Below are 54641 nucleotides of genomic sequence, written 5' to 3'. Positions count from 1 at the left end.
GTAGGTTTCGCCAAGGCCACCGGTGTGGATTGCGTGGCACTGGACAATTCTGTTTCGCCAGATTGGGCGGCTGAGCATGTGCAGGTCGATGGCTGCGTACAGGGAAACCTTGCCTCGTCCCATATGGTGACAGGTGGGCCGGCGCTGGTGGACGAGACGCGCCGGATTGTCGAGGCGTTTTCGAAGGGCCCGCATATTTTCAATCTGGGGCACGGGATAACGCCGGATGCGGATCCTGAGAATGTTCAGTTGATGATTGATACGGTGCGCGGGCGATAAGCGGGTGAGGGGGCCAGCCCCCTCTTGGCCTGCAGCCAATTCACCCCCGGGATATTTTTAGCCAGATGAAGCGGGCGGGAGGTCGTTCAGAACGTCCTGCGTATGCTCTCCGCGTTTGGGACTTGGTTTGGGGTGCCAATGATGGGTCGAGAACCGCGGAGCGGCGGCGGCCTGTCTCGTGCCGTCGGGGTCGATCCATGTTTGGCGCGCGGTGTTCATCGGATGGACCAGCGCTTCTTCAGGTGACAAGACGGGGGCTACGCACGCGTCGCTGCCTTGAAACAGGTCTGCCCAATGGTCGCGGGGTTTTGTGGCGAAGAGGTCTGTGAGGCGTTCTGTTAGGCGGGGCCAGGCGCGGCGGTCGTATTGTTTCGCAAACTCAGCGTCTTCAGAGAGGCCGAGTTGTTCGAGAAAGCAGGCGTAGAATTTGGGCTCCAGGCATTGTACCGAAATGTGCCCGCCGTCAGCGCATGTGTAGACGCGGCTCCAGTGGGGGCCGTCCAGCAAGCTTTGGCCACGTGTGTCCGAGATGTTTCCAGTTTGCCGCAAGCTCATCAGCAGGTTCATCATATGGGCCGAGCCGTCATAGATTGCGGCATCGACCACTGTACCGATGCCGGCGTTTTTTGCGTTGATCAAACCGGCCAACAAACCGGCCACCAGATACATGGCTCCGCCTCCGATATCGCCAACCAGCGTGGCGGGCGTCTGGGGTGGTTGATCTGGCTGGGATGCGTACCAAAGCGCCCCTGACAGGGCGATATAGTTCAGATCGTGGCCTGCGGTCTTGGACAGGGGCCCGTCTTGCCCCCAGCCTGTCATCCGGCCATAGACCAGTGCTGGGTTGAGGTGATGGCAAGGTTCAGGGCCGAGCCCAAGCTTCTCCATCACGCCGGGGCGGAAACCTTCGATCAGCGCGTCAGCGGTGGCGATCAGGTGTTTTGCGGTGTTCAAGTCCTCCTGATCCTTGAGGTCCAGCGCGATGGACCGTTTGCCACGATCCAAGAGGGAGCATTCGGGCATGCCGGGGGTGATTGCACCACCTTTGCGGTGAATGGTGATCACATCAGCCCCCATATCTGCCAGCGTCATGGCGGCGAACGGGGCGGGGCCGAGCCCTTCGAATTCGATGATACGCAAACCTGCCAGCATGGTGTCCTCCTGCGCGACAGGGTTTCGTCATGGGATATCAAATGCAAGCGGAGAATGCGCCGGGCCGTTGCAAATGGGTTGCTTGCGTCGTCGTTTCAGGGCTAGGTCGGTCGTAGTATTGTAAGAGAGGATTGCCAGATGCAGCTTAACGACACGCGTGAGATTCAAGCTCCGACTGCCGCTGTTTACAGTGCCTTGCTGGACCCCGAAGTGCTGAAAGCCTGCATCGGTGGCGCGCAAGAGATCACCGGCAATCCGACAGACGGTTATCAGGCCACCGTTGTGCAAAAGGTCGGCCCGGTGAAGGCGACCTTCAAGGGTACAGTCACCATGTCCGATATGGTCGAGCCTGAGCGCTTGACTATCGCAGGCGAGGGCAAAGGCGGTGCGGCGGGCTTTGCCAAAGGCAGCGCCCAAGTGACGCTGGCGGCCAACGACGCGGGCGGAACTGCTTTGACATATGAGGTCGAGGCGAAAGTGGGGGGCAAGCTGGCGCAGCTGGGCAGCCGTCTGATCGATGGGTTTGCCAAAAAGATGGCCGATCAGTTCTTTGCCAATCTGCAAGCCCATTTCGATGATCCTGAACCAGAAGGCGACGCGTCGGAAGAGGAAGCTAAGCCGGGTTGGCTGGGGCGTTTGACGGGCCGCGACTAATCTCTGCGCTGGCGCGCAGGGCTCTGTGCGTGATGGGGCTGTTCCCTGTTGATCTGGCGCGATAGGTTGTAGGGCCAGAACGAGGGACCGCATGACAACCATTCTATCCATCCGGGATTTGCGCAAATCCTATGCCGATGGCTTTGAAGCGCTGAAAGGCGTGACGCTGGACATCGAAGAAGGCGAGATCCTGGCACTGCTGGGACCGAACGGCGCGGGTAAGACCACACTGATTTCGACCGTGTGCGGGATTACCACGCCGACTTCTGGGTCGGTGACGGTGGGCGGCCATGACATTCAGACGGATTTCCGGGCGGCGCGCAAGATGATCGGTCTGGTACCGCAGGAAATCGCATTGGAGCCGTTCGAAAAGGTCTGGAACACCGTTCGGTTCTCGCGCGGCCTATTCGGCCACGGGCGCGATAACGCGCGGATCGAAGAAATTCTGCGCAAGCTGTCGCTGTGGGACAAGCGGCGCAATGCGATCAAGGAGTTGTCGGGCGGCATGAAACGCCGGGTGCTGATCGCCAAGGCGCTGGCGCATGAGCCGCGCGTGCTGTTTCTGGATGAGCCCACCGCCGGCGTGGATGTCGAGCTGCGCAAGGATATGTGGGAGATCGTGGCCGAGCTGAAGCAGGCTGGCGTTACCATCATTCTGACCACCCACTACATCGAAGAAGCCGAGGCGATTGCCGACCGCGTCGGCGTCATCGACAAGGGTGAGCTTCTGCTGGTGCAGGACAAGGACACCCTTATGGCGCAGATGGGCAAGAAGCAGATCGAAGTGATGCTGACCGACCCGATCCCAGCCATTCCCGACAGCCTCTCGGAACATCAGCTGACGCTGAACGGCGAGGGGGACGTGCTGATCTACACCTATGACACTAACGCAGAACGCACGGGTATCACCACGCTGCTGAACGATGTGGCGCAGGCCGGGCTGGTGCTGCGCGATGTGCAGACACGGCAGTCGAGCCTTGAAGAGATCTTCGTCAATCTTGTCTCGGGAGAGCCCGCATGAACTGGTCCGCCATTGCCGCCATCTATCGGTTCGAAATGGCCCGGTTCTTCCGCACTCTGGCGCAGAGCTTTCTGTCGCCGGTCCTGTCCACCTCGCTCTATTTCGTGGTCTTTGGGACCGCTATCGGTAGTCGTATCCAGGAGGTCGAGGGCGTATCCTATGGTGCCTTCATTGTGCCGGGGCTGATTATGCTGTCGGTGGTGATGTTGGCGATCTCGAACGCGTCGTTCGGTATCTACTTCCCGAAATTTCTGGGCACGATCTATGAACTGCTGTCTGCGCCGATCAATTTCATCGAGATCGTTATCGGCTATGTCGGCGCAGCGGCGACCAAGGCGCTGTTTGTCGGCGTGGTGATTCTGATCACGGCCACATTCTTCGTTGAGATACGAATCGAGCATCCATTGGCGATGGTGGCCTTTCTGGTTCTGACCTGCCTCAGCTTTTCCCTTCTGGGGTTCATCGTCGGCATCTGGGCCAGCAATTTCGAACAGATGTCGCTGATCCCGCAGCTGGTCGTTACGCCTTTGATCTTCCTCGGAGGGACGTTTTATTCCATCTCAATGCTGCCACCTGTCTGGCAGACGATCACGTTGTTCAATCCTGTCGTTTACCTGATTTCTGGCTTCCGCTGGTCCTTCTACGGTATCGCGGATGTCCCGATATTCTGGAGCCTGTTGGCTATTCTCGGCTTTACCGGATTGTGTCTGGCGGTGATCGGCTGGATCTTCAAAACCGGTTGGCGTATCCGCAGCTAGTGCGTTGCATTTTTGCCGATTGGGTGTGTGAAATTGGTTCACGTCGCGTTTATGGCCCTTCGGGTCTCTTGTTAACGGGCCGAGCGCGCTCTACATCGGCTTCCATGAAGCTGAGCGTGCCGTTCCTGAAAAAACAGCCTGTCGTGGCCGTGGTCCGTCTGTCTGGCGCTATCGGAGTGGCCGGGCGCGGATCGATGAATGCCACCTCGCTTGCGCCGGTTCTGGACAAAGCTTTTCGCAAAGGCAAGCCCGCGGCAGTCGCGCTTGAGGTCAACTCGCCCGGTGGATCACCGGTTCAAAGCTCGCTGATCGGGGCGCGCATCCGGCGTCTTGCGGATGAGCTAAACATCCCCGTCTATGCTTTTGTCGAAGATGTCGCCGCCTCTGGAGGCTATTGGCTGGCCGCCGCTGCAGATGAGATTTATGCCGATGATAGCTCGGTTCTGGGGTCGATCGGTGTGATTTCATCGGGGTTCGGCGCGCATGTCTTTCTGGCGCGTCAGGGGTTTGAGCGGCGCGTCCATACGGCGGGCCAATCAAAGTCGATGCTCGATCCGTTTGCTCCGGAGAAGAAAGAGGACGTCGCGCGGCTGAAGCGGCTATTGGATGACATCCACGAGAACTTCATCACGCATGTAAAGTCCCGCCGAGGGGGCAAGCTGGATGAAAATCAGGATTTGTTTACTGGCGAAGTGTGGTTGGCCCGGCGGGCGCAGGAATTGGGTCTGATCGACGGCATTGGTCATCTCAAGCCCAAGATGCAGGACCGTTTTGGTGAAAAGGTTAAATTCCGCCGTTACGGTTTGAAGAAACCAATCTGGTCGCGCTTTGGGGCCCGGATGGCGCAGGACGCCATCGCCGGGCTAGAGGAGCGGGCGGCCTACGCGCGTTTCGGTCTGTAAAGTGATCATCAAGGCCGTTACCCTGTTCCTGGTCGGTATGGCCGTCTTGGCGATGTTCGGGAAGCTGCGCTTTCCCGGTCAAAAGCGTTTGAACTCGGCTAGATGTACGCGATGCGGAAGATTCAGAATCGGCAAAGGCCCGTGTGCCTGTGAAAAAGGAGGCCGTTCATGACAGCATGGCTGTTATCCGGCCTCGGCCTGCTGATCCTGCTGCTGGCAGGCGATGCACTGGTGCGCGGCGCCGTGAACCTCAGCCTGCGTCTGGGGGTGCCCGCGCTGATCGTCAGCCTGACCATTGTGGCTTTCGGGACATCCGCCCCCGAGCTGTTGATTGCCATCAGCGCGATCAAGGAAAACGCGCCCGGAATTGCGCTTGGCAACGTGGTCGGGTCGAATACGGCGAATATTCTGCTGGTTCTCGGTGTGCCTGCCCTGTTGGCCACCCTGCACACAAGCGAATGTGACAGCCGCAAGAACTATGTCTTCATGCTGCTGGCATCGGTTCTGTTCATTGGGCTGGCTTTCTGTGGTGTGTTTAACCTGTTCAGCGGGGCAATCTTGCTTGCCGCGCTGACACTGGTTCTCTGGAATGCCTTCCGTGAGGCGCGTGCCCACCGCAAAGCCTGTGGAGAAGCCTGCGCCGATGACGATGATTTGGATGGCCTGGAAGAGGCCGACCCCGACATGCCCTATTGGAAGATTTCCATTTATCTGGTGCTGGGGCTGATCGGTTTGCCCATGGGGGCGCATCTGCTGGTCGACAACGCGACGGTGATCGCCCGCACCTACGGTGTAAGCGAAACCGTGATCGGACTGACGCTGATCGCGGTCGGGACATCCCTGCCCGAGCTTGCGACCACAGTGATGGCGGCATTGCGCAGACAGGCTGATGTGGCGCTTGGCAATGTGATCGGGTCGAACATGTTCAACCTGCTCGCCATTGTCGGCATCGCCACCTTGTTTGGCCGCATTCCTGTCGACCCGGAGTTTCTGGAATTTGATCTGTGGGTCATGCTGGGCGCATCCCTGCTGCTTATCCCTTTTGTGTTCTTCAAGAAGGACATCACGCGTGGTTGGGGAATGTTGTTGACAGTTCTGTATGCGGTCTATGTCATCTCTCTGTTGGCGTAACTGGACAGGAAGAGACGTTTCATGCCCCAAGCTTTGGTGACCGGTGCTGGAATTCGCCTGGGCCGTGCGATGGCCCTCTACCTGGCAAAGCGCGGGTATGATGTGGCTGTGCATTACGCGACCTCGGAGCAACCAGCACAAGAGGTCGTTGCTGAAATCAAGGCGCTGGGCCGATCCGCCATTGCGCTGCAGGCTGACTTACTGGACGAAGGAAATGTCACGTCTCTGGTGCCGTGTGCGGCCGAGGCGCTTGGCGGTCCGATAACATGCCTGGTGAACAACGCCTCGATTTTCGAATACGACAACATCCATACCGCCACCCGCCAAAGCTGGGACCGGCACATGGACAGCAATCTGCGTGCGCCCTTCGTGCTGACGCAGGCGATAGCAGAACAAGGGCTGGTGCCCGAAATCGACGGTGCTGGTGAACCGGTTGCGACCGGCTTGATCGTTAATATGGTCGATATGCGTGTGCGCAAGCTGACGCCCGAGTTCATGTCCTATACCATTGCCAAGATGGGTTTGTGGGCGTTGACCCGTACTTCTGCGCAGGCTCTGGCACCCGCAATCCGCGTCAATGCAATCGGGCCCGGGCCGACGATACAGGGGCACCGCCAAAGCGAAGGCCATTTCAAGGCGCAACGCATGAACACGGTTTTGGAGCGTGGGGCGAATCCGTCCGATATTACCGCAGCCCTCGGTTATTTCCTGGATGCCCACACGGTCACCGGGCAGCTGTTGTGCGTGGATGGCGGGCAGCATCTCGGCTGGCAAACCCCGGACGTTTTGGGCGTAGAATAAGTAATTTCGGTGCAAGTTTTGCACCGCTCTCAATCCCGTTACGAACACGTTACAAAAATGTCTTGTTTTTCATACACTTGTCCCATGAATGAAAAAATATACAATAAATACAAATGCTTACATAAGTGCCTATTTTTTGTGCAAATCAAAGAATCCTTAATGAAACAAGGGAAATTCGGGACAGCCCAAAACTTATCTGCACAGTTATCCACAGAAACCGTGGATTTGTTTTCTCTTGATCATTGGCTCACAAGATTGCAGCCATGGCCACAGAATCATATCTCTGGCTCATGACCTCTCACTCCGACTCGACCTCTGATGTTCAGAAGACCGGCTATGCCTGTATTCAGCGCTATGTGAAAACGCTGGACAGCTCGCCGGGCGTTTACCGGATGTTGGATGGGGACAGTCGGGTTCTGTATGTGGGCAAGGCGCGGAACTTAAAAGCGCGGGTTTCGAACTATACCCGACCGGGACATTCCGGGCGGATCGAGAAGATGATCGCCGCGACGGCCTCGATGATGTTCCTGACCACACGGACCGAAACCGAGGCGCTGCTGCTGGAGCAGAACCTGATCAAGCAGCTCAAGCCCAAATACAACGTACTGCTGCGAGACGATAAGAGTTTTCCGAACATTCTGGTCGCCAAGGATCATGCCTTTCCGCAGATCAAAAAGCATCGCGGGGCGAAGAAAGAGAAGGGTGCCTATTTCGGCCCTTTCGCCAGCGCAGGGGCCGTGAACCGGACGCTAAACCAGCTGCAAAAGGCGTTTCTGCTGCGCAACTGTTCGGATTCCATGTTCGACAGCCGCACCCGGCCCTGTCTGCTCTATCAGATCAAGCGATGTTCGGGGCCGTGTGTCGGGTTGATTTCTGATGTCGACTACCGTGAAAGCGTCAAAGACGCAGAACGGTTCCTGTCGGGCCGGTCAACCAAGGTGCAGGAAGAGTTGGCCGAGCAGATGATGACCGCTTCTGAGGCGATGGAATTCGAACGCGCCGCCGGTCTGCGCGACCGAATTCGGGCACTGACGCAGGTACAGACCTCGCAAGGCATCAATCCGCGTGGCGTGACCGAGGCGGACGTGATCGGCCTTTATATGGATAGCGGGCAGGCCTGCGTTCAGGTGTTCTTCATCCGCGCCAACCAGAACTGGGGGAACAAGGATTTCTATCCTCGGGTTGGGGTCGATGTGTCTCCGGCTGAGGTGATGGAGGCCTTCCTCGGTCAGTTCTACGACAATAAGGAACCGCCCCGGCAGTTGATCCTGTCAGACGGGATCGAAAACGCCGATCTGATGCAGGAGGCGCTGACTGAGAAAGCGGGGCGCAAGGTAGAAATCCTGGTGCCCCAGCGCGGAGAAAAACAGGAACTGGTCGCAAGCGCCTTGCGCAACGCAAGGGAATCGCTGGCCCGCCGCATGTCGGAAAGCGCCACGCAAGCCAAGTTGTTGCGCGGGGTGGCCGACGCGTTTGAACTCGACGGCCCGCCGAACCGGATTGAGGTCTACGACAACTCTCACATTCAAGGCACCAACGCGGTGGGTGGCATGATCGTGGCGGGCCCTGAGGGGTTCATGAAAAACGCCTATCGCAAATTCAACATCCGTGGCGATGACCTAACCCCGGGTGACGATTTTGGGATGATGAAAGAGGTGCTGACCCGACGTTTCACCCGCTTGCAGAAAGAGGATCCGGACCGCGACAAGGGCATGTGGCCCGACCTTCTGCTGATCGACGGTGGGGCCGGGCAGGTGAGTGCAGTGCACGAGATCATGGTCGAACATGGCGTCGAAGACATCCCCATGGTCGGCGTCGCCAAAGGTGTGGACCGTGACCACGGTAAAGAAGAATTCCATCGGATCGGTCAGCGCGCTTTTGCACTGCAACGCAACGATCCGGTGCTCTACTTCATCCAACGCCTGCGAGATGAAGCGCACCGGTTTGCCATCGGTACTCACCGGGCCAAACGCGCCAAGGCCGTTGGCGCGACGCCGCTGGATGAAATCCCCGGCGTGGGGGCTGCGCGAAAGCGGGCTCTGTTGGCTCATTTCGGCAGTGCGAAGGCTGTCAGTCGGGCTAATCTGGCGGATTTGAAAGCGGTCGAGGGGATCTCAGCCGGATTGGCGCAGAAGGTTTATGACTTCTTCCACGACAAGAGCTAGTCCCGCCGCCCACGCCAGAGGATATAGAGCCCCGAGGCGACGATCAGCGCGCTGCCGATCCACATGGTCTGGTCCAGACGCTCACCAAACATCGCCACACCCAGACCAATCCCGAACAGCAGTCGGGAATATCGGAACGGCGTGACCGATGAAACCTCACCCGTGCGCATCGCCTTCATCAACGAGGCATAGGCCATGACACCCATCAGGGTCGCACCAACCAGATGCAGGCTGACATCTGGCGTCAGAGGTTGCATGGGCGTGCCCTCCCAAAACCGATAGGCCAGCCCCGCGGCCACGATGCAGAGGAAGCCGTAGAATCCCAGAACCTCGGTTCCCAATGAGGCCGGCGCCGCGCGGCTGGCCAAATCCCGCCCGGCAAAGCCGAGCATCCCCAATACGGCAAGGATCGATAGGGCCGAAAAGCTGTCCCCAGTTGGTTGGATGATGATCACCACGCCGATCAGGCCGATCAGAATGGCGCTCCAGCGTCGCCAACCGACACTTTCGCCAAAGAACAGCGCGGCCCCCGCCACGACGACCAGGGGGGTGGCCTGAAGGATGACCGTGGCCGAAGACAGCGGGGTTAGCGCAATGGCCAGCACATAAAACAGCCGTCCCAAGATCTCGAAAACTACGCGGACCTTCATCGGGCGGGACAGGACGTCAGGCTGAAACAGCTTCGTGCCGCGCAGCATGGCGACCACGGCATAAATGACGGCACCCCCTGTGCCAAAAAGAACCAATACCTGCCAGATCGGGATTGCGCCCGACGCACTCTTCAGGAACGCATCCTCGAGCGCGAACAAGGCCATGGCTGCGATCATCCACGCGCTGCCGATCAGGTTTGACAGGGGATCGGTTTGAATATGAGTCGTCATGTTTCGCTCTGCTGGAACTGCGGGCCAATCTGACCGCAAAGCCAGCGCAGGCCAAGCCGTATCTGACCGAGATCTCGCTGTTGCGACCCTTTGGTCAAATGCATCGCAACCGCCTGTGATCGGGCCAGGTTTTCGAATGCCATCTTTTATGTCCCGAAGCAGCGATGTAAAGATTTAGCCATGAAGTGGAACCTGCCCAATATCCTGACCCTGCTGCGCCTGTTGGCCGCCCCCGGTCTGGCCGTGATGTTTCTGTATTTTACGCGACCCTATGCTGATTGGTTTGCGTTGATTCTGTTCCTGTCCGCCGCGATTACCGACTGGTTTGACGGCTACCTCGCACGGGCCTGGAAGCAAGAGACCAAAATGGGTGCGATGCTGGATCCGATTGCCGACAAGGCGATGGTGGTAGTCGCACTGATGATACTGGTGGGGTATTCGACCGAAAGCTGGACGCCGTGGCTGGTACTGCCCGCGACGGTCATCCTGTTCCGCGAGGTCTTTGTCTCGGGCCTGCGGGAATATCTTGGTGACGTGGCCGGAACCCTGAAAGTGACAAAACTGGCGAAGTGGAAAACTACGGCGCAAATGGTGGCGATTGCGATCCTGTTCTCGCAGGGGATCTTTGAACACTACTTTGTGATGGCTACGTTCGGCATGGACTCTGCCCTCATTGATCAGGTGCTTTCAGGGCAGGTGGAAGACCTCAATCATATCCGCTGGCATCTGGAAGGCATGTTCTGGTCGGGCCGCATCGGGCTTTGGCTGCTTTGGATCGCTGCGACGCTGACATTGATCACCGGCTATGACTACCTACGTAAAGCCATGCCCCACCTGAAGGAGACTTAAGCGATGGACGTGCTGTATTTCGCATGGGTACGTGAGCGCATCGGCCTGCCGAAAGAGAAAGTCGAAACTGAGGCGGCAACGGTCAATGACCTCGTTGCCGAACTCAGCGCGCGCGAGGATCGCTATGCCGCCGCCTTTGCCGACCTTTCGGCCCTGCGCGTGGCTTTGGATCAGGAACTGTCGGATTTCGACGCCCCCCTAACCGGCGTGCGCGAAGTTGCGTTCTTTCCACCCATGACGGGTGGCTGACATGCGCATCGCGGTTCAGGAAGAAGCGTTCGATCTGGGGGCCGAGGCCAACGCTTTCGCCGCCGGAGATGATGCAAATGGGGCCATCGTCACCTTCACGGGGGTCGTGCGTGATCTGGCCTCGGGCGATCTGGATGTGATGGAGATCGAGCATTATCCGGGCATGACCGAACGCGCCCTGACCAAGATCGCAGAAGAGGCACAGGCCCGATGGTCATTGGGGGATGTGCTGGTGATTCACCGCCACGGTCGGCTGGCTCCGGGGGACCGGATCATGATGGTCGCCACCGCCGCGCCGCATCGCAAGGACGCGTTTGAAGCGGCGGAGTATCTGATGGATTACCTCAAATCCCGCGCGCCGTTCTGGAAAAAGGAAATCACCAACTCCGGTGCAGAGTGGGTAGCCGCCAGAGATGAGGATGAAGACGCGCTGACCCGATGGTAAAGGCGCAGCGCTCTTAATCCGCGTTGTTGATCCGCCCGCGCATTTCTTCGGCTTCCTGCCGCGCTGCGCGAAGACCTTCCATCGCGGCGGTCAGCTCGGCTTCGGTCTGGGTTAGCTGATTGGTCAGCTCTGCTTCACGCTGCTGCAGATAGGTTATCGCCTGATCGCGGGTTTCCTCGGCCTCGTGTAATTCCTGGCTCATGCGGTCCAGATCGGCCACGTCGCTTTGGCGCACGCGAGACAGGCGATGGGCCAGCCAATTGGCAAACCATCCCATGCAGAAGGCTGCGAACAGGATGATGGCGGTGGCGATGATGAATTCCGTTCTGTTCAACTTACTGATCCTCTTCGCCCGCATCCGTTGCGTCGGTTTCTGGTGTCTGGGTTTCGGCCTCCATCGCCTCAAGCCCGGTTTCGGTATTGGCCACGGGCTCGGGCCGGATCAGACGAAACTCGATGCGGCGGTTTTCTTCGCGACCTTCTTCGGTGTCGTTGTCGGCGATCGGTTGTGTCTCACCATAACCCACGGCCGAAAAGCTTGAGGTCGGCACCCGCCGTCCGCGCAGCTCGTTCAGGATCGACTGCGCGCGCGCCTGGCTGAGTTGCTGGTTCATCTCTTCCCGGCCCTGACTATCGGTATGGCCCTGAATTTCCAACCGGATCGGGCCGCATTCTCGCAAGATATCCGCGATCTGGTTCAGGGCATCGCGGGAATCGGCGGCCACTGTCGCTGAACCCGGCTCGAACGCGATCTTGCTCGCGGCCTGCACCTCGGCCAGTTGCTCTTCGCAGATCTCGGGGTCGGGCGGGGCATCTGCAGGGGCGGGCGGCTCCTGATAGGTGATCGATAGGGAGTAGTCCTGTGCTTCACCCAGCTTGTCCGACAGCAGGCCTGCGATCCGGGCCTTGGCATCGGGATCATGGCTGAGCCCCGATAGCGTAACATTGTCTGGCGTCACGGTCAGCGCACCATTGTGCAACTGCGACAGCGCTTCCAGTCCGGCCAGAACGCGCACGGGCCAGTCCGCGGGCAGGTCAGGCGCGATCCGGGTCGCCGTATGCACCTGCAGGGAACCAAAGGCCGCGCGCGCGAAACTGTCCGTCATATCACGCAGGGTCTCGTCACCCACACGCCCGCGCAGTTGAACCAAACCCTCGGGGCTGCGGGTTGCAACGAATTCAATCGGCCCTGTCGGGTCATCTGGCTCGGGTTCGGGCAGAACCGCATGCAAGACGAACACTTCGGGAAGCGCGTTTTCCAACTCTCCTACAATGCGGTCAAACTCCAGCGGGCTGGTGTCCTGCGCGGCGACAAGAGTGATGTCGGCATCCGACAACGTGACCGAACCCCGTCCAAGTTCGGACAAAGCCCGGATGCTCAACTGCGCTGCGTTCGCCCAGCGTGGGGATGGTACGCCCAGACCGATGGTGCAGGAATAAGGTCCGCTAAGCCCGGCCTGTTGTGCGGCCTCGACGATCATGTCGCGCGCGTCTTCGTCCTGCGCAGAACAGGCGTCGAACTGCCCGCCGTCCTCGTTGATCAGGTAGCGCAGGGTGAACGGCGTGATCACAGGGCGCGGCGCCGAGATCGCCAGACCAATACGCAAGCCTGGAGGTGCGGCGCGGCTCAGGTCTTGTTCCAGCCGGTCTTTCTCTTGCTGGCTGTCCGCAATGGCGGTGATGCGTACGAGTCCCGGACTGGCCGATATCTTTGCGCGTGGTAGATCAGACAGTGCTTGAATCGCATAGTCCAGCGCCTGATCCCAGCCCTTGGGCGCGGGATAGTCGGCGCTTTCCATCAGGTCCGAAACCGTCGCGTCCTGATCCAACCGTTGCAGGCGGTTCATCAGATCGTCGCGATCCTCGCTGGCCGGCACCAGACCGATGACCGAAATACCACTATCGTTGCGCAGGATTTCGGCAGAGAACCGGGGGGGTGTCAGATCGGCGGTCGGTGCGACTTCCATATCGTCGATGACGCGCGAGGTATCGACCTCGGTTCCGGCGGCGGTCAGGGCGTTGAACCGTGTCGCCTCATCCGGAGCCATTCCGGTCAGCACGACACGCAGGCCATCGGATTCAACCTCGGCCCAGTCATGTCCCTGCAGGTTCAGCGCCCGGCGCACAGCAAGTTCCGATGCGTCTTCGATCTTGCTGACCGAAAAGCTGGCGGCCACCAGGGACAGACCGGCGGACACCGCAAAGATCAACGCAACAGCAAGGGCATAAGGCAGGCGCATGGGCGGGATCGAGACTCCTCGGGCGGTTAGTTTCGGACTCATACAGAGCCCGGCCCGGAGGTGCAATCAGAGCAAAAGGGCGACGCAGAGGAAGATCAGCGGAATCAAGCCGGTGTCGCGGTTGGCCCGGAATAATTGCAACAGTTTGGCGTTGTCCTCGGTATCGAGGCCGCGCAATTGCCACGCCATATGCCACCCCATGGCCCATGGCCCACCCAACGCTACGACGAGCGCCAGAACTGATGCGTTGGGCAGCGACGCATCGATAATGGCCAGCCCCATCAGGCCGACCGTACAAACCAGAAAATACTTGAGCCATCGGGCCGTATCGGTCCCGAACAGGCGGGCGGTGGATTTGATACCGATGAGTTCATCGTCTTCGGCATCCTGATGGGCATAGATCGTGTCATAGAATAGTGTCCAGGCGATGCCTGATAGATAGAGTATGATCGCAGGCCAACCAACCGTTCCTGTATGTGCCGCCCAGGCGAGCAGTACACCCCAGTTGAAGGCCAGCCCGAGAAAGACCTGCGGCCACCAAGTGAAACGTTTTGCAAAAGGATAGATCGTGACCGGCAACAGCGACAGGACACCCATGGCAATCGCCGCGCGGTTGAAAGTCAGCAGAATCAGCAAAGCCAGCAGGCATTGCAGCACCATCCAGAACATCGCCTGCCGCACGCTGACCTGACCCGATGGGATCGGGCGCGAGCGGGTGCGTTCCACTTTCCCGTCGAACTCTCGGTCGGTGATATCGTTCCATGTGCAGCCCGCGCCACGCATCAGGAAGGCGCCGATGGCGCAGCCGATGGCAATCCACAAGTCCTCCCATCGGGGTGAACCATCGCTGAGGATCGCCAGTGCCAGCCCCCACCAGCAGGGAATGAGCAATAGCCATGTGCCAATCGGTCGGTCCGCGCGGCTGAGCCGCAGATAGGGACGGATAAAAGCGGGGGCATGGGTGTCGACCCAGTTCCCGGTGACCGCATCCGCGACCTGACCGTCTGGTGTTGGGGCATTGCCTTGCATATGTAGGGTCTCATGACTGCGAAGATCAGACTGTATGTAGAGCACCCTTTGGGTCCGGGGCAATCGGTTCCTTTGACGCGCGAACAGGCGCATTACCTGTTCGGCGTGATGCGCCTGTCGGTGGGCGGGCAGGTTGCGTTGTTCAATGGACAGGATGGCGAATGGCTGGCAGAGGTTGCTGATGCGGGCAAACGGGGTGGAACGCTGACCTGTGCCGAGCACACCAAACCCTTGCAATTGCCACCCGACCTGTGGCTGCTCTTTGCACCGATCAAGAAGGCGCGCACCGATTTTATCGTTGAAAAGGCAGCGGAAATGGGCGCAGCGCGGATCATGCCCGTGCAGACCGAGTTTACCAATTCCGAACGTATCCGTCAGGACCGCCTGCAGGCTCATGCGGTCGAGGCCGCCGAGCAATGCGGTGGCACCTTTGTGCCCGAAGTCACCGATTTGCAGCGGCTCGACCGGGTGCTGGACACATGGTCTGAGGACCGCCAGCTGATGTTCTGTGACGAGGCCGAGGTGGGCTCTGCCCTGCGTCTCGCTGCGAATGAGAAGTCTCAGCCATGGGCCATTCTGATCGGCCCCGAGGGCGGGTTCTCTGAGCGTGAGCGCAAGCGGCTGACGGGATTGCCTTATGCTCATATCGTCAGCTTGGGGCCGCGTATCCTGCGCGCTGACACGGCGGCGGTTGCGGCGATGACCATGTGGCAACAGGCTTTGGGGGACTGGTCGTGACCTGGCGCGCGGCGCAGGTCAGCGACGTTTCGCAGATCGACACTTTTCTATCGCAGCACATTCAGACTTCTATGTTCCCGCTGGCCAACATGCGTGACTTTGGTCTGAACGGCCCGCACCTTCGTTCTTTGAAAATGTGGCTGCTGGGCGATCCCATACGTGCCGTGTTTGCCATTACGAATGAGGGCATGGTTCTGCCACAATGCCCAGACTGCTCTGACGAAGAGTTGGCGGCGGCCATCCATCTGATCCGGGGGAACGCCTTGTTTGGTATCGCCGCCGAAGCCAGGCAGGCGCGCCGGATCATGAAACTTGGCGGATGGGAAGACCGGCCCGCGACGCTCTACAGTGACGAGCCGGGATTCTCGCTGGAGCTGGATCGACTTGTCCTGCCGGAGGCAACAAGCGCCCAACTCGTGCCGATGGGAGAGCTCGACAGATCGGTTACCGAAAACTGGCGGCGGGACTATCTGATCGAGGCTATGGATTTCGATCCGACGCGTGCAGCGAAACAGGCCTGTGAAGATTTCAAAGCCTATACCAAGCGCGACTCCCACCGGGTTCTGTTGATTGACAATCAGCCTGTTTCCATGACCGGGTTCAACGCTCGCCTGCCTGAAATCGTGCAAATCGGCGGTGTCTACACCCCGCCCGGGTTGCGTGGTCGTGGCTATGCCCGTCTCGCCGTGGCCCTGCATCTGATTGAGGCGCGAGAAGGCGGAGTTTCACGCGCCGTTCTGTTCGCAGCTTCCGATTCTGCTGCGCGTGCCTATATGGCAATTGGGTTCAAACCTGCGGGTCACTACTCGCTGATCCTGTTCACCAACCCGAAGGACATTGCATGAGTTTCATTCGACCCGAAGCCAAATTGACCTTATGGCGCTGGCGCGAAGTGTTGGTGGCTTTGGTCGTCCTTTTGGTGGGCCTCAGCTGGATCAGCGGCCCCGGGGGTTTGCTTGGCTGGCTCGGCTGGCTGTTGTTGGTGATTGCGATGGCCTTGGCTGTAATTGGCGTACAGCGCGCCCGCTTCCGTACCGGCGCGGGCGGCCCCGGCGTGGTCACGATTGATGAAGGCCAGATCACCTATCTCGGCCCGCTTGATGGCGGTATCGTCGCGACGCGTGAAATCGAGCGGTTGGCGCTGGACCCGACCTCGAACCCGGCGCACTGGGTGTTGGACCAGCCGGGTCAACCAACACTTCACATTCCGGTGAATGCTGAGGGGGCTGAGGCGCTGTTCGATGTGTTTTCGAACCTGCCGGGTTTGAAAACCGAACAAATGCTGGCTGAACTGAACGGCGGCGCGATCCATCCGGTGGTGATATGGGAGCGCCGTCCGATGCGACCTGCGCATCTGCGCCTGCATTGACACTGGCGCAGTTTGCGCTCAGGACTGGCGGCTAAGACAGACACAGCAGGATCGGAGACCGGTTCATGTCCATCCCCCAGTCCGGCGGCGGACCGATCGAACGCCATGAGCAACTGGCCGAATATCTGGAATCGGGCTGCAAGCCCAAAGACGATTGGCGCATCGGGACCGAGCACGAGAAGTTCGGCTATTGCAAGGACACGCTGAAACCGCTGCCGTTCGAAGGCACCCGGTCTATCGTGGCCGTGCTCGAAGGGCTGCGCGACCGCCACGGCTGGGCTGAGGTTCGTGAGGCGGGGCATCTGATCGGGCTTGAAAAGGACGGTGCCAATGTCAGCCTGGAGCCGGGCGGCGCGCTGGAGCTGTCGGGCGCTCCGCTGGAGACCATTCACGAGACCTGCGATGAGGTGAACACCCATCTGCGCGAAGTGAAAGATATCGCCGATGAGATCGGCGTGGGTTTCATCGGTCTGGGCGCGGCCCCGATCTGGACCCATGACGAGATGCCGCTGATGCCCAAGGGCCGCTATCGGCTGATGAACGACTATATGGAAGAGGTCGGCACCATGGGTCGCGCCATGATGCGGCGCACCTGTACGGTTCAGGTCAATATCGACTTCGGGTCCGAGGCCGACATGGTGCAGAAATTGCGCGTTGCTCTGGCGCTGCAGCCTGTTGCCACGGCGCTGTTCGCAAACTCACCCTTTTTCGAGGGTAAACCGATCGGTCAGAAAAGTTGGCGCAGCTATATCTGGAGGCACCTCGACGATGCGCGCACCGGTATGCTGCCTTTCGTCTTCGAAGAGGGCTTCGGGTTCGAGCGTTACGTGCAATACGCCCTCGATGTACCGATGTATTTCGTCTATCGCGACGGTCAGTACATCAATGCATTGGGCATGTCTTTCCGCGACTTCCTGCAGGGCAAATTGCCCGCACTGCCGGGTGAGACGCCAACCTTGTCCGACTGGGCCGATCACCTGACCACGGCCTTCCCCGAAGCGCGCATCAAGAAATTCATGGAGATGCGCGGTGCCGATGGTGGCCCGTGGCGGCGCCTGTGTGCTCTGCCCGCATTCTGGGTCGGTCTGACCTATGACCAAGGCGCTCTGGACGCCGCCTGGGATCTGGTCAAAGGCTGGGATGCCGAGACGCGCGAAGCATTGCGGGTCGCGGCGGCGAAAGATGGCCTGCAGGCGCAGGTAGGAAAGATCAATATGCATGATCTGGCACGCGAGGTCGTCTCGATCGCAGATGCCGGTCTCGCCGCGCGCGCACGCGCCGGGGCAGGCGGTTTGGTTCAGGATGAGACCCATTTCCTGAATGCGCTCAAGGACAGCATCGATTCGGGTCAGGTCCCCGCAGATGAATTGATGGATCGTTACAATGGCGATTGGGACGGGGATCTGACCCGCATCTATCCGGAATTCAGCTATTGAATCATATCGCCCCGGTGCGTGACTTTGGTGCGCATTGGATCCGGGCCTGTGGCCGTTAGGTGAACATTTGCCTTCTTTCGCAACCCGTCTTGCAGGATATGGGGTCCATGCGATTTAGTCGGGCCTAGAAATCATCGAGTGATAGCGCAATGGCCCGAATTAGTGAGCTCCATTACTCAAATGCCTATGCCGCCCAGACAGGTGTGGCAGAGTTTCTTGAGGTCTCTCTGGGGTCGACGGAAGTTCCGGCTGATTTCACAGTATCGTTCTATCAGACCAACGGACAGGTTGGCATTGAGATCCCTTTGACAGACGTGCCAGGGATCAGGGTCACCGTGGACCCGGATAACAACGAACAGATCTTTGTCATTTCAGCTGATGACTTTCCCATCCTGCTCACGGATCCGAACGGCGGCGGCGCTACTAATTTTGAGGCCTACGCGCTGACCAACACCGCGACAGGTGAGGTCATAGATTTTTATGACATCGGAGGGGGCACGCAAAACATCGTCGCGCAGAACGGGCTGGCGGCCGGGCAAACCTCGGTAAATCTGCCGGTTCTCGTTGGGCCCAGCCGGACCACGACGACGCTGCAGTTCAACCAGCCAGACCCGGACACTCTGGTTTATGGCAGCCTTTCGCCCGGCGACAGTGGTGCAACCTGTTTTGCCGCTGGAACACTGGTGGATACGCCGGATGGTCCGCGACGGGTCGAGGCGTTGCGCCCCGGTGATCTGGTTCTGACCGTCGATCAGGGCGCGTGTCCGGTACAATGGATCGGAGACCGCACGGTCCGAGGACAGGGGCGGTTTGCTCCGGTGCTCATCTCGGCAGGCGTTTTGGGGGCGGAAAGCGATATATGCGTTTCGCCACAGCACCGTGTTCTGATCTCGGGCTGGCAGGCTGAGCTGTTGTTTGGCGAGGATGAGATTCTCGTACCGGCCAAGTCCCTGATCAACGGCACAACCATCACGCAAACCCCCTGTGATATCGTGCGGTATGTGCATCTGTTTTTTGACCGCCATCAATTGGTGACGACCTCAGGCCTGATCTCGGAAAGCTTCTTTCCCGGCGCTCAGGCCGTTGCAGGGCTTGGCGATGCCGCCGCCGAGGAACTGTTTGCCCTGTTCCCCGAGCTGCGACAGCACCCGAGCGTTTATGGCGACACGATCCGACCGGTGCGCAGTGGCCCGCAGGCGGCGGTTCTGACCGCAACCTGATCCGCCCCCTCTTGATTTCGCGGACTGCTGTGATAGCAGAGCCTCAACAGCATTCAGGGGACCGTCATGGACGATCTTAAGGCAAAATATCTGGGTCAAATCGCCGAAGCGGGCGACGAAAACGCGCTGGAGGCGATCCGTGTCGCCGCCGTTGGCAAAAAGGGTGAAGTCGCGCTCAAGATGCGCGAGCTGGGTAAGATGACTCCTGAAGAGCGTCAGGTGGCCGGCCCCGCGCTGAACGCCCTGAAGGATGAGATCAACTCAGCCCTTTCTGCCAAGAAGGCAGCCCTTGCCGATGCGGCACTGGATGAGCGTCTGCGCACTGAATGGCTGGACGTCACCCTGCCGACCCGCGCCCGCCGTCAGGGCTCGATTCACCCGGTCAGCCAGGCAACCGAGGAACTGACCGCGATCTTTGCCGAACTGGGTTTCTCCGTCGCCGAAGGGCCGCGGATCGAGACCGACTGGCACAATTTCGACGCCCTGAACATTCCCGGCCACCACCCCGCGCGGGCCGAGATGGATACGTTCTATATGCACCGGGCCGAGGGTGATGAGCGCCCGCCGCATGTGCTGCGTACTCATACTTCGCCCGTCCAGATCCGGTCGATGGAGAAACAGGGCGCGCCGATCCGCGTGATCTGTCCGGGCGGCGTCTACCGCGCCGACTATGACCAGACCCACACGCCGATGTTCCATCAGGTCGAAGGTTTGGCCATCGACAAGGATATCTCGATGGCGAACCTGAAATGGGTTCTGGAAGAGTTCGTGAAGGCGTTCTTCGAGGTCGACGACGTCGAACTGCGCTTCCGCGCCTCGCACTTCCCCTTCACCGAGCCATCGGCCGAGGTCGATATCCGCTGTTCCTGGGATAACGGTCAGCTGAAGATCGGCGAGGGCGATGACTGGATGGAGATTCTGGGCTCCGGCATGGTCCACCCCAAGGTGATCGCCGCCGGTGGCATCGACCCCGAGGTTTATCAGGGCTTTGCCTTTGGCATCGGCATCGACCGTCTGGCGATGCTGAAATACGGCATTCCCGATCTGCGGGCGTTCTTTGATTCTGACCTGCGCTGGCTGCGGCACTACGGGTTCGCGGCGTTGGATACGCCGAACCTGCATGGTGGTTTGTCGCGGTGACAGGGAAGTTATGGCATTACTTAGACATAAGTAGTGGCCGATACTTCTGTGCTTCACATGGTGGGTTTTGTGACCATTCAGATGGTCACCTAGGTCACTGCCCGTTATGCGGGAGCGAAGCCCATGCTGTATACTCCATTAACCGTGTGCAACGAATGTTGCGACTGATTAATGGTCTGCAGGATCGGTCAAAGAGAAGCTTCACACTCGCCGTTTCAGCGTTCGGTGGCTTAGGTGTATTGAAAGCCCTGGGAGGGCTTAGTCCTAAGTCTGGCTTTTCCGTTATCAGCTTTTTGATTGGAACTCCGCAAAATTATTTGGTCGATTTCCTCCAACTCATTGCTTTCGTTCTGTTGTTAGTTGCAATTGCCATGTTTTCTCTCTCGATGAGGCAAGTTCCCGTGGTGGAAAACAAAGTTGTGCCAAAGAAGTCACACGAAGATTGGGTTTTGTATTTGGCAGAGAAACTAGCTCGCATGGAGAGCTTCCATTCCAAAGCAAGTATCTTTTTTGTTTTGAGTGTAGTGGCGTTTGCAATTGCGATCGCAGTTGGGTGGATTGACATTAGAGTATAGACTGAGGGGAGAAGCGCGGAGCAAAGGCCGATAGGCCCCCGCGCCATCGCCAGACCGCCCGCACGGGCTGGCGATTTGTCTCCGTCAGCGCACCGCTCGAACAGCGCGCGGATTTGGCCAGTTTAAAGTGCCCACCACCGACTAAGGCTCGCCATCCCACGGTCTGGTGCCTGCACGGCTTGTTACAGGTTCCCACAGGGTTGTGACGTGACAGTTGGCGTCAGGTGGCTAGGCTCCGGCCTATGATCTATCGACTGCTCTGCCTTCTTCTGCTGACCGCCACCCAAGCCGCCGCCGTGGATACCTGCCACGGTGATGTTGCCTGCGAGGTCGGTGACCGCTCGTACCATGTGCTCGAGCCCGAGGGCTGGGACGGGGAAACGCCTCTGCCGGTGCTGTTGCATTTCCACGGCTGGGCGCGGCAGGGGACTGTGGTGGTCAATCATGAACGCATCGCCGGGGCGACCAAGCTGCGGGGCGTGTTGCTGGTGGCCCCGAACGGTTTGGGCAAAAGCTGGGATTTCTGGACGTCGGACACGGGCGATGTGCCTTTTGCCGATGCGGTGCTGCAGGACGTCGCCAAACGCTATCCGATTGATCCGGACCGTATCTATGTCTCGGGCTATTCCTTCGGCGGCGCAATGGCGTGGCGCTATGTGTGCCAGTCGGGCAATGATATTGCCGCCTTGCTGGCCGTTGCGGGCAGCATCCGTCAGACGGAAGACTGCCCCGAAGCCCCGCGCGAGGCACGCCATGTGCACGGGCTGAGCGATACGGTGATGGATTTTCCCTATGGCGCGAATGGCGACACGACTTATCCGGTCGCGCTGTGGCGTGCGGCTTATGACTGCCACGATGCGACCCCGCGCGGGGATTGGAGCGTTGTTCCGATCCTGACCCTCAGCCGCGTGGAATGGACCGATTGCGCACGCGGGCAGGTCACATTGGACACCCATCCGGGCGGGCATTTCATCCCGCATGGCTGGATCGGGCGACAACTGGATGAACTGTTGGGGCGCAAACCGACCTATCCCTGAGGTGTTTGACATCGCCGCGCGTTCACACTCCCCTATGCGGTGCAACCTGATTAAGGACCCTATCTGATGAGACTGTTGCCGCTCGCCCTGATTCTGGCCGCCGCGCCTGCCTTCGCCCGTGACACTTATCCTCCGGTTGATGTCCTGTTGCAGACCGATACCACAGTCGCGGGTGAGCCACTGGAATACCCCGCAGGCACGCCGCAGATCACCATGGCCATCGTCACTCTGCAGCCGGGGCAGAAAACCGGTTTGCATCATCACGAGGCTCCTCTGGCGGCCTATATTCTGGAAGGTGAGATTACCGTCGATTACGGCGCGGCGGGTATCCGGGTCTTCAGAACCGGCGACGCATTGGTCGAGGCGCTGCATTCTTCACATGCGGGCGAGAACACCGGTGATGGAATTGCAAGGGTTCTGGCGGTGTTTGTCGGATCGGACAGCGTTTCAAACACGGTCGCAGAGGAGTAGGGAGGGGGACGCCACGCGCCCTCTTTCCCCTGTGTGCAATATCCGCTACATGCGGTCTGACCCGAGATTTACTGGCGGAAACCGACCGATGAAATTCACTCTTTCCTGGCTGAAGGACCACCTTGATACCGATGCTTCGGTGGACGAGATCGCCGAGGCGCTGACCGATCTGGGCCTTGAGGTCGAAGAGATCGTGAACCCGGCGGACCGGCTGGCGGACTTTACGCTGGGCCATGTGAAACATGCCGAGAAGCACCCGGATGCCGACAAGCTGCGCGTCTGCACGGTTGAGACCGATGAGGGCGATCTGCAGATCATCTGCGGTGCGCCCAACGCACGCGAGGGCATCACGGTCGTCGTATGTAAGCCGGGCATGTATATCCCTGGTTTGGATATCACCATCAGCGTCGGCAAAATCCGCGGTGTCGAGAGCTTTGGCATGATGGCCTCGGAACGCGAGCTGGAGCTGTCGGACGAGCATGACGGCATCATTGAGCTGCCCTCGGGCGAGGTTGGCGACAAATTCGTCGACTGGTTGGCCGAGAACGACCCGACGAAGGTTGATCCGATGATCGAGATCGCAATCACGCCGAACCGCCCCGATGCGCTGGGCGTCGAGGGGATTGCGCGTGATCTGGCCGCGCGGGGCATTGGTACGCTGAAACAGCGCGACTATGCCCCGGTGCCGGGTGATTTCGAAAGCCCGATCAAGGTGAGCATTGACGAGGACACGCTGGATGGCGCTCCGCATTTCACGGGGCGTTTGATCAAGGGCGTGAAGAACGGCCCCAGCCCGCAATGGCTGCAGGATCAGTTGAAGGCCATCGGTCTGCGCCCAATCTCGGCTTTGGTGGACATCACCAATTACATGACCTTCGATCACAACCGCCCGCTGCACGTATTCGATGCTGACAAGGTGCAAGGCAACCTGCGTGTGCATCGCGCCAAAGGCGGCGAGAAGCTGGTGGCGTTGGACGAGAAGGAATACACCCTGCAACCCGGCATGATGGTCATTTCTGACGACAAGGGTCCGGAATCGATCGCCGGGATCATGGGTGGTGAGCAAACCGGCTGCACCGAAGAGACGGTGAACGTCTTCCTTGAAAGCGCGTTCTGGGATCACGTGCAGATCGCTCTGACCGGCCGGGCGCTGAAGATTAACTCGGACGCGCGCTATCGGTTCGAGCGTGGTGTCGACCCGGAATACACCCGTGAAGGGCTGGAACATGCGACGCAGATGATCCTGGATATTTGCGGCGGTGAAGCCTCGAACGTGGTCGAGGCTGGCAAGGCCCCGAACCATGCGCGGGCCTATAAGCTGGATGCGGCGCGGGTGCAGTCCTTGGTCGGGATGGACATCCCTGAGAGCGAGCAGCGGCAGACCCTGACACGCCTCGGCTTCCGTCTGGACGGCGAGATGGCGCATGTACCCAGCTGGCGTCCCGATATCATGGGTGAAGCCGATCTGGTGGAAGAGGTCGCGCGGATCGCGTCCCTGACCAAGCTGCAGGGCAAGCCTTTGTCGCGTGTGACGGATGGTATTCCTAAGCCCGTGATGACACCGGCACAGCGCCGTCAGTCCATGGCCCGCCGGACCTGTGCCGCGCTGGGGTACAATGAATGCGTGACCTATACTTTCATCGATCAGGCCTCGGCGGTGCTGTTTGATGGCGGTGACGACAAGACTATGCTGGAAAACCCCATCTCGTCCGAGATGAGCCATATGCGTCCCGATCTGCTGCCCGGTCTGCTGCAGGCGGCTGCGCGCAATCAGGCGCGGGGTTATGCGGATCTGGCCTTGTTCGAGGTTGGGCCGGTGTTCCACGATGGCGAGCCGGGGGATCAGAAAACGCAGATCTCGGGCCTGCTGGTGGGTCGGTCGGGACCGAAAGACGTTCATGGTGCTTCTCGCCCGGTCGATGTGTTCGACGCCAAGGCGGATGCCGAGGCGGTGTTGGCCGCAATCGGCGCGCCTGCCAAGGTGCAGATCATGCGGGACGGTGATGCGTGGTGGCACCCGGGCCGCCATGGCAAGATCTGTCTGGGGCCGAAGAAGGTGCTGGGCGTGTTCGGCGAACTGCACCCACGCGTGTTGCAGGCAATGGACATCAAAGGTCCCGCGATGGCTTTCACCATCTGGCCGGATGAGGTGCCGATGCCGCGCAAATCGGGCGCGACCCGCTCGGCGCTGGAACTGCGAGACCTTCAGGCGGTCGAACGCGATTTCGCCTTCGTCGTGGATGCCGATATCGAGGCACTGACACTGGTGAATGCGGCCGCGGGTGCCGATAAGGTGCTGATCGAAGATGTGCGCGTCTTTGACGAGTTCATCGGCGGCAGTCTGGGCGAGGGCAAGAAATCTTTGGCCATCACCGTGCGGCTGCAGCCTTCGGACACGACTTTGAAGGAAAAAGACATCGAGGCGGTCAGTGCCAAGATCGTCGAGAAGGTGGCGAAAGCCACGGGCGGCGTGCTACGCGGCTAAGACTGCATCCGCCTTTGGCGGGAGTATTTCTGAGAAGACGAAGGGGCGGCTGCGCCCCTTTTTCACGGGAGGAGCAAGAGATGCTAAAGGTTTATCTGTCCGGTGAGATTCACACGGATTGGCGCGAACAAATCATCACTGGTGCCGAAGGGTTGGACGTCGTGTTCAGCAGCCCAGTGACAGACCATGCAGCCTCGGACGATTGCGGCGTTGCGATCTTGGGTGAGGAACCAAACAAGTATTGGCACGACCACAAGGGTGCGATGGTGAACGCGATCCGGACCCGCAAGGGGATTTCAGAGGCAGACATCGTCGTTGTGCGCTTTGGTGACAAGTACAAGCAGTGGAACGCGGCTTTTGATGCGGGATATGCGGCGGCTCTGGGCAAATCGATCATCGTTCTGCACGGCCCCGATCATCAGCACGCCCTGAAAGAAGTGGATGCTGCTGCGCTCGCCGTCGCCGAGGAGCCTTCGCAGGTCGTGGAAATTCTTCGCTATGTCGAGTCGGGCCGCTTGCCCGGCTAAGCCTGTAGGCGGGCGCGGCGCCGAGGCACCGTTGCCCGGTTTTCAGGTCAGTCCCGTGGGGGGATAGTCAGACCCTTTTGGACCGTAGGCCGTTCAAGGAAGCGGTCGAGATAGGCGATGACATTGGTGTAGCCTTCCCAGCCGATCATCTCTTTGACGCCGTAATAATCGAGGCCACGCAACCAGGGCGCGATGGCGATATCTGCGATCGAATAGTCTCCGGCGATCCAATCCTGCCCATCCAGCTGCGTGTTCAGAACGTTCAACAGGCGTTTGGCCTCGGTCACATAGCGTTCGCGAGGGCGGGGGTCTTCGATCTCGCTGCCAGCGAATTTGTGGAAATAACCCAGCTGACCGAACATCGGCCCCAACCCACCCATCTGGAACATCAGCCATTGGGTGACCCGATGCTTGTCCGCTTTGGTCCGGCCCAGCAGCATGTTGCTTTTTTCAGCCAGATACAGAAGGATCGCCCCGCTTTCAAAAAGACCCAGTGGTTCGCCATCGGGTCCATTCGGATCGATCAGCGCCGGGATCTTGTTGTTGGGGTTCAGCGACAGAAATTCGGGACTTTTGACATCTGCGTCTGCCAGCGTGACCAGATGCGCCTCATAAGGCAGGCCGGTCTCCTCAAGCATGATTGAGGCTTTCACACCATTCGGGGTGGGAAAGGAATACAGCTGAATGACACTCGGGTCCCGGGCGGGCCACTTGTCAATAATGGAATAGGATGCGAGGGCGGGCATGGGACCTCCTGAAAAATGCCGTTCGGGGAAAAATAGGCGCTGTTTCCCATAAAAACATGCATTTAATAGTGCAATTAGCGCACAATTACTCTGCGCCTGCGCGCGAAAACCAAAACAATCGGTTAAACACCACCGAAGAGAGGGAAACATGATTCAGGAATTCAAGACGTTTATTGCCAAGGGCAATGTCATGGATATGGCTGTCGGTATCATCATCGGCGCGGCGTTTACCGCAATTGTCACATCTCTGGTGGGCGACCTGATCAACCCGCTCATCGGTCTGTTCACCGGCGGTATCGACTTTACCAACAATTATGCTGTTCTGGCCGGTGAAGTAGCCGAAGGTGCAAGCCTAGAAGCTGCCCGCGAAACCGGTGCATCGGTCTTTGCCTATGGCGCGTTCATCATGGCGATCATCAACTTCCTGATCATAGCGTGGGTCGTGTTCCTGCTGGTGAAAATGGTCAACCGGATCAAGGACGCCGCTGCGGCCGAAGAAGAGGCGGCCGAAGAGGCACCCGCAGGCCCCAGCGAGCTGGACATCCTGGTGGAAATCCGCGACGCACTCAAGAAGTAAACCCTGCCAATTGTGCGGGTTGTGGCCTCGCCGGTTTGGCGAGGCCACATTTTATGAAATGACTGAAAGAAGGAAAGGTCAGAATGGATCAGACGATCGAAATGGCGAACCAAGCCATGGGTATGGCAAATGGCTATCTGCCGATATTGTTGAACGCGGGCAAGGCCCTGATCGTTCTCATTTTGGGCTGGATCATGGCCGGGATGATCTCGGGTGTTGTGCGCCGCCGCATCAACAAGACGCCTCAGATTGATCCAACGCTGGGCAACTTTGCTGCCAGCATGATCAAATGGGCCATTCTGGCCATGGTTCTGGTTGCCGTGCTGGGCATTTTCGGGATCGAGGCCACCAGCATCGTCGCCATTCTGGGTGCGGCGTCGCTGGCTATCGGTCTGGCGCTGCAAGGTACGCTCAGTGATCTGGCAGCCGGGGTGATGCTGGTGGTGTTCCGCCCCTACAAGCTTGGTCAATATGTGGATGTCGGTGGTACCGCGGGTACGGTGAAGGACCTGAACCTGTTCACCACTGAACTGGTGACGCCGGATAACGTTCAGATCATCGTCCCGAACGGTCAGGCCTGGGGATCTGTGATCACCAACTTTTCTGCGCATGACACGCGCCGGGTCGATCTGGTGTTTGGCATCGACTATGGCGACAGTGCAGATGAAGCGATGAATATCATTCTGGATGTGGCTAAGGCGGATGCGCGGGTTATGGGCGACCCCGAACCATGGGTGCGGGTCACCAACCTGGGGGACAGTTCGGTGGATCTGACGACCCGCGTCTGGTGTGCGGCTGCGGATTACTGGGATGTGAAGTTTGAGCTTACCAAAGCGGTCAAAGAAGCATTCGACGCGAAGGGTGTTTCGATCCCCTATCCGCATTCGGTGGAGATCCACAAAGAGGGCTGAGCCCTCCCACCCGTCGAGCGGGCATTGGAAATGCCCTCCTCCGGTTGGGCCAAGCGCCGCGCATTCTGCGCGGCGCTTTCGTTTTTGCTAAGGTTTCAACTAGCGCTGCCGCGCCGCGCAACAAGCGCGGCGCCTAGCCCAACGCTGTAAAGCACTCTCGTCAGAGAGCGCTTTCAGCGGAGGGAGGGTTTATGATTTGATCACAAGGCTGGGGGCGACCACATCGATGCCCAGCGCTTTGCCCACCGCGTAATAGGTCAGTTGACCGGCATGCACGTTCAGACCGGCCAGCAAATGCGGATCGTCCTGGCAAGCCTGTTTCCAGCCCTTGTCCGCCAGCGACAACATGAACGGCATCGTTGCGTTGCCCAGCGCGATGGTCGAGGTGCGTGCGACCGCGCCTGGCATGTTGGCGACGCAATAGTGCATGATGCCGTCGACGTCATAGATCGGATCGGCGTGGGTGGTCGCTTTCGATGTCTCGAAGCAGCCGCCTTGATCAATCGCCACATCTACCAGAACCGCACCGGGTTTCATGGTCGAGAGCTGCTCTCGCGTGATCAGCTTTGGTGCTGCAGCGCCGGGGATCAGGACCGCACCGATTACCATATCGGCGTCCTGGATCAATTCAGCAGTGGCGCCTGCGGTCGAATACTGGTTCTTGAAACGGCCGCCAAACACGTCATCCAGATAACGCAGGCGCGGCAGAGAGCGGTCCAGTACAGTGACATCTGCACCCATACCCGCAGCGATTTGGGCTGCGTGAGTACCTACAACGCCACCGCCGATCACCACCACTTTGGCAGGGCCAACGCCGGGGACGCCGCCCATCAGAACGCCGCGCCCGCCATTGGCTTTCTGAAGGGTCCACGATCCGACCTGAGGGGCCAGCCGTCCCGCGACCTCGGACATCGGGGCCAGCAAGGGTAGGCCGCCGCTGGAATCCGTCACGGTTTCATAAGCAATCGCGGTGCAGCCGGAGGCCAGCAGGTCATGAGTTTGATCCGGATCGGGTGCAAGGTGCAGATAGGTGAACAGCAACTGACCTTCGCGCAGCATTTTGCGCTCGACGGCTTGTGGCTCTTTGACCTTGACGATCATGTCAGCCGTTGCAAACACCTCTTCTGCCGTGTCTACGATGCGCGCGCCTGCGGCCAAATAGGCATCGTTGTCAAAGCCCGAGCCCATCCCGGCACCAGTTTCGATGATCACTTCGTGACCGCGTGCCACTGCTTCCTGTGCGGCATTCGGGGTCATGCCGACGCGGAATTCCTGAGGTTTGATTTCCTTGGGGCAGCCGATTTTCATGAGAGACTCCGTTTATAAACTGCCTAAATTATGGGCAATTTGCAGCGCAATTTTTGTGAAACCCCGCTTGCTAATTGTTGAAACTGTGGGAAATTATCCGAAGAATTTCTTCATATACGCGATGGATGTGCGCAAATGACATTGGATGCAACAGATCGAAAGATTCTCGCAGCGCTGCAGCGCAAAGGCAGAATGTCGAATGCGGAGCTTTCGGAACAGGCAAACCTTTCGCCGTCAGCATGTCACCGCCGCGTGCAGCGGCTTGAGGCCGATGGGTACATCAAGGATTACGTGGCTCTGCTGGATGCGCGCAAATTGAACGTACCAACAACCGTCTTTGTCGAGATCACCTTGCAAGGACAGGCAGAAGAAGTTCTGGAGGCGTTTGAAAAAGCCGTCGCACGGATACCGGATGTGCTGGAATGCCACCTGATGGCAGGCACCGCAGATTATATCCTGAAGGTTGTCGCCGAAAACACGGAAGATTTCGCGCGTATTCACCGTCAATTCCTGTCGCGCCTGCCGGGCGTGGCGCAGATGCAAAGTTCGTTCGCGCTTAGGACGGTTTTCAAGACAACCGCTCTGCCGGTCTGAGAGGTCAAGCCGGGCCGGGATAAGTGAACAGCAGCAAGTGGGTCAGATTGAAGCCAAAATGCATCAGCACAGGCACCCAAAGACGACCCGTTGCGAAATAGCCAAGACCGCAGGCGAACCCGAGTACGGCTGCGAATAAGACCAACACCGCACCACCCGCTGCGTGGGCAAGGCCGAATAGCAGGCTAGCCGTCACAATGCCTGCCAATGGTCCGAACCGGTTGGTCATCGCTGATTGAAGATAGCCACGAAAGAACGCCTCTTCCGTCAGGCAGGTCAGGAACAGATTGGACAACGCGAATATTAGCCACCACTCGGGCAGGCCGGGTTCCGGGTTCACTGCGCCGGATACCAGGCCTGCGGTCAGCAATATGGGCAGCAACACCAGCCCAACGAGCAGTGGTGCGAATTTGACGACGTGCTTTGCGTTCAGCATCGCAGGCCACGCCAACACCACGGCAAAGAAGATCATTGGCTTGTCCAGATTGACATACATCGTGAACAGGCTGCTTTCGGGTCCCGCCTGCACTTGATCAAGAACCAGCGGGTTGCGCACACCGGGCAACAGATGCGAGGCCAGCGCCAGGCACCAGCCGATTAGAATGAGGTGACCAAATACCAGCGGCGCGCCCTTGAGACGGGGGAGCTGAGCGGCCCCCAGCAGGCCCAAAAGGATGATCAGTGCTGCATCCCAAGATACAAGCCCGCGCAACAGAACAGTTGCTCCGAATGCTGCAAGCAGGATGAGCGCGATGTTGCGACTGCCGAACAGCATCCCAATCTGGGCAGCAATCAGAAACAGCCAGGGCCAAAGTACAGGCAGCAGAGGCAGAAGATGGCTCACGACAGACTCCGTTCGTACCAATCCTAGATGCGGAAGTTGGGGGTCGAAAGGCAAGTGCTGATATTCCAGGCAGTCGCGCCAGAATTGCGGCATTCTCTGGTGTTGCGGCAATTCAGACGCTTGTAACCCGAACAAGACCGCGCCAGTATTCCTGATCCGGAGACCTCGTAAACGTCCGCCGCGTTTATTAGACGATCACAGCGGGCGATGACATCCGCCGGTTACACAGCCCTGATATTGTCCGGTCCCGGTGAATGATAAGGAGCAGACCTTGGCCTACGAAAACGATCGCGCCCCCAAAGACTGGCTTGAAGCCGAACTCGAAGACACGCTGGACGAAGATTTTGAAATTGAATTCAGCGAACCCATGCTCTCGATGGAAGTGCGCAAGATCTATAAGGACCAGCACCCCGACATGCTGGACCGCAAGGTGTATTTCCGCAACCTGTTGCGTCTGCAGGCCGAGCTGATCAAGGTGCAGGACTGGGTGGTGCATACCGGGGCAAAGGTCTGCATTCTGTTCGAGGGGCGCGACAGCGCGGGCAAGGGGGGTGTGATCAAGCGGATCACCCAGCGTCTGAACCCGCGTGTGGCTCGTGTCGTGGCCCTACCGGCGCCCAGTCGCCGTGAGCAGAGTCAGTGGTATTTCCAACGCTATGTGCCGCATCTGCCGGCGGCGGGTGAGATCGTGTTGTTCGACCGCTCCTGGTACAACCGCGCCGGTGTCGAGCGGGTGATGGGATTTGCCAACGAAGATCAGGTCGAGCAGTTCTTTCAAGACGTTCCCGAATTCGAACGTATGTTGGTGCGGTCGGGGATCATCCTGTTGAAATACTGGTTCTCGATCACCGACGAAGAGCAGCAGTTGCGATTCCTGATGCGCATCCACGACCCGATGAAACAGTGGAAGTTGTCGCCCATGGACCTTGAATCCCGTATCCGATGGGAGGCCTATACGAAGGCAAAGGAAGACATGTTCTTCCGCACCAACATCTCGGAGGCCCCGTGGTACATTGTCGAAGGCAACGACAAGAAACGCGAACGCCTGAACTGTATCGAACACCTGCTGACGAAGATCCCTTATGACGACGTTCCGCAGGAAAAAGTGAACCTGCCCGATCGGCGCTATAACCCCGAATACGAACGGCGCATTCTGCCGGACGAGCTGCACGTGCCGAAGATTTACTGAGGGCATAAAAGTGGCGCGGGAGAACTGATCCCCCGCGCCTGAATTGTGACATTAGCCGAAATCGAACGCGCAGTTCATTTCGTAGGTGAAGACGTTGCAGAAATCGTCCGTCGTATCCTCAAACGCGGTTTCGACGGTCTCGGTGACGTCTTCGAACATGTCCGCGCCGGGCACGAAGTCAAAATCATCAAGCTCGGGCGTCTTGGCCTGCTGTACCGGGGCCCAGTCGAACTGATCGAAACGGGCCTGAAGCGCGTTTACGAAAGATTCGATCTCGGCCAGGAAAGCCGCCACATCGAAGCAAGCCATATCGGGCATATCATCTTCGACGCTGTCGGTGTCAGGCGTTTCCGGCTCTGGCTCTTCGACTTCCGTGACATCGGTCTCAGGAACTGCGGGTTCCTCATTTTCTTCATCGATGGGATCCTCGACTTCGGTCACGTCGGTTTCCGGGGTTTCCGGTTCAGGCTCATCGACCTCTTCCACCGGGGCATCGGGCTCTGGCTCTTCAACCTCGGTCACGTCAGTTTCGGGGGTCTCATCTGACGGCTCTTCGGTTTCAGTCACATCCGTGTCCGGGGTCTCATCTGACGGTTCTTCGGTCTCGGTTACATCTGTGTCCGGGGTTTCATCCGAAGGTTCTTCCGTCTCGGTCACGTCGGTATCCGGCGTCTCGTCCACGGGGTCTTCTGTTTCTGTAACGTCGGTCTCCGGTGTTTCGACCACCGGCTCCTCGGTCTCAGTGACATCGGTTGCGGGTGTTTCGGGTTCAGGCGGAGTGACAACCTCTTCCTCGGGCTCGGCCACTTCGTCGACCGGCGGGGTTACGGGTGGGGTCGTGCCGTCCGTATCCAGCATGACTTCGGCCTGAGTGGTGGCGAAGTTCTGGGTAACCATGACCGCGTCAAAGCCCCGCATGTCACCGGTTTCGATCCCGATGCCGATATATTTGAAATCGGGATTCAGGATGTTGGCACGGTGGCCGGGGCTGTTCATAAGGTTTTCGTGCAGCTGGGCCACATCATCGCTGATGCCCGGCGCGCCGCGTTCCGATTGCCACGCGATGTTCTCGCCAGTGCGCCAACTGCCCGATAGATCGAACCCCGCCGCCTGCATGCGCTGCGTTGCGGATGAACCACCCGCTCCCGTGTGGCTGAAGCGGTCGGTATCCAGCATCCAGGCGCTGTGGTCCTCGGATGATTCATTCAATTGAGTCTCAAGTTGCAGGGGGTCTAACCCGCGGGATGTGCGCTCTTGGTTAATCAGCGCCAGCATTTCCCGCTCGACCGTGCTTGCTGTCGACATCAGTGCCTCCGTTTTGTTGTGTCTGAGTGGACGGGCTCAGATAGCGGGGAGGTGAAGACAGTTGATAGGGGCGCAGTCCGAATGAGCGTTTTTCGGCGAGGGAATGCAACTGCACCGCGATTCGATGCGCTGCAATATGCCGACTGTGGGCAATGTGGCCAAATCGGCAAGTTACCGCGTCTAAGCGGTGCGTCACCTGTCCTGAAACGACAAACCCCCGGGCGAAGCCTCGGGGGTCGTCAAATAGTGTCATCCAAAGCTGGACGAGGAAAGTCTTAGAGCAGACCTTCGCGCTGGGCTTTCTTGCGTGCCAGTTTACGGGCACGACGAATCGCTTCAGCTTTCTCGCGCGCTTTTTTCTCGGACGGTTTCTCGAAATGTTGCTTCAGCTTCATTTCACGGAACACGCCTTCGCGCTGCAGCTTTTTCTTCAGGGCACGAAGCGCCTGATCGACGTTATTGTCGCGAACACTAACCTGCATGTGGTTGTCACCACCTTTCTAGATAGAGTTGCAAGGAAATTGCAGGAAGTGGCCGTATAGCAAAGCGCGCCTAACTTGTCTAGTACTGGACCCGCAGACCGGAGACCCGATATGACCGCCACTTATGAAGACACCAAAGAACAGCTTTTGGACGCTATGCTGAACCATGTGCCGTTCGACGGTTGGTCCGAAACCAGCTTTCGCGCGGCGATTGCCGATTGCGACCTGGATGCGGGACTGGCCCATGCAATCTGCCCGCGCGGCGCCGTTGATCTGGCGCTGGCCTTTCACGCGCGCGGTGACCAAGCGATGCTGGAGCGGATCAAGACCGAGGATCTGAGCGAGCTGAAGTTTCGCGACAAGATTGCCGCCGCCGTCCGATTCCGTCTGCAAGCGGTCGACGACAAAGAGGCCGTGCGGCGTGGTATGACGCTGTTTGCATTGCCGATCTACGCCGCAGACGGGGCCAAGGCGATCTGGGGTACCTGCGATCTGATCTGGGACGCATTGGGCGACAGCTCGGATGACGTAAACTGGTACACCAAACGCGCGACTTTGTCGGGCGTGTATTCCTCGACCCTGCTGTATTGGCTTGGCGATGACAGCCCGGGCTATCAAGCGACATGGGAATTCCTTGATCGGCGGATCGAAGGAGTGATGCAGTTCGAAAAGCTCAAGGCGCAGGTGAATGGCAATCCGCTTTTGAAACCGTTCCTGGCCGTACCCAATTGGCTGGCCGGTCAGGTGAAGGCTCCGGTGAAGATGCCCGATAACCTGCCCGGTTCGCTGTCCTCCGGAAAATAGTCGCAGCGCTTTCACTTGCTGCTGGGCCTCTGCGCTACTGCCTGCTAGGCAATAGGCAAAGGAGATATGTCCATGACCCAGACAATGCGTGCTGTCGAAATCACCCAACCCGGTGGTCCGGATGTTTTGCAGGTGACTGAACGCCCCATTCCGAAACCCGCCGAGGGTCAGGTGATTCTGAAGGTGGCCTATGCCGGGGTGAACCGTCCGGACGCGCTGCAGCGGGCCGGGGCCTATGATCCGCCGCCGGGGGCAAGCGATCTTCCGGGTCTGGAAGCTTCGGGCGAGGTGGTTGCAATGGGCTCGGGCGTCGAAGGTCTGGCCGTGGGCGATCAGGTCTGCGCGCTGTTGCCGGGCGGTGGCTATGCCGAATACGTCGCCACGCCCGCCGCGCATTGCCTGCCGGTGCCTGCGGGCATGGGTTTGAAAGAAGCGGCCTGCCTGCCTGAGACCTTCTTTACCGTCTGGTCCAACGTATTCACGCGCGGTGGGTTGAAAGCAGGGGAACGTTTTCTGGTCCATGGTGGTTCCAGCGGGATCGGAACGACCGCAATTCAGTTGGCCAACGCATTTGGCGCTCGGGTCTTTGCAACGGCTGGCTCGGCTGAGAAATGCGAGGCTTGCCTTAAGCTTGGGGCGGAAAAGGCAATCAATTATCGCGATGAGGATTTCGTGGCTGCGATGCGCGCAGAAGGTGGCGCGAATCTGATCCTAGACATGGTGGGGGGTGATTACATCCCGCGCAACGTCAAGGCTCTGGCCGAGGATGGGCGGCTGGTTCAGATCGCCTTTCTGCAAGGCCCTGTAGTCGAGCTGAATTTTGCCCTGATGATGGTCAAGCGACTGACCCTGACCGGCAGCACCCTGCGCCCGCAAAGCGATCTGGCCAAGGCGCGTATTGCGCAGGATCTGCGTGAGGCCGTCTGGCCCTTGCTTGAGGCGGGGAAGGTCGGCCCGGTGATGGATTCCGAGTTTGAGCTGGCCGACGCCGCAGCCGCGCATGCGCGGATGGAAAGCTCAGGCCATATCGGCAAGATCGTCCTCAAGGTTGCTGACTGATCTGGCCTCCGGGTGGTCAGGCGACCGCCCGGCGATACAGGTGCCATGTGGCGTGGCCGAGGATTGGCATCACGACGATCAGCCCCAACAGCATCGGGATTGCGCCCAGTACCAACATGGCCGCTACGATTGCGCCCCATGTCAGGATCACGCGCGGATTGTGTCGCAGCACGCGGACAGAGGTTACGACGGCCACCGGCACGCCCACCTTCTTGTCCAGAAGCAACGGAAAGCTGACCACGCTGAGCGCCAGCGCGATCAACGCGAAGATAAAGCCCGTTGTCGTTCCGACCAGAATCATCGCCCAACCTGCGCTGGTGGTGAAGATGTCGGTCACGAAACTCGTAATCGAAGCTGGAGGCTCAGGCCCGAGCGTTTGCGCATAGATGCTCTGCGCGACCATCAGCCAAATCAGCAACAGCATGACCAGATAGAACCCCAGCGCCAGAATTGCACCGAATGAGGGCGAGCGGAAAACACCAAACGCATCAAGCCAATGGACCTCGCCGCCCTGTTCCCGCTTGCGACTGATTTCATACAGACCAACGGCCGCGACAGGTCCGACCAGCGCAAAGCCCGCAATCAGTGGGGCCAGCAAAGGCACCATGTCTTTGTTGAGCCCGATTCCGAACATCAAAAGCCCGGCTATCGGGTAGATCAGGATCACAAAAACCGCATCTGCGCGGGTTTGCAAAAAGTCCTCATACCCCGCCTTCAGACAGGCGCGCAGATCCTGCAGGGTCAGCGTGTGCACAACCGGCATTGCACTGGTATCCGCGCTGCCGATTTCGCTGACCGATTCCGCCATATGGTCGCCGGTTGCCCGCATCTGACGGGCGACCCAGCTAACTGGATTTCCGATTGTCTTGTCCATGATCATCCCCTTCCCTGGCATGGATATGCGGCGGGATGCATCCGGTGAGACGTGCGGTCGTGACCGGATCACCCGGCTACGTCTGGAGATAGTATAGCATATTTTGCAAAAACTTGCCCGATCAACCCTGCGCGACCGCAAGGATTGCCCTGTCGCACAGGCGTGTTAGCTTTGTTCCAAAAGGAAACGGAGGCATTCATGCAGCAAACAGCACGCACAGTCGTCATTCACGAAACCGGCGGACCCGAGGTCCTGCGGATCGAGGATCGCCCGTTGGGTGAGCCGGGCCCCGGCGAGGTGCGCATTCGACATCACGCCTGCGGTTTGAACTTCATCGATGTGTATCAACGCAGCGGGCTTTATCCGCTGGAATTGCCTCACGCTTTGGGTATGGAAGCGGCGGGTGTGGTCGAAGCTGTTGGCGAAGGTGTCACCCATCTTGTACCCGGCCAGCGCGCCGCCTATGCCGCAGGACCATCCGGAGCCTATTCCGAGGCACGCGTGATGCCTGCCGCGCAGGTCTGTCCGCTGCCCGAGAGTATCTCGTTCCGCTCTGCCGCCGCGATGATGCTGAAGGGCATGACGGTAGAATATCTGTTCCATCGTACGACACCGTTGAAGCGCGGCGATACGGTGCTGTTCCACGCTGCTGCCGGGGGTGTGGGTCTGATCGCCTGCCAATGGGCGAAATCCGAGGGGATCACGCTGATCGGCACCGCCGGGACAGATGAGAAATGTAGCCTTGCACAGTTCAACGGGGCCGCACATTGCATCAACTACCGGACCGAGGATTTTGAGCAGCGCGTCGCCGAAATCACCGGCGGCAAGGGTGTTGATGTCGTTATGGATTCAATTGGCGCGGATACGTTCGAGGGGTCTCTGAACTGCCTCAAACCGCTGGGCATGATGATCTCGTTCGGTAATGCGTCGGGGCCGGTTCCGGCTTTCGATCTGGGAATGCTGGCGCAAAGGGGATCGCTAAAGATCACCCGTCCGACACTGTTCACCCATATTGCCGACCATTCCGTTTGTCAGGCGATGGCGCGTAGGTTGTTTGGCAAGGTGGAAGGGCGCGAGGTCAAGATCCATGTGGACCAGCAATTCCCGCTGGATCAGGTTGCCGATGCCCACCGCGCGCTTGAGGCGCGCCAGACCACCGGCAGTACGGTTCTGGAACCGTAGGGGGCTGAGCCCGGCTTGTGCGCCGGGCTCCATAGTCTGACCTCAGAACCGATAGGCAACGCGAATTTGGAACGTGGTGGCGTCGACATCCACTCCGGATGAATTGAAGTCATCAAACTCGTGGTACAGCAACTCACCACCGACGCTGATATTCGGGGCCACGATCTGTTCATAGCCGGCGCCAATGAACCAACCGTTGTCGCTGCCCAGCGTATCGGTATCCGCATCGGCATAGCCCGCGGTCCCATAAAGCAGCCCTTGCGGGTTCACCTTGTAGCCCGCGCGTGCCTTGATGCGCCAGACGTTCTCGACCGTGGCCGCACCTGACAGGTCCACATCGGTCCAGTCATAGTCGAAGCCACCACCAACAACCCAGTCGCCCAGATCGTAATCGTAACCCAGAACGATACCGCCGATCAGGCCATCCCCGTCCACGCCGGACAGGTTGGTATCGATATCGGCATATCCCAACTGCGCACCGCCGTAAAATCCGGTCCAGTTGCCCGAGGCTTGCGCCATTGCTGATCCCGCCGCCAGAGTCGCGACAGTCGTGAAAATCGCCAGTTTACCTGTCATTCTTTATCCTTTCGCTCAGAACCCGGCCGCAGCATGTCATCGCGTGGCCATATCGATAGATACGGTCCGACCCTCGGGCCGGATCATTGAACTTTCCGCTATTCCGAACAGTGTGCGCATGGCCTGCTTGCCTGGCAGCGCTGGCCCGTTGCCATCGGGCGCTTATCTGCTGGATCAGATAGGTCCCGAGCAGAGGGTCTTCAAACGACAAACGGCGGCGGATACGATCCGCCGCCGATGCACTGGATTTAATCAGCGGATTACTGCTCTTGCAGTTCCGCAGGGGTCTTGTGAGCGATGTCTTTCCAGTTGGCGTCAGCGCGTTCGTTGAAGCCCGGGATGTCGCCTTCCCAGCGTTCCTGAATGTCGGCCGACAGGTTCAGGTACAGCTTGTCGTCAACGATTTTCCAGTAGTTCGGGTCACCGTCGAACTTGAAGCCCATCGCGGTGCCGAAGGCGCAGTAGCCGCCATATGCGGGCAGGTACGCCTCTGGGTTCGCTTCGAAGGCTGCCTTGTTTTCTTCCGAAGCAAAGCGGTACAGCGCTTCATTGTGCAGCGCGGTGATCTTGTAGCTGCCTTTGGTGGCTTCGCCGACGGTGAAGTAGGCAACCGGGTCATAGCCCTGCAGCGCCAGACCGGTCGAGCTTGCGTTCAGTTCAACGCCAGCGGCCAGAGCGGTGCTTGCGACGGCAACGGACAGTGCGACACCGCCGATGAGGGATTTGAACTTGTTCATTGTGTTCACCTTTCGTGAATAGGCTCGCGTTCGAGCAACTCAATTTTGCTCCGGCGAACCGGATTTGTTTTTGCGAAGCCGGTAATTGGCTGTCACAGCACCCAATTGGGCAGTGCTCTGTTCACGTTCAAAGCAATCAATTGTGATTGTGCACGCGCGAATAGAACCTGTTCATTCGCGCACGTCAGGGACCAGCGCGAGAACGAAGGCCGCCACCTTTTCGGCAGACATCTCGCAGGGGCGCAACAGTGCCCCACTGTTGCGTGTCAGATAGAGGTTCAGGCTGATATAGTCCGGTCCGCCAAGCTCGTGCGCCACCAGTTTGTGCGACTTTCCACGCGCCATGATCTGGTGAGACACGACATAGCGCCGGTTGTCGGCGATCCCGGTGAATGTACCTGTCGGCAGGTCGGCCAGAGCGTTTGCGACGCGCTCCGACAGGGTCACGATTTGCCGATTTTGGGCTCGGTCCCGGCCTTGATCCGGGCCAGATTGGCGCTGTGCCGCCAGTAGACCAGCAGGGTCAGCACGATCCCCAGAATGAATGTGCTGCCATCGGTCAGCACCATGATCCACGTTGTTGACAGCGCCGCGCCAGCCAGGGCGCCAACTGACGAAATGCGCCAGATCGCAGCGGCCACCAGCCAGGTCGCGCAGCAGGCAAGGCCGACGCGCCAGTCCAGCGCCAGCCAGATGCCCAGAAACGTGGCGACGCCCTTACCGCCCCTGAAGCTCAACCAGACCGGAAAGCAATGGCCGAGGAAGGCCATCAGGGCTGCGATCTGCGCGGCGTCTTCTCCGACCATTGCCCGCGCCAGCAGTACCGCGACCGCCCCCTTGGCTGCATCCAGCAGTAGTGTCAGCGCCGCAGCCGCCTTATTGCCGGTCCGTAGCACATTCGTCGCGCCGATATTGCCCGACCCGATATTACGCAGATTGCCCAGCCCCATCACTTTGGCGATGACCATTCCAAACGGGATCGATCCCATCAGGTAGCCCAGAACCGCCCACAGGATCAGCTGGGTCATTGTGCTGTCGAAAAGGGGCATCAGGCTCTCCGGTAGACTTCGTTTCCGGCCACATAGGTTGCGGTGACCTTACCCTGCATACGCTGATCGTCAAATGGAGTGTTCTGCGATTTGGATTTCAACGCAAACCGATCCAGCACAAAAGGCACATCCGGGTCGAACAGCACCAGATCGGCAGGCGCACCCTCGGCCAGGCGGCCACTTTCCAGACCCAGCCGTTTCGCAGGGTTCAACGCCATGGCGCGGAACAGGGTCGGCAGGTCCAGCTGTTCGGAATGATACAGGCGTAACGCCGCAGGCAGCAGAGTCTCCAGCGCGACTGCGCCCGAGGCTGCCTCTTCAAACGGCAGGCGTTTGCTTTCCTCGTCCTGCGGGGTGTGCATCGAGCTGATCGTGTCGATCAACCCGCTTCGCACCGCCTCGATCACGGCCTGCCGGTCATCTTCCGACCGCAGCGGAGGCTTCACCTTGAAGAAGGTGCGATAGTCGGCCACGTCCAACTCATTCAGCGTCAGATGGTGGATCGAGGTCCCAGCGGTAATATCCAGCCCGTTCCGCTTGGCGCGTTCGAGCGCAGGCAGTGCGCGGGCAGTGGTGATCTGATCGGCATGGTAGGCCGCGCCTGTCATCTCCAGCAGAGCGATATCGCGGTCAAGCCCCATGCGTTCGGCCATGGGCGACACGGCAGGTAAACCGCGCAGAGCCGCAAACTTGCCGCTGGTTGCTGCGGCACCGCCGCTGAGCCCTGGCTCCTGCGGATGCGCAATCACCAGTGCGCCGCAGGACTTCGCATAAGTCAGGGCGCGCGAGAACACCTTGGTATTGGTGATGACATGGTCGCAATCGGTAAAGGCCACGGCGCCTGCGTCCTGCAGAAAACCGATCTCGGTCATTTCGCGCCCCTCGCGCCCCTTGGTCAGTGCGGCCATCTGCAACACATTGACGGGCGCATCCGCCTGCGCGCGCCGGGTCGCGAATTCCAGCGTCTCGGGCGTGTCGACTGAAGGCAGCGTATCGGGGCGGGTGACGATGGTGGTCACCCCTCCGGCAGCCGCCGCGAGACCAGCGGATTTGTAGCTTTCCTTGTGCCGCTCGCCGGGTTCGCAGACCTTGACGCCGATATCGACGATACCGGGGGCGAGGCATTGCCCGCCGCAGTCAATCACCTGCGCTTCCGTGGTCGGAGCTTCGCCCTCGCCACGCGCCACGATCCGGCCATCGGTGACCCGCAACCAGCCGGTGCTGTCTGTACCCTCCTCGGGATCAATCAGGCGAGCGTTGGTGAAAACTAAAGATGTCATGTGGAGGCCTCGCGGGCTTGGTGCAGCGCCTTCATAGCGGCATCGGGGTCAGCAAGATGATCAAATGAAAAAAACGGGTGCCGATTGAATAAGATAGTGCGGCGTCCGGTTCGGAAGTTGAGAAACTGATCGATCTTTAAGTTTTTGGTCTTCAGCTCTTTGTTGAGTACCCACGCATTGTGCGAGGTTACTACATACATGCGTTGTGCCCGAACAAAACGGTCTGCCCACATCGTGACAGGCAAGATCAAAGTGCCGCAGATGAGTTTCCAGAAGTCTCTAACTGTGTCAAATATCCAAGGGCTGGCAAGCCACAAAGCAGTTAACCCGAGAAGCCCAGCTTTGTAGGCCCAACCGTATCGGGGTGGGAAAAACCCTTGATCCGGTTGCCCAAACCACAGAACTTCTTCAGTTTCGGGTATGCTTTTGCGCCACCACTCGTCACTCATACCATGGCCCTTTCGATTGCGGCTTTGGTGGCTGCGGGATCTGCTTGATACTTGATCAGGTGCTTGTCGCCGCCCTTGGTGACGATCTGGACGAAACTGCCCATCGTGTTGACGGCCTCAATCTGGTTCAACGCCACTTTGCGCGGGCCGGGGCCGGTAAAGGTGGTGTCTGTCATCTCCCAAGTGGCGGTCAGCTCTTCCGAGGCCAGGTACCACGCGCGGAAGCCGATCGCGGCCAGGCCCGCAGGCGCGCCGGTCCAGACGTATGGATTGCCGATCAACCAGAGCACCACCATTGCGCCTGCCATCGCAAGGGCGGCCAGCCAGGTATTGGTGCGGATATAAGCACCTTTATCAGGGGTGAAGATCACAGGATCAGCCACAAAGCACCTCCGATGACAACCAGGATTAGCAAAGCAATGATTGACGAGCCGAAGCGGTGTGGTGTGTCATCGGTCGGCATGGTCTGTGGGGCCGAGAATGGCTTGGCGCTTTCGGTCTCAATTGTGCCGCCGGTCCAGTTGGTCGCCTCTTCAGTGAAGAGTCCTATCAGATGCAGGCGGGGGTCAGGTGAAAGTGTGGCCGACCGGCCGCCGAATGCGGCGCTGCGCAAGACCATTACCCAGCCTTCAATGGCCTCCAGCCTCGGGCGGTCCAACTGGTCTTCGGAAACGCCACAGCCTTCGCTGAGATAGCCATAGAGTCCGAGGTCTTCGAGGTCGGATACCGGAAAGATATCGATCTGTTCAGGATCCAGCCCTTTGACGCCCAGCACCTGATCGACAGCCCCCGGTTCACGCAGGAATTTCGCCTCTTCCGGACGCATGTCCAGCGAGAACAGGCGGATCACGCCGCGTTCGTGGGGGGCAATGGTCAGATTGCTCATGCAGCTTCTCGCATATTGCGCGCCAGCAGATCCATGGTGGCCATGCGGACGGCGACGCCCATCTCGACCTGTTCCTGAATGACGGACCGGTTGATGTCATCTGCCAGCGTACCGTCGATCTCGACCCCGCGGTTCATGGGGCCGGGGTGCATGACGATGGCATCGGGTGTGGCCAGCGCCAGCTTTGCAGCATTCAGACCGTAGCGGTGATAGTATTCGCGTTCCGATGGGATGAAGCCGCCGTCCATCCGTTCTTTCTGAAGCCGCAGCATCATCACAACGTCGACGTCTTTCAGACCCTCATTCATGTCGTCATAGATCTCGGCCCCGAACTCAGCGAAGTGAGACGGCACCAACGTCGGCGGGCCAATCAGTCGGATGCGATTCTCCATCTTGCCCAGCAGGATAAGGTTCGAGCGCGCGACGCGCGAATGCGCCACATCTCCGCAAATCGCGATGTTCAGCCGGTGCAGACGACCCTTGGCCCGGCGGATGGTCAGCGCGTCCAGCAGGGCTTGCGTCGGGTGTTCATGCCGCCCATCGCCCGCATTCAGCACGGCGCAGTTTACCTTCTGCGCCAGCAGGTCCACTGCCCCGGAATGGGGGTGCCGCACCACCAGCAGATCGGGATGCATCGCGTTCAACGTCATTGCCGTATCAATCAGCGTCTCGCCTTTTTTGATCGAGCTTGCCTGCATCGCCATGTTCATCACATCCGCGCCCAAACGCTTGCCCGCCAGTTCGAAACTGGCTTGCGTGCGGGTAGAATTCTCAAAGAACATGTTGATCTGCGTCAGCCCCGACAGCACATCCGAATGCTTGGTCGATTGCCGGTTCAGATCGACATAGGTTTCAGCCAGATCGAGGATAGCGGTGATATCGGATTGCGACAGATGCTCGATGCCAAGAAGGTGACGATGGGCGAAACGCATGGGCGGGCTCCTGTCTGACAATCGGACCGCTTATAGGAAGCCACGCGGGCAGAGGCAACCTAAGGTTCCGACCCTTCGGGCAGTTTCTCGCACCCGCCTTCAGGCAGGCATTGCTCGCCGGGTTTGCACCATTTGCCATAGCCGCAATCGATAGCCTTGATCGGCACGCACCCTTGATGGGTCGAGCATTTGAAGCCGGGGCGACATTGCGAACCGGTTTCCTCGCACAAAAACCAGCCGGGTCTCGAGCATCCACCGCCGGGCAGGCACGAGGAACCTGACCCACAGGTGCGTCCATCCGCGCAGGTGGTGGCTGGTGCGGGATCGATATCCGGAGTGCTGCGCTCACATTCGCCGCGCCCGTTGCAGAAGCTGCCTCCTGGGCAATCCAGACGTGAGGTACATTTATTCGCCCCCGCCGGGGCACAACGGGTTCCTCCTGCCACGCAGCGCTCGAACGGGCCGCAGGTACGACCGCCACCGCAATAAGTGTGACCTGGGGGAATACAGCGGCCATCGAAACTGCAGCGTTGGCCAGCAGGGCAACAATTGCGACCGCATTGCAGTTGGCCGGCGCGGCACTGCCCCTGCCGGTCGTGAAAGCTCGCCTGCGCAGGGTCGCTGGCGAGGGTCAGCAACAGTCCGATCAGAAGGATTCGTAGGATCAAGAGCATGAATAACCGTATGGTCGACCTCAGAAGGGGCTGTGGCAAGGTCTATTCGCTTTCCCTCGATCAAAAGCTGGTTAGATTGAGAGCTATGGAATCGGGCTTGGACTATCATACCGCGCGGGCGCTGCTGGAGTGGCAGATTGAGCTGGGCGCAACTGACGCGATCGCGGATGCGCCGATCGATCGCTATGGGCTGCCGGACAAAGCGCCCAAGGCCAAAAAGCCCGCCTCAGTGAAGTCAACTGCGCCATCCGAGGCACCCGAAAAGGTTGATCCTGCAGAGGTTGCGCAGCACGCAGCGAAAGCCGCCGGGACGCTGACCGAATTGCGCGCTGCGATGGAGTCCTTCGGGTTGTGCGACCTGAAACGCGGCGCGCGGCAGTTGGTGTTCGCTGACGGCACGCCTGGCGCGCGGGTGATGATCATCGGCGAGGCACCCGGGCGCGATGAAGATCGCGAGGGCAAGCCCTTTGTCGGACGCGCCGGGCAGTTGCTGGACCGGATGCTGGCCGCGATTGATCTGGACAGGCGTGAGAACGTTTATATCACCAATGTGCTGCCGTGGCGGCCGCCGCAGAACCGAGATCCCAAGCCGGAAGAGATCGGCATGATGAAGCCGTTTCTGGAACGCCATGTGGCGCTGGCCAAGCCCGAGGTTCTGGTGGTGATGGGCAATATCAGCTGTCAGGCGGTGCTGGGCAAACGCGGCATCACCCGTCTGCGCGGCAACTGGGATCAGGCGCTGGGCCTGCCGGTGATCCCGATGTTTCACCCCGCCTACCTGCTGCGGCAACCGCAGATGAAGCGGCAGGCCTGGGCTGATCTGCTGGAACTGAAAGCGCGGCTGGGGGCCGGGGCATGAGGGTTCTGGCGTTTTCTGACCTGCACATGGCGCGCAACCGGGCCGCCGATCTGGTCGCCGCCAGCGCCGAGGCCGATCTGGTCATCGGGGCCGGAGATTTCTGCAATGGACGACGCGGGTTGGATGAGGCGATGGATATGCTTTCAGGTATCGCCGCGCCGCTGGTTCTGGTGCCCGGCAATGCCGAAAGCGCCGAGGAACTGACCGCCGCCGCACCCGACGGTGCACATGTTCTGCACGGAACGGGCATGACCCTTGATGGTTTGCGCCTGTTTGGTCTGGGTTATGGCGTGCCCGTGACCCCATTTGGCGACTGGTCTTGTGATCTGACCGAAGCGGAGGCAGCAGAGCTGCTGAATCGTTGCGAAGCCACAGATGTCCTTATCGTGCATTCTCCGCCCAAGGGGCATGGCGATACCACTTCGCAAGGCCTGTCCGTGGGATCGGTTTCTGTGCGGGACGCAATTGAACGGCTTCAACCAACTCATGTCTTTTGCGGGCATATCCATGACAGCTGGGGCTATCGCGGCACGATCGGGCGCAGCCAGATCGCCAACCTGGGCCCCAAAATACATTGGTTCGAGGTGAACACATGATCGAAACGGTCACCCTTTTGGCCTTCATTCCGGCCGCGCTGGCGCTGAATTTCACACCCGGCGCAGATATGATGTTTTGTTTCGGTCAGGGCTTGCGCGCGGGTCCGCGTCCGGCGCTTGCCGCAAGTGCTGGGGTCGCTGTGGGTGGCATGGTACACGTCCTGATTGCTGGTCTCGGCCTTGGCGCTGCAGTCGCGACGCTGCCGTGGCTGTTCGATGTGATCCGCTGGATGGGCGTTGCTTATCTGCTCTATCTCGCGTGGGGGGCGATCCGGAAGGGGGCGGTTTCGGGCGACGCCCCAAGTAAACCGAAGCATTTCGCGTTTCGCGACGGGATGATTGTGAACCTTACCAACCCCAAGGTGATCCTGTTCGTGCTGGCCTTCATCCCGCAATTCGTAAATCCAGCGCTGGGCTCGGTTCTGGTGCAGTTCCTGATCCTCGGTGCCATTATCGCGCTGGGCGGTTTTGTGGTGAATGGCCTGGTGGGTCTGTTTGCCGGTGGCGCCGGACGGATGCTGATTTCTAACCCGCGCGCCTCGCGCATCATGGGCTGGGTAACGGGGGGGATTTTCACCGCCCTCGCCATCCGGCTTGCCATCATGGAAAGGGCCTGACGTCATATGTCACGCATTGACGAAAGCATGGAGTTCATTCCCGTCCGCATCGCTGTTCTGACCGTGTCAGACACCCGATCTCTGGCCGAAGACCGCTCAGGCCAGACGTTGGTGGATCGGATCGAGAAGGCGGGCCATTCGGTGGCGGATCGCAAGATAATTCAGGATGAACGCGCCCAGATTTCCGACCAATTGCGTAAATGGATCGCGGACCCTGAAATCGACGTTGTGATCTCGACCGGCGGCACGGGTCTCACGGGTCGTGACGTGACGGTTGAGGCACATCGGGACGTCTACGAAAAAGAGATTGAGGCCTTTGGCACTGTCTTCACCATCGTGTCGATGGAAAAGATCGGAACGTCGGCGGTGCAATCCCGCGCCACGGGTGGCGTGGCGGGCGGGACATACCTGTTTGCACTGCCGGGCAGCCCGGGCGCGTGCAAGGACGCATGGGACGCGATTCTCGAGAAACAGTTCGATTATCGCCACCGGCCCTGCAATTTCGTGGAAATAATGCCCAGATTGGACGAACATCTGCGACGGAAGTAGACTGGTTCTGCGTTCAACGCATCATAACCGCTTTGTGGCTTGGCATTTTTTACGACCCGGCTACCTTTGCGGAAGGCAGCATGTGCGACCCGAGGTAAGTGACCGATGCGATTTCTGCGGCAAAGCCTTGTTGGGGTGTTCCTGGCGTTTCTGACGCTGGGCCTGTTGATTGTTGCCGCGCAGATGATCTCGGGCGCGGTGCAGGATGTGCTAACCAAAGACAAGCAGGCCCCGGAGGCGCGGGAACGTATCTTCGCCGTGAGTGTCCGCACCGCCGAGCCGGAAACCGTCACGCCTTATCTGGAAGCATTCGGACAGATTCAAAGCCGCCGCCGGTTGGAGCTGCGGGCGGCATTGGGCGGGCGCGTTGTGTCACTGGCCGAAGATTTCGAAGACGGCGGCACCGTGACCGCTGGCGAGCTGCTGGTCGAGCTTGACCCGGCCGATATGCAATCGGCATTAGACCGCGCAAAATCCGATCTTCTGGATGCCCAGTTTGAAGAGCGGGATGCCGAACGCTCTCTGCTGCTGGCGCAGGACGAGTTGAAATCAGCAGAAGCGCAGGCTGAACTGCGCGACCGGGCGCTGCAGCGTCAACAGGACCTGCAGACTCGCGGCGTCGGCGCAGCTGCCAGCGTCGAAGAGGCGGAACTGGCCGCAACATCTGCTCATCAGGCGGTTCTGGCGCGCCGGATTGCATTGGCGCAAGCCGAATCTCGGGTGGATCAGGCGACCACTCTTTTCGCCCGCGCCCGCATTGCTCTGGAAGGGGCCGAACGCGATTTGGAGGATATGTCGATCCATGCCGGATTCGATGGGACGCTGACCGAAGTCACGCTGGTCGAAGGGCGTCTGGTAGCGGCCAACGAAAAACTGGCTGAACTGGTGGACCCCAACGCGCTTGAGGTCGCTTTCCGTGTCTCAACTGCCCAGTTCGTGCGCCTGCTTGATGCCGAGGGTGATCTGATCTCCGCTCCGGTCACAGTCTCGCTTGAGGTCACTGGCACCGATCTGACCGCCAGAGGCCGGATCAGCCGGGACAGCGGTGCCGCGGGTGAAGGGCAGACGGGGCGGTTGATATACGCCCGTCTCGACGATGCGCCCGGCTTCAAGCCGGGGGATTTCGTCACCGTTTCGATCGAGGAACAACCGCTCGACAATGTTGTACGTCTGCCATCCTCGGTTCTGGATGCTGCGGGCAATGTGTTGGTGCTTGGTCCGGATGACCGGCTGGAACCGTTGGCCGTACAATTGATCCGCCGTCAGGGCGATGAAGTGTTGCTGCGTGGCGACGGTCTGGAAGGTCGGGAAGTGGTGATTGGCCGGACCCCATTGCTGGGCTCGGGCGTACGGGTGCGGCCCCTGCGGATTGAGGCGAGCGCCGAAGCTGACCCGCGCATGGTTGAGCTTTCGGATGAAAAGCGCGCCCAGCTTGTCGCGCAGGTCGAAGCCAGCGATGCGATGTCACAGGAAGACAAGGCGCAAATGCTGGGTCAGCTGAGTGAGGCGAAGGTGCCCGCCGCCCTCGTGCGCCGTCTTGATGACAATCGGGCCGGGGGCTAGGCGCTATGATCCGCGACATTCCCAACGCGGCGGGCGGTATCCTGAGTTATTTCACCCGGCACCGGACAGCGGCCAATCTGCTGCTGTTGGTCATGCTGGTGCTGGGTGTCGCGGCGATCCCCAACATGCGGGCACAGTTCTTTCCCGACGTTATTCTTGAACGCGTCGATGTGGATGTCGAGTGGGAGGGCGCAGGTCCCGAAGATGTCGATAATGGCATCATCCAATTGCTGGAACCGGCGCTGCTGGCTGTAGAAGGCGTTGCGAGTACCGAATCCACCTCACGTGAAGGCTCGGCACGGGTCCGGCTGGAGTTCGAGCCGAACTGGGACATGTCCCGCGCGGTTGAGGAGGTGCGGACTGCCGTCGACAGCGTGACCAACTTGCCCGAAGACGCCGAAGAGCCGACGATCCGGCGCGGGGCGTGGCGGGATCGCGTGACGGATGTGGTCATCACTGGCCCTATCGAGGCCGAGCAGCTGGCCAAGTTCACCGATGAGCTGATCAGCCGCCTGTTTGCCGTCGGTGTTACGCGCACCACGATCCGGGGTCTGGCCGCTCCGCGTGTTGTGGTCGAGGTGCCCACTGCGCAGCTGATTGCAAATGATATATCGCTCTCGGAGGTCGCCGAGGCGATTGCCGCCGAGGTCACGGCAAACCCTGCTGGTGATGTCACGGGCGCCAATGCGCGCATCCGGACTGGCATCGAGAAGCGTACCCCGGAAGAGATTGAAGGTATCGCTCTGCGTAACTTTGCCGATGGCTCAAAGCTGGTTGTTGGCGATGTGGCGCAGATCCGGGTCGAGGGCGTCACGCGCAATCGCAGCTATTTCGTGGGCGACAATCCGGCCATGTCGATCCGCGTTGACCGCTCGAATCTGGGTGATGCCATCGGTATTCAGCGCTCGGTCGAGGATGTGGTGGCCGAAATGCAGGCCAGCCTGCCCGAAGGCATCACGGTCGAGTTGATCCGCACGCGCGCGCAGGCAATCACCGACCGTCTGGATATTCTGGTGGACAATGGGCTGGTGGGCCTCGGGCTGGTGGTCTGCCTGCTCTTCCTGTTCCTCAACGCCCGCATCGCCTTTTGGGTGGCCGCAGGTATTCCGGTGGCGATGTCGGCGGCGATTGCGCTGATGTATCTGGGTGGGTTGTCGCTGAACATGGTGTCGCTGTTTGGTCTGATCATCACGCTGGGCATCGTCGTCGATGACGCCATTGTCGTGGGTGAGCACGCCGATTTCCGCGCCCGCCGTCTGGGCGAGGCCCCAATGATCGCCGCTGAACGCGCGGCCCGGCGCATGGCGATGCCGGTGTTTGCTGCAACCATCACAACGGTCATCGCTTTCTTTGGCCTGACTGCCATTGGTGGCCGGTTCGGAGAGTTGATCCGCGATATCCCATTTACGGTCATTGCTGTCCTGATTGCCTCGTTGATCGAGTGCTTTCTGATTCTGCCGAACCATATGGCGCACGCCATCAAACATTCGGCCAAGGAACACTGGTATGACTGGCCCAACCGAGTTGTGAACAAGGGCTTCCGCTGGGTGCGCGACCACCTGTTCCGCCCGTTGGTTGCCTGGGTGGTCTGGGCGCGATATGTGGTGGTCGCGTTAATGGTGGTTATTCTGGCCAGCCAGATCGCGCTATTTATCCGGGGTGATGTGAACTGGCGGTTCTTCAACGCGCCTGAACGTGGCTCGGTCACCGGTAACTTCATCATGGTCGAAGGGGCCACCCGCGCCGAGACGCTGGAAATGATGCGTTTGGTCCAGCAGGCAACCGAGGAACTGGGCGAGATTTACGAAGAACGCCACGGGCGCAACCCCATCGAATACGTTCTGGCCGAGGTCGGAGGGTCCGCAGGGTTCGGCCTGCGCGCGGCAGACGGCAAGGATGGTGATCTGCTGGGCGGTATATCGATCGAGTTGATCGACGCCGATCTGCGCCCCTATTCCAGCTTCGAATTTGTGGGCGAGCTTCAGGATTTCGTGCCGCGCCACCCGAAGGTCGAATTGCTCAGCTTCCGGGGTTGGCGTTCGGGGCCGGGCGGTGACGCGATCGATGTGGAGTTCTTTGGGGCGGATGTAAACACGCTGAAATCCGCGTCCGAGGACCTGCAGGCGGCATTATCGAAATACCCTGAGGTCTCGGCGCTCGAGGACAATCTGGCCTATGACAAAGAAGAATTCATTCTGGATCTGACCGCGCAGGGTCAGGCGCTGGGCTTCCGCATAGAGACGCTGGGCCGGGTGTTGCGAAACCGTCTGAACGGGATCGAGGCGGCCACTTTCCCCGACGGTCCGCGCAGCGCCGAGATTCGGGTTGAACTTCCCGAAGGCGAGCTGACCGCAGACTTCCTTGAACGCACGCTGATGCGGACGCCGGACGGGGTCTATGTGCCGCTGGCTGATATCGTTTCCGTCGAACGGAAATCGGGGTTCTCGACCGTCCGGCGTGAAAACGGCCTGCGTGTGATCTCGGTGAATGGCGACATTTCCGAGGATGATCCGGCGCAGGCCGCCGAAATCGCACGCGCCATGCGCGAAGAGATTCTGCCCAACGTTGCAGCCGAACGTCAGGTCGAATGGCGCATGGCCGGTCTGAGCGAGCAGGAGGATGAATTCCTGTCTGAGGCGCGGACCGGGCTGATCTTGTGTCTGACCGGGATTTATCTGGTGCTGGCCTGGGTCTTTGCCAGCTGGACGCGACCTCTCGTGGTGATGGCGATTATCCCCTTTGGCCTCGTGGGTGCGATCTGGGGGCATTACCTGTGGGGCGTGCCGCTGAGTATGTTCACCGTCGTTGGACTGTTGGGCATGACCGGAATCATCATCAATGACTCGATCGTGTTGGTGACCACGATTGACGGATATCAACAGGAACGCGGGCTTGTGCCGTCGATAGTCGAAGGCACGGCTGACCGATTGCGGCCCGTGATGCTGACTACCCTGACCACAGTGCTGGGTTTGACGCCATTGATGTATGAAAGCTCACAGCAGGCGCAGTTCCTGAAACCGACGGTAATCACTCTGGTCTACGGGCTGGGCTTTGGCATGGTGCTGATCCTGTTGCTGGTGCCTGCGTTGCTGGCCATCCTAAACGACGTTTCGCGGCCCATGACGTCGATGCGACGTGCCTTGCGCGCGCCGGATCGGGTGGTGCGTATCGCTGTGCGCACAACAGGCGTTGCATTGGCGGTCTGGCTGGGCGCCTCGATGATCTGGCCCGCGGTGACAGGCACGCCTTTGGCGTTGCTTTCTGGATTCTATCCAGCTGCCGAAGGCCCAAGCGTTTTGCAGATGGGTTTTGGTGTCTTCGCGGTCGGAGCGGTGCTGATCCTGCTGTTGGGTGTGGTGCTATCCAGCGTGCTCTACGCGCGTCTGTCTGAGCGGTCCGTCGCCTGATCGGTTGCTAAGGCAAGTTTCAGCAGGTCGGGCACCCGGTCGCTCATCGGAAGGTCCCCGGTCATAATCATTTCGACTGGAAACCACCGCGCATCCCGAGCGTCATCCGCTGCGACCGGCGTGCCCGACACATAGCGGCACGCTACACCGACCAGCAGGTAATGCGCCCGCACCTGCCCATCGCTATCGCGCAACAGCAGGTCGAGATTGTCGAGATAGGCCAGAGGCTCGGCGATAACGCCGGTTTCTTCCCGCAATTCACGGGCGGCGGCGTCCAGAACGGTTTCACCCCATTCCACATGGCCGCCGGGAAATCCCCAAAGACCCGCATCGGGTTGCTTGTTACGCTGCACCAACAGCACTTGATTGTCGTGTAGCACGACCGCCAAAGCACCGATCTTTGGGGTTTGGCTCATCCGGTCAGCCTGCGCTGCACCCTTGTATGTCCACGGCATGGTTCGCGCCAAGAACGGTGATGCGCACCTCAGACCGATCCAATGCAAATGGCCCGCCCGAGGCACTGATGACCTCTGAGCTTGCGATCAGAGTATTGCCTTGGCGGCGTGTCTCGGGTTGCGATGCCCAAAGCGCCGGATTGCCCGGCTCGATGACCGCAAATTCGGCCCCGCCCGCTGAGGGCATGGTGATATGCGCTTCGATCTGCATCCCGTCCGCAGTTGGAGTCAGATGGCAGGTTGCTCCTGCCACGCCGGCCTCACGCTCGGAAAACGGGCGCTGGGCGAGGGCGGCAGCGATGGCCGGATTGCGCCCGGCCTCCGCATCCAGCGTGTGATCGAAATCCAGTCGACCGGGCACACAGACATCCTTGCAAACGCCCAGATCCATCTCACCGCGCAAACGCACAGGTTTAGCCGGGTTCCTGGGGGTGATTTCGACCGGCAGCACCAGCTGATCCTCATACCCGACCGAGCGCAGGCCGTTCTGGTCAAACACATGCGGCGCGGGCCATGTGATCGCGACATCCGCGACATTGCCGGAACCGTTCCAGTCAAACTGCGGCGGAATGCCTGCATCGCCCGGCGCACGCCAATAGGTCTTCCACCCATCCTTGAGCGTCAGGCGCAAAGCCCCCTGATAGGTACCCTCGGAGGTCTTGCCGCCGTCCAGCACCTCAAGCTGCACCAGATTGTCGAGCCCTTGCGCGAGGGCAGGGGAGCCGATGCAAAAGGTGGCGGCCAGCACGGCTGCAGTGGGTTTCCAAAGCGTTTTCATATGCAGAACATGCGCATTTCGGGCGTGAATTCCAAGTCACGTTCCGGTCACTTCGCTGAAATGCACGGAAATCCGGGCTGATCCCTTGCCATTCCGGCTTCCGCAGGGTCATTCTAGGATATCCTATGGCGCAAGAGATGTCTGCTGATGGACCTTACGGGAAAACTGTTGATTGCGATGCCCGGCATGGGCGATCCACGATTCGAGCATTCGGTCGTGTATATCTGCAGTCATGGTGAAGACGGCGCGATGGGCTTGATCGTGAACAAGCCCTCGGATCTGCGAATCAAGACTCTGCTGGAACAGCTCAACATCCCCTGCCGTATTCCGGTGGTGGGAGAGCGTCTGGTCCAGTTCGGCGGCCCGGTCGAGATGTCGCGTGGTTTTGTGCTGCACAGCTCGGATTACGAGGCCAATCTGCATTCGATGCAGATTTCCGAAGATTTCAGCATGACGGCCACGCTGGATGTGCTCGAGGATCTGGCCTCGGGCAAGGGGCCACTGAATTCGATGCTGACGCTGGGCTATTCCGGCTGGGGTCCCGATCAGCTTGAGGACGAGATCGCGATGAATGGCTGGTTGACCACCGATGCAACCTCGAAACTGGTCTTTGATGTACCGGATGACGAGAAATGGGAGGCCGCTCTGGCCACGCTCGGGGTTGATCCTTTGTCCCTGTCAGCCAGCGCGGGCCGCGCCTAATCGCGTGGAGCTGCCGCGCGGCGCAGGCGGTCGTTGATGGCTGCGCCCAACCCATGGTCCGGTATCGGAGATACTGCAATCGGTTTGCCGGTTTCGTTCAGCGTGTGCAGCGCGGCGAATAGATTGGCGGCGGCCTCGGGCAGGCTGCTGCTTTTAGATAGGTTCAGATCGCAATCGACCGGGCCAAAACCCAACAGAACTTCATCCCCTTGGCGCGACCCGGCGTTCAGACGGACCGGCGCATCTGGTGCGTAATGCGATTGCAACTGCCCCGGAGCGGTCAGAAGATCGCCCGCTCGATGGTGATGCAATTCCGTCTGCAGAACCTCTTCGATTTGTTCCAAAGCAACCCCACCCGGGCGCAGCAGAGCCGGGGCACCAGCCAGACCGACGATGGTGGACTCAAGCCCGACACCACATGGCCCATCATCCAGAATTGCCGCGATACGCCCCTCCAGCCCCGCCCGGACATGCGCCGCCGTGGTCGGGCTGATCTGACCGGAAGGATTGGCCGAGGGGGCTGCCACCGGGCCATCGAACGCCGCCAGCAATGCCCGCGCAGCCGGATGTGCGGGCACACGGACGGCCAAAGTATCCAATCCGGCAGTGACCAGCGATGATATCCCGTGGTCGGCGCGCAAAGGTAGAACCAGTGTCAGTGGACCGGGCCAGAAGGCTTGCGCCAATTGCTCGGCCTGATCTGTCCAGTCGACGAACCGCTTCGCAGTCTCGGTCGAGGCGACATGGGCGATCAGCGGGTTGAAGCTGGGCCGCCCCTTGGCCTCATAGATCGCGGCCACGGCCTCGCCGTTCCGTGCATCACCGCCCAGGCCATAGACGGTCTCGGTCGGAAACGCGACCAGCAGCCCCTGCCGCAACAGGTCGGCGGCTTTGGCAATGCCATCGGCATCTGCGGAAAGGTCTTGGGTACCGAGAAGGGTCATGAGTCGTGACGCCGCGTTTTGGTTGCTTGCAGTTCAGGTAACGGTAGGTAATCGTGCCAGCCCAGATGAATACCGGCGTGGGGTCGGGATTCCAACCCCATGCAACACACATGCCAGACTCAGAGGGAACCCATGCCCTATCGCGCCCCGATCTCAGAC

At 59.7% G+C, this 54641-nt stretch carries 61 protein-coding genes (2 of these 61 cut by a window edge); 37 read left to right on the top strand and 24 right to left on the bottom strand.

Translation table 11 applies throughout. The features are described from left to right. Positions 1–279, top strand: the 3' portion of a protein-coding gene (hemE, locus tag ACR3EM_RS12475) for a uroporphyrinogen decarboxylase (protein ID WP_480471007.1). The gene continues 756 nt to the left of window position 1, outside the view; the window shows 279 of its 1035 coding nt (coding positions 757–1035); its start codon lies beyond the left edge, outside the window; its stop codon occupies positions 277–279. Positions 280–336: 57 nt separating this feature from the next. Here hemE and ACR3EM_RS12470 read toward each other — a convergent pair whose 3' ends face one another. Beyond that, positions 337–1431 carry a CaiB/BaiF CoA transferase family protein gene (locus ACR3EM_RS12470; RefSeq protein WP_480471006.1) on the bottom strand — a complete coding sequence of 365 codons (1095 nt, stop codon included), beginning with the start codon at positions 1429–1431 and terminating at the stop codon, positions 337–339. A 138-nt stretch (positions 1432–1569) separates the two neighbouring features. Between ACR3EM_RS12470 and ACR3EM_RS12465 the strand changes: the two genes are divergently transcribed. The 7 genes from ACR3EM_RS12465 (at position 1570) to uvrC (ending at position 8863) form a co-directional block, all read left to right on the top strand. Further along, positions 1570–2085, top strand: a complete 516-nt coding sequence (locus ACR3EM_RS12465; RefSeq protein WP_480471005.1) for an SRPBCC family protein — start codon at positions 1570–1572, stop codon at positions 2083–2085. Between the two features lie 91 nt (positions 2086–2176). Next, positions 2177–3106 (top strand): ABC transporter ATP-binding protein, encoded by a 930-nt coding sequence (locus ACR3EM_RS12460; protein ID WP_480471004.1) that lies wholly within the window; start codon positions 2177–2179, stop codon positions 3104–3106. Further along, the gene (locus ACR3EM_RS12455) at positions 3103–3864 is read left to right on the top strand and encodes an ABC transporter permease (protein WP_480471003.1); all 762 of its coding nucleotides are present in this window, start codon (positions 3103–3105) and stop codon (positions 3862–3864) included. The genes ACR3EM_RS12460 and ACR3EM_RS12455 overlap by 4 nt, the downstream gene beginning before the upstream one ends. A 104-nt stretch (positions 3865–3968) precedes the next feature. Continuing rightward, a complete protein-coding gene (locus tag ACR3EM_RS12450; RefSeq protein WP_480471002.1) occupies positions 3969–4766 on the top strand; it encodes a S49 family peptidase in 798 nt (265 codons plus the stop codon). A 168-nt stretch (positions 4767–4934) separates the two neighbouring features. Further along, a complete protein-coding gene (locus tag ACR3EM_RS12445; protein ID WP_480471001.1) occupies positions 4935–5897 on the top strand; it encodes a calcium/sodium antiporter in 963 nt (320 codons plus the stop codon). 21 nt (positions 5898–5918) lie between these two features. Continuing rightward, the gene (locus tag ACR3EM_RS12440; RefSeq protein WP_480471000.1) at positions 5919–6698 is read left to right on the top strand and encodes an SDR family oxidoreductase; all 780 of its coding nucleotides are present in this window, start codon (positions 5919–5921) and stop codon (positions 6696–6698) included. 290 nt (positions 6699–6988) lie between these two features. Continuing rightward, positions 6989–8863 carry an excinuclease ABC subunit UvrC gene (gene uvrC, locus ACR3EM_RS12435; RefSeq protein WP_480470999.1) on the top strand — a complete coding sequence of 625 codons (1875 nt, stop codon included), beginning with the start codon at positions 6989–6991 and terminating at the stop codon, positions 8861–8863. Here the strand turns inward: uvrC and ACR3EM_RS12430 are convergent. Beyond that, positions 8860–9744, bottom strand: a complete 885-nt coding sequence (locus ACR3EM_RS12430) for a DMT family transporter (protein WP_480470998.1) — start codon at positions 9742–9744, stop codon at positions 8860–8862. The genes uvrC and ACR3EM_RS12430 overlap by 4 nt on opposite strands. After that, positions 9741–9887: a hypothetical protein gene (locus ACR3EM_RS12425; protein WP_480470997.1), complete on the bottom strand. Its 147-nt coding sequence runs from the start codon at positions 9885–9887 to the stop codon at positions 9741–9743. The genes ACR3EM_RS12430 and ACR3EM_RS12425 overlap by 4 nt, the downstream gene beginning before the upstream one ends. Before the next feature lie 37 nt (positions 9888–9924). Here ACR3EM_RS12425 and pgsA point away from each other — a divergent pair, with 37 nt between their 5' ends. From pgsA to ACR3EM_RS12410, 3 genes are read left to right on the top strand one after another with little or no spacing between them, the layout of a single operon-like run. Further along, positions 9925–10593, top strand: a complete 669-nt coding sequence (gene pgsA, locus ACR3EM_RS12420) for a CDP-diacylglycerol--glycerol-3-phosphate 3-phosphatidyltransferase (RefSeq protein ID WP_480470996.1) — start codon at positions 9925–9927, stop codon at positions 10591–10593. Positions 10594–10596: 3 nt separating this feature from the next. Continuing rightward, entirely contained in the window at positions 10597–10842 is a 246-nt protein-coding gene (gene moaD / locus ACR3EM_RS12415) for a molybdopterin converting factor subunit 1 (RefSeq protein WP_480470995.1), read from the top strand. 1 nt (position 10843) lies between these two features. Continuing rightward, positions 10844–11287, top strand: coding sequence for a molybdenum cofactor biosynthesis protein MoaE (locus ACR3EM_RS12410; protein ID WP_480470994.1), 444 nt, complete (start codon positions 10844–10846; stop codon positions 11285–11287). Between the two features lie 13 nt (positions 11288–11300). Here the strand turns inward: ACR3EM_RS12410 and ACR3EM_RS12405 are convergent, their stop codons facing one another. The 3 genes from ACR3EM_RS12405 to ubiA all read right to left on the bottom strand — a co-directional run bounded on the left by ACR3EM_RS12405 (position 11301) and on the right by ubiA (position 14556). Then, positions 11301–11621, bottom strand: a complete 321-nt coding sequence (locus ACR3EM_RS12405; RefSeq protein ID WP_480470993.1) for a hypothetical protein — start codon at positions 11619–11621, stop codon at positions 11301–11303. Position 11622: 1 nt separating this feature from the next. Next, on the bottom strand, positions 11623–13527 hold the full coding sequence (locus tag ACR3EM_RS12400; RefSeq protein ID WP_480471926.1) for an OmpA family protein: 1905 nt from the start codon (positions 13525–13527) through the stop codon (positions 11623–11625). Between the two features lie 66 nt (positions 13528–13593). Then, complete coding sequence (ubiA, locus tag ACR3EM_RS12395) at positions 13594–14556, bottom strand: 4-hydroxybenzoate octaprenyltransferase (RefSeq protein ID WP_480470992.1); 963 nt, start codon at positions 14554–14556, stop codon at positions 13594–13596. 12 nt (positions 14557–14568) lie between these two features. On the opposite strand from ubiA, the gene ACR3EM_RS12390 reads away from it, so the two are divergent. The 11 genes from ACR3EM_RS12390 (at position 14569) to ACR3EM_RS12340 (ending at position 25554) form a co-directional block, all read left to right on the top strand. Next, the gene (locus tag ACR3EM_RS12390) at positions 14569–15294 is read left to right on the top strand and encodes a 16S rRNA (uracil(1498)-N(3))-methyltransferase (RefSeq protein WP_480470991.1); all 726 of its coding nucleotides are present in this window, start codon (positions 14569–14571) and stop codon (positions 15292–15294) included. Then, on the top strand, positions 15291–16139 hold the full coding sequence (locus tag ACR3EM_RS12385; RefSeq protein ID WP_480470990.1) for a GNAT family N-acetyltransferase: 849 nt from the start codon (positions 15291–15293) through the stop codon (positions 16137–16139). Before ACR3EM_RS12390 ends, ACR3EM_RS12385 begins: the two co-directional genes overlap by 4 nt. After that, positions 16136–16663 carry a hypothetical protein gene (locus tag ACR3EM_RS12380; RefSeq protein ID WP_480470989.1) on the top strand — a complete coding sequence of 176 codons (528 nt, stop codon included), beginning with the start codon at positions 16136–16138 and terminating at the stop codon, positions 16661–16663. Before ACR3EM_RS12385 ends, ACR3EM_RS12380 begins: the two co-directional genes overlap by 4 nt. 65 nt (positions 16664–16728) lie before the next feature. Then, complete coding sequence (locus ACR3EM_RS12375; protein WP_480470988.1) at positions 16729–18099, top strand: glutamate--cysteine ligase; 1371 nt, start codon at positions 16729–16731, stop codon at positions 18097–18099. A gap of 149 nt (positions 18100–18248) precedes the next feature. Continuing rightward, positions 18249–19319 carry a Hint domain-containing protein gene (locus tag ACR3EM_RS12370; protein ID WP_480470987.1) on the top strand — a complete coding sequence of 357 codons (1071 nt, stop codon included), beginning with the start codon at positions 18249–18251 and terminating at the stop codon, positions 19317–19319. A gap of 66 nt (positions 19320–19385) precedes the next feature. After that, the gene (gene pheS / locus ACR3EM_RS12365; RefSeq protein WP_480470986.1) at positions 19386–20459 is read left to right on the top strand and encodes a phenylalanine--tRNA ligase subunit alpha; all 1074 of its coding nucleotides are present in this window, start codon (positions 19386–19388) and stop codon (positions 20457–20459) included. Between the two features lie 155 nt (positions 20460–20614). Then, entirely contained in the window at positions 20615–21034 is a 420-nt protein-coding gene (locus ACR3EM_RS12360) for a hypothetical protein (protein ID WP_480470985.1), read from the top strand. Positions 21035–21276: 242 nt separating this feature from the next. After that, complete coding sequence (locus tag ACR3EM_RS12355; RefSeq protein WP_480470984.1) at positions 21277–22071, top strand: CE1 family esterase; 795 nt, start codon at positions 21277–21279, stop codon at positions 22069–22071. A gap of 66 nt (positions 22072–22137) precedes the next feature. Further along, the gene (locus ACR3EM_RS12350) at positions 22138–22542 is read left to right on the top strand and encodes a cupin domain-containing protein (protein WP_480470983.1); all 405 of its coding nucleotides are present in this window, start codon (positions 22138–22140) and stop codon (positions 22540–22542) included. A gap of 88 nt (positions 22543–22630) precedes the next feature. After that, complete coding sequence (pheT, locus tag ACR3EM_RS12345) at positions 22631–25027, top strand: phenylalanine--tRNA ligase subunit beta (RefSeq protein ID WP_480470982.1); 2397 nt, start codon at positions 22631–22633, stop codon at positions 25025–25027. Between the two features lie 80 nt (positions 25028–25107). Continuing rightward, positions 25108–25554 (top strand): YtoQ family protein, encoded by a 447-nt coding sequence (locus tag ACR3EM_RS12340; protein ID WP_480470981.1) that lies wholly within the window; start codon positions 25108–25110, stop codon positions 25552–25554. 47 nt (positions 25555–25601) lie between these two features. Here the strand turns inward: ACR3EM_RS12340 and ACR3EM_RS12335 are convergent, their stop codons facing one another. Further along, positions 25602–26300 carry a glutathione S-transferase family protein gene (locus ACR3EM_RS12335; protein WP_480470980.1) on the bottom strand — a complete coding sequence of 233 codons (699 nt, stop codon included), beginning with the start codon at positions 26298–26300 and terminating at the stop codon, positions 25602–25604. A 148-nt stretch (positions 26301–26448) separates the two neighbouring features. Here ACR3EM_RS12335 and mscL point away from each other — a divergent pair, with 148 nt between their 5' ends. Continuing rightward, the gene (mscL, locus tag ACR3EM_RS12330; RefSeq protein ID WP_480470979.1) at positions 26449–26877 is read left to right on the top strand and encodes a large conductance mechanosensitive channel protein MscL; all 429 of its coding nucleotides are present in this window, start codon (positions 26449–26451) and stop codon (positions 26875–26877) included. 116 nt (positions 26878–26993) lie between these two features. Further along, the gene (locus ACR3EM_RS12325; protein ID WP_480471925.1) at positions 26994–27788 is read left to right on the top strand and encodes a mechanosensitive ion channel family protein; all 795 of its coding nucleotides are present in this window, start codon (positions 26994–26996) and stop codon (positions 27786–27788) included. A 189-nt stretch (positions 27789–27977) separates the two neighbouring features. On the opposite strand, the gene ald is transcribed toward ACR3EM_RS12325, so the two are convergent. Next, positions 27978–29096 (bottom strand): alanine dehydrogenase, encoded by a 1119-nt coding sequence (gene ald, locus ACR3EM_RS12320; protein ID WP_480470978.1) that lies wholly within the window; start codon positions 29094–29096, stop codon positions 27978–27980. A gap of 135 nt (positions 29097–29231) precedes the next feature. Between ald and ACR3EM_RS12315 the strand changes: the two genes are divergently transcribed. Then, positions 29232–29690, top strand: coding sequence for an Lrp/AsnC family transcriptional regulator (locus ACR3EM_RS12315; RefSeq protein WP_480470977.1), 459 nt, complete (start codon positions 29232–29234; stop codon positions 29688–29690). Between the two features lie 4 nt (positions 29691–29694). On the opposite strand, the gene ACR3EM_RS12310 is transcribed toward ACR3EM_RS12315, so the two are convergent. Continuing rightward, complete coding sequence (locus tag ACR3EM_RS12310; protein ID WP_480470976.1) at positions 29695–30534, bottom strand: CPBP family intramembrane glutamic endopeptidase; 840 nt, start codon at positions 30532–30534, stop codon at positions 29695–29697. Between the two features lie 271 nt (positions 30535–30805). Between ACR3EM_RS12310 and ppk2 the strand changes: the two genes are divergently transcribed. Next, entirely contained in the window at positions 30806–31723 is a 918-nt protein-coding gene (gene ppk2 / locus ACR3EM_RS12305) for a polyphosphate kinase 2 (protein ID WP_480470975.1), read from the top strand. A gap of 51 nt (positions 31724–31774) precedes the next feature. Here the strand turns inward: ppk2 and ACR3EM_RS12300 are convergent, their stop codons facing one another. Both ACR3EM_RS12300 and rpsU read right to left on the bottom strand, forming a co-directional pair. Further along, a complete protein-coding gene (locus tag ACR3EM_RS12300; RefSeq protein ID WP_480470974.1) occupies positions 31775–33028 on the bottom strand; it encodes a CAP domain-containing protein in 1254 nt (417 codons plus the stop codon). 275 nt (positions 33029–33303) lie between these two features. Then, positions 33304–33510: a 30S ribosomal protein S21 gene (rpsU, locus tag ACR3EM_RS12295; protein WP_005614280.1), complete on the bottom strand. Its 207-nt coding sequence runs from the start codon at positions 33508–33510 to the stop codon at positions 33304–33306. 111 nt (positions 33511–33621) lie between these two features. Between rpsU and ACR3EM_RS12290 the strand changes: the two genes are divergently transcribed. Continuing rightward, a complete protein-coding gene (locus ACR3EM_RS12290) occupies positions 33622–34314 on the top strand; it encodes a COQ9 family protein (protein WP_480470973.1) in 693 nt (230 codons plus the stop codon). Between the two features lie 72 nt (positions 34315–34386). Next, entirely contained in the window at positions 34387–35373 is a 987-nt protein-coding gene (locus ACR3EM_RS12285) for an NAD(P)H-quinone oxidoreductase (protein WP_480470972.1), read from the top strand. A gap of 16 nt (positions 35374–35389) precedes the next feature. On the opposite strand, the gene ACR3EM_RS12280 is transcribed toward ACR3EM_RS12285, so the two are convergent. Then, on the bottom strand, positions 35390–36247 hold the full coding sequence (locus tag ACR3EM_RS12280; RefSeq protein ID WP_480470971.1) for a DUF2189 domain-containing protein: 858 nt from the start codon (positions 36245–36247) through the stop codon (positions 35390–35392). Positions 36248–36445: 198 nt separating this feature from the next. Between ACR3EM_RS12280 and ACR3EM_RS12275 the strand changes: the two genes are divergently transcribed. Then, positions 36446–37429, top strand: coding sequence for a quinone oxidoreductase family protein (locus ACR3EM_RS12275; protein WP_480470970.1), 984 nt, complete (start codon positions 36446–36448; stop codon positions 37427–37429). Positions 37430–37471: 42 nt separating this feature from the next. On the opposite strand, the gene ACR3EM_RS12270 is transcribed toward ACR3EM_RS12275, so the two are convergent. The 9 genes from ACR3EM_RS12270 to ACR3EM_RS12230 all read right to left on the bottom strand — a co-directional run bounded on the left by ACR3EM_RS12270 (position 37472) and on the right by ACR3EM_RS12230 (position 43338). After that, positions 37472–38005, bottom strand: coding sequence for an outer membrane protein (locus tag ACR3EM_RS12270; RefSeq protein ID WP_480470969.1), 534 nt, complete (start codon positions 38003–38005; stop codon positions 37472–37474). 260 nt (positions 38006–38265) lie between these two features. Continuing rightward, positions 38266–38742 (bottom strand): YHS domain-containing (seleno)protein, encoded by a 477-nt coding sequence (locus tag ACR3EM_RS12265; RefSeq protein WP_480470968.1) that lies wholly within the window; start codon positions 38740–38742, stop codon positions 38266–38268. Between the two features lie 171 nt (positions 38743–38913). Then, positions 38914–39189, bottom strand: a complete 276-nt coding sequence (locus ACR3EM_RS12260) for a hypothetical protein (protein ID WP_480470967.1) — start codon at positions 39187–39189, stop codon at positions 38914–38916. After that, positions 39186–39791 carry a glycerol-3-phosphate 1-O-acyltransferase PlsY gene (gene plsY / locus ACR3EM_RS12255; RefSeq protein ID WP_480470966.1) on the bottom strand — a complete coding sequence of 202 codons (606 nt, stop codon included), beginning with the start codon at positions 39789–39791 and terminating at the stop codon, positions 39186–39188. The genes ACR3EM_RS12260 and plsY overlap by 4 nt, the downstream gene beginning before the upstream one ends. Next, the gene (gene pyrC / locus ACR3EM_RS12250; RefSeq protein ID WP_480470965.1) at positions 39791–41071 is read right to left on the bottom strand and encodes a dihydroorotase; all 1281 of its coding nucleotides are present in this window, start codon (positions 41069–41071) and stop codon (positions 39791–39793) included. The genes plsY and pyrC overlap by 1 nt, the downstream gene beginning before the upstream one ends. Further along, positions 41068–41520: a hypothetical protein gene (locus ACR3EM_RS12245; protein ID WP_480470964.1), complete on the bottom strand. Its 453-nt coding sequence runs from the start codon at positions 41518–41520 to the stop codon at positions 41068–41070. The genes pyrC and ACR3EM_RS12245 overlap by 4 nt, the downstream gene beginning before the upstream one ends. Beyond that, a complete protein-coding gene (locus tag ACR3EM_RS12240) occupies positions 41517–41903 on the bottom strand; it encodes a hypothetical protein (protein WP_480470963.1) in 387 nt (128 codons plus the stop codon). Before ACR3EM_RS12240 ends, ACR3EM_RS12245 begins: the two co-directional genes overlap by 4 nt. After that, complete coding sequence (locus ACR3EM_RS12235) at positions 41888–42406, bottom strand: hypothetical protein (RefSeq protein ID WP_480470962.1); 519 nt, start codon at positions 42404–42406, stop codon at positions 41888–41890. The genes ACR3EM_RS12240 and ACR3EM_RS12235 overlap by 16 nt, the downstream gene beginning before the upstream one ends. Further along, positions 42403–43338 carry an aspartate carbamoyltransferase catalytic subunit gene (locus ACR3EM_RS12230; RefSeq protein ID WP_480470961.1) on the bottom strand — a complete coding sequence of 312 codons (936 nt, stop codon included), beginning with the start codon at positions 43336–43338 and terminating at the stop codon, positions 42403–42405. The genes ACR3EM_RS12235 and ACR3EM_RS12230 overlap by 4 nt, the downstream gene beginning before the upstream one ends. A 759-nt stretch (positions 43339–44097) precedes the next feature. Between ACR3EM_RS12230 and ACR3EM_RS12225 the strand changes: the two genes are divergently transcribed. From ACR3EM_RS12225 to ACR3EM_RS12200, 6 genes are all read left to right on the top strand, one after another. After that, positions 44098–44871: a uracil-DNA glycosylase gene (locus ACR3EM_RS12225; RefSeq protein WP_480471924.1), complete on the top strand. Its 774-nt coding sequence runs from the start codon at positions 44098–44100 to the stop codon at positions 44869–44871. After that, on the top strand, positions 44868–45467 hold the full coding sequence (locus ACR3EM_RS12220) for a metallophosphoesterase family protein (protein WP_480470960.1): 600 nt from the start codon (positions 44868–44870) through the stop codon (positions 45465–45467). Before ACR3EM_RS12225 ends, ACR3EM_RS12220 begins: the two co-directional genes overlap by 4 nt. Further along, on the top strand, positions 45464–46084 hold the full coding sequence (locus tag ACR3EM_RS12215; protein WP_480470959.1) for a LysE family translocator: 621 nt from the start codon (positions 45464–45466) through the stop codon (positions 46082–46084). The genes ACR3EM_RS12220 and ACR3EM_RS12215 overlap by 4 nt, the downstream gene beginning before the upstream one ends. 6 nt (positions 46085–46090) lie before the next feature. After that, a complete protein-coding gene (gene moaB, locus ACR3EM_RS12210; RefSeq protein WP_480470958.1) occupies positions 46091–46633 on the top strand; it encodes a molybdenum cofactor biosynthesis protein B in 543 nt (180 codons plus the stop codon). 105 nt (positions 46634–46738) lie between these two features. Beyond that, complete coding sequence (locus ACR3EM_RS12205) at positions 46739–48196, top strand: efflux RND transporter periplasmic adaptor subunit (protein ID WP_480470957.1); 1458 nt, start codon at positions 46739–46741, stop codon at positions 48194–48196. A 5-nt stretch (positions 48197–48201) separates the two neighbouring features. Next, entirely contained in the window at positions 48202–51603 is a 3402-nt protein-coding gene (locus tag ACR3EM_RS12200) for an efflux RND transporter permease subunit (RefSeq protein WP_480470956.1), read from the top strand. On the opposite strand, the gene ACR3EM_RS12195 is transcribed toward ACR3EM_RS12200, so the two are convergent. Both ACR3EM_RS12195 and ACR3EM_RS12190 read right to left on the bottom strand, forming a co-directional pair. Next, positions 51570–52019: an NUDIX hydrolase gene (locus ACR3EM_RS12195; RefSeq protein ID WP_480471923.1), complete on the bottom strand. Its 450-nt coding sequence runs from the start codon at positions 52017–52019 to the stop codon at positions 51570–51572. The genes ACR3EM_RS12200 and ACR3EM_RS12195 overlap by 34 nt on opposite strands. Positions 52020–52023: 4 nt before the next feature. Further along, positions 52024–52836 carry a protein-disulfide reductase DsbD domain-containing protein gene (locus ACR3EM_RS12190; RefSeq protein WP_480470955.1) on the bottom strand — a complete coding sequence of 271 codons (813 nt, stop codon included), beginning with the start codon at positions 52834–52836 and terminating at the stop codon, positions 52024–52026. 147 nt (positions 52837–52983) lie between these two features. On the opposite strand from ACR3EM_RS12190, the gene ACR3EM_RS12185 reads away from it, so the two are divergent. Continuing rightward, positions 52984–53538: a YqgE/AlgH family protein gene (locus ACR3EM_RS12185; RefSeq protein WP_480470954.1), complete on the top strand. Its 555-nt coding sequence runs from the start codon at positions 52984–52986 to the stop codon at positions 53536–53538. Here the strand turns inward: ACR3EM_RS12185 and ACR3EM_RS12180 are convergent. After that, positions 53535–54482 carry an L-threonylcarbamoyladenylate synthase gene (locus tag ACR3EM_RS12180; protein WP_480470953.1) on the bottom strand — a complete coding sequence of 316 codons (948 nt, stop codon included), beginning with the start codon at positions 54480–54482 and terminating at the stop codon, positions 53535–53537. The genes ACR3EM_RS12185 and ACR3EM_RS12180 overlap by 4 nt on opposite strands. Positions 54483–54614: 132 nt before the next feature. On the opposite strand from ACR3EM_RS12180, the gene ACR3EM_RS12175 reads away from it, so the two are divergent. Beyond that, positions 54615–54641 carry the start of an acyl-CoA dehydrogenase family protein gene (locus ACR3EM_RS12175; protein WP_480470952.1) on the top strand. The gene runs 1677 nt beyond the window's last position, so only the first 27 of its 1704 coding nucleotides appear in the window; its start codon is at positions 54615–54617; its stop codon lies off the right edge, out of view.

The sequence above is a fragment of the Ruegeria sp. AH3 genome (assembly GCF_056536265.1).
This window is presented reverse-complemented; position numbering and strand designations above follow the sequence as displayed.

What these genes read in the sequence shown, in the direction of transcription:
- ACR3EM_RS12470 (WP_480471006.1), bottom strand. Translation starts at nt 1,431, where the DNA reads ATGCTGGCAGGTTTGCGTATCATCGAATTCGAAGGGCTCGGCCCCGCC.
- ACR3EM_RS12465 (WP_480471005.1), top strand. Translation starts at nt 1,570, where the DNA reads ATGCAGCTTAACGACACGCGTGAGATTCAAGCTCCGACTGCCGCTGTT.
- ACR3EM_RS12460 (WP_480471004.1), top strand. Translation starts at nt 2,177, where the DNA reads ATGACAACCATTCTATCCATCCGGGATTTGCGCAAATCCTATGCCGAT.
- ACR3EM_RS12455 (WP_480471003.1), top strand. Translation starts at nt 3,103, where the DNA reads ATGAACTGGTCCGCCATTGCCGCCATCTATCGGTTCGAAATGGCCCGG.
- ACR3EM_RS12450 (WP_480471002.1), top strand. Translation starts at nt 3,969, where the DNA reads ATGAAGCTGAGCGTGCCGTTCCTGAAAAAACAGCCTGTCGTGGCCGTG.
- ACR3EM_RS12445 (WP_480471001.1), top strand. Translation starts at nt 4,935, where the DNA reads ATGACAGCATGGCTGTTATCCGGCCTCGGCCTGCTGATCCTGCTGCTG.
- ACR3EM_RS12440 (WP_480471000.1), top strand. Translation starts at nt 5,919, where the DNA reads ATGCCCCAAGCTTTGGTGACCGGTGCTGGAATTCGCCTGGGCCGTGCG.
- uvrC (WP_480470999.1), top strand. Translation starts at nt 6,989, where the DNA reads ATGACCTCTCACTCCGACTCGACCTCTGATGTTCAGAAGACCGGCTAT.
- ACR3EM_RS12430 (WP_480470998.1), bottom strand. Translation starts at nt 9,744, where the DNA reads ATGACGACTCATATTCAAACCGATCCCCTGTCAAACCTGATCGGCAGC.
- ACR3EM_RS12425 (WP_480470997.1), bottom strand. Translation starts at nt 9,887, where the DNA reads ATGGCATTCGAAAACCTGGCCCGATCACAGGCGGTTGCGATGCATTTG.
- pgsA (WP_480470996.1), top strand. Translation starts at nt 9,925, where the DNA reads ATGAAGTGGAACCTGCCCAATATCCTGACCCTGCTGCGCCTGTTGGCC.
- moaD (WP_480470995.1), top strand. Translation starts at nt 10,597, where the DNA reads ATGGACGTGCTGTATTTCGCATGGGTACGTGAGCGCATCGGCCTGCCG.
- ACR3EM_RS12410 (WP_480470994.1), top strand. Translation starts at nt 10,844, where the DNA reads ATGCGCATCGCGGTTCAGGAAGAAGCGTTCGATCTGGGGGCCGAGGCC.
- ACR3EM_RS12400 (WP_480471926.1), bottom strand. Translation starts at nt 13,527, where the DNA reads ATGCGCCTGCCTTATGCCCTTGCTGTTGCGTTGATCTTTGCGGTGTCC.
- ubiA (WP_480470992.1), bottom strand. Translation starts at nt 14,556, where the DNA reads ATGCAAGGCAATGCCCCAACACCAGACGGTCAGGTCGCGGATGCGGTC.
- ACR3EM_RS12390 (WP_480470991.1), top strand. Translation starts at nt 14,569, where the DNA reads ATGACTGCGAAGATCAGACTGTATGTAGAGCACCCTTTGGGTCCGGGG.
- ACR3EM_RS12380 (WP_480470989.1), top strand. Translation starts at nt 16,136, where the DNA reads ATGAGTTTCATTCGACCCGAAGCCAAATTGACCTTATGGCGCTGGCGC.
- ACR3EM_RS12375 (WP_480470988.1), top strand. Translation starts at nt 16,729, where the DNA reads ATGTCCATCCCCCAGTCCGGCGGCGGACCGATCGAACGCCATGAGCAA.
- ACR3EM_RS12370 (WP_480470987.1), top strand. Translation starts at nt 18,249, where the DNA reads ATGGCCCGAATTAGTGAGCTCCATTACTCAAATGCCTATGCCGCCCAG.
- pheS (WP_480470986.1), top strand. Translation starts at nt 19,386, where the DNA reads ATGGACGATCTTAAGGCAAAATATCTGGGTCAAATCGCCGAAGCGGGC.
- ACR3EM_RS12360 (WP_480470985.1), top strand. Translation starts at nt 20,615, where the DNA reads ATGTTGCGACTGATTAATGGTCTGCAGGATCGGTCAAAGAGAAGCTTC.
- ACR3EM_RS12355 (WP_480470984.1), top strand. Translation starts at nt 21,277, where the DNA reads ATGATCTATCGACTGCTCTGCCTTCTTCTGCTGACCGCCACCCAAGCC.
- ACR3EM_RS12350 (WP_480470983.1), top strand. Translation starts at nt 22,138, where the DNA reads ATGAGACTGTTGCCGCTCGCCCTGATTCTGGCCGCCGCGCCTGCCTTC.
- pheT (WP_480470982.1), top strand. Translation starts at nt 22,631, where the DNA reads ATGAAATTCACTCTTTCCTGGCTGAAGGACCACCTTGATACCGATGCT.
- ACR3EM_RS12340 (WP_480470981.1), top strand. Translation starts at nt 25,108, where the DNA reads ATGCTAAAGGTTTATCTGTCCGGTGAGATTCACACGGATTGGCGCGAA.
- ACR3EM_RS12335 (WP_480470980.1), bottom strand. Translation starts at nt 26,300, where the DNA reads ATGCCCGCCCTCGCATCCTATTCCATTATTGACAAGTGGCCCGCCCGG.
- mscL (WP_480470979.1), top strand. Translation starts at nt 26,449, where the DNA reads ATGATTCAGGAATTCAAGACGTTTATTGCCAAGGGCAATGTCATGGAT.
- ACR3EM_RS12325 (WP_480471925.1), top strand. Translation starts at nt 26,994, where the DNA reads ATGGGTATGGCAAATGGCTATCTGCCGATATTGTTGAACGCGGGCAAG.
- ald (WP_480470978.1), bottom strand. Translation starts at nt 29,096, where the DNA reads ATGAAAATCGGCTGCCCCAAGGAAATCAAACCTCAGGAATTCCGCGTC.
- ACR3EM_RS12315 (WP_480470977.1), top strand. Translation starts at nt 29,232, where the DNA reads ATGACATTGGATGCAACAGATCGAAAGATTCTCGCAGCGCTGCAGCGC.
- ACR3EM_RS12300 (WP_480470974.1), bottom strand. Translation starts at nt 33,028, where the DNA reads ATGTCGACAGCAAGCACGGTCGAGCGGGAAATGCTGGCGCTGATTAAC.
- rpsU (WP_005614280.1), bottom strand. Translation starts at nt 33,510, where the DNA reads ATGCAGGTTAGTGTTCGCGACAATAACGTCGATCAGGCGCTTCGTGCC.
- ACR3EM_RS12290 (WP_480470973.1), top strand. Translation starts at nt 33,622, where the DNA reads ATGACCGCCACTTATGAAGACACCAAAGAACAGCTTTTGGACGCTATG.
- ACR3EM_RS12285 (WP_480470972.1), top strand. Translation starts at nt 34,387, where the DNA reads ATGACCCAGACAATGCGTGCTGTCGAAATCACCCAACCCGGTGGTCCG.
- ACR3EM_RS12280 (WP_480470971.1), bottom strand. Translation starts at nt 36,247, where the DNA reads ATGGACAAGACAATCGGAAATCCAGTTAGCTGGGTCGCCCGTCAGATG.
- ACR3EM_RS12275 (WP_480470970.1), top strand. Translation starts at nt 36,446, where the DNA reads ATGCAGCAAACAGCACGCACAGTCGTCATTCACGAAACCGGCGGACCC.
- ACR3EM_RS12270 (WP_480470969.1), bottom strand. Translation starts at nt 38,005, where the DNA reads ATGACAGGTAAACTGGCGATTTTCACGACTGTCGCGACTCTGGCGGCG.
- ACR3EM_RS12265 (WP_480470968.1), bottom strand. Translation starts at nt 38,742, where the DNA reads ATGAACAAGTTCAAATCCCTCATCGGCGGTGTCGCACTGTCCGTTGCC.
- plsY (WP_480470966.1), bottom strand. Translation starts at nt 39,791, where the DNA reads ATGCCCCTTTTCGACAGCACAATGACCCAGCTGATCCTGTGGGCGGTT.
- pyrC (WP_480470965.1), bottom strand. Translation starts at nt 41,071, where the DNA reads ATGACATCTTTAGTTTTCACCAACGCTCGCCTGATTGATCCCGAGGAG.
- ACR3EM_RS12245 (WP_480470964.1), bottom strand. Translation starts at nt 41,520, where the DNA reads ATGAGTGACGAGTGGTGGCGCAAAAGCATACCCGAAACTGAAGAAGTT.
- ACR3EM_RS12235 (WP_480470962.1), bottom strand. Translation starts at nt 42,406, where the DNA reads ATGAGCAATCTGACCATTGCCCCCCACGAACGCGGCGTGATCCGCCTG.
- ACR3EM_RS12230 (WP_480470961.1), bottom strand. Translation starts at nt 43,338, where the DNA reads ATGCGTTTCGCCCATCGTCACCTTCTTGGCATCGAGCATCTGTCGCAA.
- ACR3EM_RS12225 (WP_480471924.1), top strand. Translation starts at nt 44,098, where the DNA reads ATGGAATCGGGCTTGGACTATCATACCGCGCGGGCGCTGCTGGAGTGG.
- ACR3EM_RS12220 (WP_480470960.1), top strand. Translation starts at nt 44,868, where the DNA reads ATGAGGGTTCTGGCGTTTTCTGACCTGCACATGGCGCGCAACCGGGCC.
- ACR3EM_RS12215 (WP_480470959.1), top strand. Translation starts at nt 45,464, where the DNA reads ATGATCGAAACGGTCACCCTTTTGGCCTTCATTCCGGCCGCGCTGGCG.
- moaB (WP_480470958.1), top strand. Translation starts at nt 46,091, where the DNA reads ATGTCACGCATTGACGAAAGCATGGAGTTCATTCCCGTCCGCATCGCT.
- ACR3EM_RS12205 (WP_480470957.1), top strand. Translation starts at nt 46,739, where the DNA reads ATGCGATTTCTGCGGCAAAGCCTTGTTGGGGTGTTCCTGGCGTTTCTG.
- ACR3EM_RS12200 (WP_480470956.1), top strand. Translation starts at nt 48,202, where the DNA reads ATGATCCGCGACATTCCCAACGCGGCGGGCGGTATCCTGAGTTATTTC.
- ACR3EM_RS12195 (WP_480471923.1), bottom strand. Translation starts at nt 52,019, where the DNA reads ATGAGCCAAACCCCAAAGATCGGTGCTTTGGCGGTCGTGCTACACGAC.
- ACR3EM_RS12190 (WP_480470955.1), bottom strand. Translation starts at nt 52,836, where the DNA reads ATGAAAACGCTTTGGAAACCCACTGCAGCCGTGCTGGCCGCCACCTTT.
- ACR3EM_RS12185 (WP_480470954.1), top strand. Translation starts at nt 52,984, where the DNA reads ATGGACCTTACGGGAAAACTGTTGATTGCGATGCCCGGCATGGGCGAT.
- ACR3EM_RS12180 (WP_480470953.1), bottom strand. Translation starts at nt 54,482, where the DNA reads ATGACCCTTCTCGGTACCCAAGACCTTTCCGCAGATGCCGATGGCATT.